This window comes from Streptomyces sp. PKU-EA00015 (assembly GCF_013387495.1).
Classification (GTDB): Bacteria; Actinomycetota; Actinomycetes; order Streptomycetales; family Streptomycetaceae; genus Streptomyces.
This window is the reverse complement of the sequence record NZ_JABZEE010000025.1, coordinates 113,718-170,172: the sequence shown is the minus strand read 5'-3', so window position 1 is coordinate 170,172 and position 56,455 is coordinate 113,718. Positions and strand designations below refer to the sequence as shown.

The 56,455-nt window shown below is 70.4% G+C and carries 52 protein-coding genes and 2 tRNA genes (2 of these 54 only partly in view); 28 read left to right on the top strand and 26 right to left on the bottom strand.

What is annotated here, in order from left to right; all coding sequences use genetic code 11:
• Positions 1-1,062: the 5' portion of an NAD(P)/FAD-dependent oxidoreductase gene (locus HW130_RS17555; protein ID WP_177150532.1), read on the bottom strand. Its footprint begins 486 nt before the window's first position; 1,062 of the gene's 1,548 nt are visible here — the first part of the coding sequence; the start codon lies at positions 1,060-1,062; its stop codon lies off the left edge, out of view.
• 183 nt (positions 1,063-1,245) lie between these two features.
• Between HW130_RS17555 and HW130_RS17550 the strand changes: the two genes are divergently transcribed.
• The gene (locus HW130_RS17550) at positions 1,246-1,956 is read left to right on the top strand and encodes a MerR family transcriptional regulator (RefSeq protein ID WP_177150567.1); all 711 of its coding nucleotides are present in this window, start codon (positions 1,246-1,248) and stop codon (positions 1,954-1,956) included.
• On the opposite strand, the gene HW130_RS17545 is transcribed toward HW130_RS17550, so the two are convergent.
• The gene (locus HW130_RS17545; RefSeq protein ID WP_177150531.1) at positions 1,944-2,741 is read right to left on the bottom strand and encodes an exodeoxyribonuclease III; all 798 of its coding nucleotides are present in this window, start codon (positions 2,739-2,741) and stop codon (positions 1,944-1,946) included. The two genes, HW130_RS17550 and HW130_RS17545, sit on opposite strands and share 13 nt — an antisense overlap.
• 85 nt (positions 2,742-2,826) lie before the next feature.
• Here HW130_RS17545 and HW130_RS17540 point away from each other — a divergent pair, with 85 nt between their 5' ends.
• Positions 2,827-3,315 (top strand): GNAT family N-acetyltransferase, encoded by a 489-nt coding sequence (locus tag HW130_RS17540; protein ID WP_177150530.1) that lies wholly within the window; start codon positions 2,827-2,829, stop codon positions 3,313-3,315.
• Positions 3,316-3,425: 110 nt separating this feature from the next.
• The gene (locus HW130_RS17535) at positions 3,426-4,376 is read left to right on the top strand and encodes a serine protease (RefSeq protein WP_177150529.1); all 951 of its coding nucleotides are present in this window, start codon (positions 3,426-3,428) and stop codon (positions 4,374-4,376) included.
• A 219-nt stretch (positions 4,377-4,595) separates the two neighbouring features.
• Here the strand turns inward: HW130_RS17535 and HW130_RS17530 are convergent, their stop codons facing one another.
• From HW130_RS17530 to galU, 8 genes are all read right to left on the bottom strand, one after another.
• The gene (locus tag HW130_RS17530; RefSeq protein WP_177150528.1) at positions 4,596-5,213 is read right to left on the bottom strand and encodes an ATP-binding protein; all 618 of its coding nucleotides are present in this window, start codon (positions 5,211-5,213) and stop codon (positions 4,596-4,598) included.
• Between the two features lie 117 nt (positions 5,214-5,330).
• Positions 5,331-5,404 (bottom strand) — tRNA-Ala (locus HW130_RS17525).
• 83 nt (positions 5,405-5,487) lie between these two features.
• A complete protein-coding gene (gene glpR, locus HW130_RS17520) occupies positions 5,488-6,582 on the bottom strand; it encodes a gephyrin-like molybdotransferase receptor GlpR (RefSeq protein WP_177150527.1) in 1,095 nt (364 codons plus the stop codon).
• A gap of 147 nt (positions 6,583-6,729) precedes the next feature.
• Complete coding sequence (locus tag HW130_RS17515) at positions 6,730-7,392, bottom strand: GNAT family N-acetyltransferase (RefSeq protein WP_177150526.1); 663 nt, start codon at positions 7,390-7,392, stop codon at positions 6,730-6,732.
• On the bottom strand, positions 7,389-7,919 hold the full coding sequence (locus tag HW130_RS17510) for a molybdenum cofactor biosynthesis protein B (protein WP_177150525.1): 531 nt from the start codon (positions 7,917-7,919) through the stop codon (positions 7,389-7,391). Before HW130_RS17510 ends, HW130_RS17515 begins: the two co-directional genes overlap by 4 nt.
• The gene (gene moaC, locus HW130_RS17505; RefSeq protein WP_177150524.1) at positions 7,916-8,407 is read right to left on the bottom strand and encodes a cyclic pyranopterin monophosphate synthase MoaC; all 492 of its coding nucleotides are present in this window, start codon (positions 8,405-8,407) and stop codon (positions 7,916-7,918) included. The genes HW130_RS17510 and moaC overlap by 4 nt, the downstream gene beginning before the upstream one ends.
• 73 nt (positions 8,408-8,480) lie before the next feature.
• The gene (gene glp / locus HW130_RS17500; protein WP_177150523.1) at positions 8,481-9,791 is read right to left on the bottom strand and encodes a gephyrin-like molybdotransferase Glp; all 1,311 of its coding nucleotides are present in this window, start codon (positions 9,789-9,791) and stop codon (positions 8,481-8,483) included.
• Positions 9,792-9,795: 4 nt separating this feature from the next.
• Positions 9,796-10,719, bottom strand: coding sequence for a UTP--glucose-1-phosphate uridylyltransferase GalU (gene galU, locus HW130_RS17495; protein WP_177150522.1), 924 nt, complete (start codon positions 10,717-10,719; stop codon positions 9,796-9,798).
• Positions 10,720-10,813: 94 nt separating this feature from the next.
• Here galU and HW130_RS17490 point away from each other — a divergent pair, with 94 nt between their 5' ends.
• Positions 10,814-11,431, top strand: coding sequence for a 5-formyltetrahydrofolate cyclo-ligase (locus tag HW130_RS17490; protein WP_177150521.1), 618 nt, complete (start codon positions 10,814-10,816; stop codon positions 11,429-11,431).
• Here HW130_RS17490 and HW130_RS17485 read toward each other — a convergent pair.
• Positions 11,397-14,186, bottom strand: coding sequence for a penicillin acylase family protein (locus HW130_RS17485; protein ID WP_177150520.1), 2,790 nt, complete (start codon positions 14,184-14,186; stop codon positions 11,397-11,399). The genes HW130_RS17490 and HW130_RS17485 overlap by 35 nt on opposite strands.
• A 218-nt stretch (positions 14,187-14,404) precedes the next feature.
• On the opposite strand from HW130_RS17485, the gene HW130_RS17480 reads away from it, so the two are divergent.
• The 6 genes from HW130_RS17480 (at position 14,405) to mscL (ending at position 20,530) form a co-directional block, all read left to right on the top strand.
• A complete protein-coding gene (locus tag HW130_RS17480) occupies positions 14,405-15,904 on the top strand; it encodes a potassium/proton antiporter (protein WP_177150566.1) in 1,500 nt (499 codons plus the stop codon).
• Between the two features lie 287 nt (positions 15,905-16,191).
• Positions 16,192-17,463, top strand: coding sequence for an MFS transporter (locus HW130_RS17475; protein ID WP_177150519.1), 1,272 nt, complete (start codon positions 16,192-16,194; stop codon positions 17,461-17,463).
• Positions 17,464-17,531: 68 nt separating this feature from the next.
• Positions 17,532-17,891 (top strand): FmdB family zinc ribbon protein, encoded by a 360-nt coding sequence (locus HW130_RS17470; RefSeq protein WP_177150518.1) that lies wholly within the window; start codon positions 17,532-17,534, stop codon positions 17,889-17,891.
• An 81-nt stretch (positions 17,892-17,972) separates the two neighbouring features.
• Positions 17,973-18,872, top strand: a complete 900-nt coding sequence (locus tag HW130_RS17465) for an S-methyl-5'-thioadenosine phosphorylase (protein WP_177150517.1) — start codon at positions 17,973-17,975, stop codon at positions 18,870-18,872.
• 506 nt (positions 18,873-19,378) lie between these two features.
• Positions 19,379-19,894 (top strand): RcpC/CpaB family pilus assembly protein, encoded by a 516-nt coding sequence (locus HW130_RS35955; RefSeq protein WP_309140463.1) that lies wholly within the window; start codon positions 19,379-19,381, stop codon positions 19,892-19,894.
• 138 nt (positions 19,895-20,032) lie between these two features.
• A complete protein-coding gene (gene mscL / locus HW130_RS17455) occupies positions 20,033-20,530 on the top strand; it encodes a large conductance mechanosensitive channel protein MscL (RefSeq protein ID WP_177150515.1) in 498 nt (165 codons plus the stop codon).
• 50 nt (positions 20,531-20,580) lie between these two features.
• Here mscL and HW130_RS17450 read toward each other — a convergent pair whose 3' ends face one another.
• Together HW130_RS17450 and HW130_RS36995 are read right to left on the bottom strand one after the other, a co-directional pair.
• Positions 20,581-20,787 (bottom strand): hypothetical protein, encoded by a 207-nt coding sequence (locus HW130_RS17450; RefSeq protein WP_177150514.1) that lies wholly within the window; start codon positions 20,785-20,787, stop codon positions 20,581-20,583.
• A gap of 33 nt (positions 20,788-20,820) precedes the next feature.
• On the bottom strand, positions 20,821-20,964 hold the full coding sequence (locus tag HW130_RS36995; protein WP_256356146.1) for a hypothetical protein: 144 nt from the start codon (positions 20,962-20,964) through the stop codon (positions 20,821-20,823).
• A gap of 553 nt (positions 20,965-21,517) precedes the next feature.
• Between HW130_RS36995 and HW130_RS17440 the strand changes: the two genes are divergently transcribed.
• The 3 genes from HW130_RS17440 (at position 21,518) to HW130_RS17430 (ending at position 24,764) form a co-directional block, all read left to right on the top strand.
• Positions 21,518-22,735 (top strand): low temperature requirement protein A, encoded by a 1,218-nt coding sequence (locus HW130_RS17440; protein ID WP_375256545.1) that lies wholly within the window; start codon positions 21,518-21,520, stop codon positions 22,733-22,735.
• Positions 22,736-22,753: 18 nt separating this feature from the next.
• Positions 22,754-23,824, top strand: coding sequence for a P1 family peptidase (locus HW130_RS17435; RefSeq protein WP_177150513.1), 1,071 nt, complete (start codon positions 22,754-22,756; stop codon positions 23,822-23,824).
• A 154-nt stretch (positions 23,825-23,978) separates the two neighbouring features.
• Complete coding sequence (locus tag HW130_RS17430) at positions 23,979-24,764, top strand: DUF6227 family protein (protein WP_177150512.1); 786 nt, start codon at positions 23,979-23,981, stop codon at positions 24,762-24,764.
• A gap of 9 nt (positions 24,765-24,773) precedes the next feature.
• Here HW130_RS17430 and HW130_RS17425 read toward each other — a convergent pair whose 3' ends face one another.
• The 4 genes from HW130_RS17425 to HW130_RS17410 all read right to left on the bottom strand — a co-directional run bounded on the left by HW130_RS17425 (position 24,774) and on the right by HW130_RS17410 (position 30,451).
• Positions 24,774-26,963, bottom strand: a complete 2,190-nt coding sequence (locus HW130_RS17425; RefSeq protein WP_177150511.1) for a fructose-specific PTS transporter subunit EIIC — start codon at positions 26,961-26,963, stop codon at positions 24,774-24,776.
• Positions 26,960-27,913: a 1-phosphofructokinase gene (pfkB, locus tag HW130_RS17420; RefSeq protein ID WP_177150510.1), complete on the bottom strand. Its 954-nt coding sequence runs from the start codon at positions 27,911-27,913 to the stop codon at positions 26,960-26,962. The genes HW130_RS17425 and pfkB overlap by 4 nt, the downstream gene beginning before the upstream one ends.
• On the bottom strand, positions 27,910-28,671 hold the full coding sequence (locus tag HW130_RS17415) for a DeoR/GlpR family DNA-binding transcription regulator (RefSeq protein ID WP_177150509.1): 762 nt from the start codon (positions 28,669-28,671) through the stop codon (positions 27,910-27,912). Before HW130_RS17415 ends, pfkB begins: the two co-directional genes overlap by 4 nt.
• Positions 28,672-28,894: 223 nt before the next feature.
• The gene (locus tag HW130_RS17410; RefSeq protein ID WP_256356145.1) at positions 28,895-30,451 is read right to left on the bottom strand and encodes an MFS transporter; all 1,557 of its coding nucleotides are present in this window, start codon (positions 30,449-30,451) and stop codon (positions 28,895-28,897) included.
• A gap of 62 nt (positions 30,452-30,513) precedes the next feature.
• Between HW130_RS17410 and HW130_RS17405 the strand changes: the two genes are divergently transcribed.
• The gene (locus HW130_RS17405) at positions 30,514-31,470 is read left to right on the top strand and encodes a YafY family protein (protein ID WP_177150508.1); all 957 of its coding nucleotides are present in this window, start codon (positions 30,514-30,516) and stop codon (positions 31,468-31,470) included.
• Positions 31,471-31,680: 210 nt separating this feature from the next.
• Here HW130_RS17405 and HW130_RS17400 read toward each other — a convergent pair whose 3' ends face one another.
• Entirely contained in the window at positions 31,681-32,709 is a 1,029-nt protein-coding gene (locus HW130_RS17400) for an RNA polymerase sigma factor RpoD/SigA (protein ID WP_177150507.1), read from the bottom strand.
• A 150-nt stretch (positions 32,710-32,859) separates the two neighbouring features.
• Between HW130_RS17400 and HW130_RS17395 the strand changes: the two genes are divergently transcribed.
• Positions 32,860-33,402: a GNAT family N-acetyltransferase gene (locus HW130_RS17395; protein WP_177150506.1), complete on the top strand. Its 543-nt coding sequence runs from the start codon at positions 32,860-32,862 to the stop codon at positions 33,400-33,402.
• A gap of 25 nt (positions 33,403-33,427) precedes the next feature.
• Here the strand turns inward: HW130_RS17395 and HW130_RS17390 are convergent, their stop codons facing one another.
• Positions 33,428-34,210 carry a dioxygenase gene (locus tag HW130_RS17390; protein WP_256356144.1) on the bottom strand — a complete coding sequence of 261 codons (783 nt, stop codon included), beginning with the start codon at positions 34,208-34,210 and terminating at the stop codon, positions 33,428-33,430.
• 106 nt (positions 34,211-34,316) lie between these two features.
• Here HW130_RS17390 and HW130_RS17385 point away from each other — a divergent pair, with 106 nt between their 5' ends.
• Entirely contained in the window at positions 34,317-34,832 is a 516-nt protein-coding gene (locus tag HW130_RS17385; RefSeq protein WP_256356143.1) for a MarR family winged helix-turn-helix transcriptional regulator, read from the top strand.
• Between the two features lie 114 nt (positions 34,833-34,946).
• Here the strand turns inward: HW130_RS17385 and HW130_RS17380 are convergent, their stop codons facing one another.
• Positions 34,947-36,479, bottom strand: a complete 1,533-nt coding sequence (locus HW130_RS17380) for an MFS transporter (protein WP_177150505.1) — start codon at positions 36,477-36,479, stop codon at positions 34,947-34,949.
• A gap of 201 nt (positions 36,480-36,680) precedes the next feature.
• Positions 36,681-37,298, bottom strand: a complete 618-nt coding sequence (locus tag HW130_RS17375; RefSeq protein ID WP_177150560.1) for a TetR/AcrR family transcriptional regulator — start codon at positions 37,296-37,298, stop codon at positions 36,681-36,683.
• A 353-nt stretch (positions 37,299-37,651) separates the two neighbouring features.
• Between HW130_RS17375 and HW130_RS17370 the strand changes: the two genes are divergently transcribed.
• Positions 37,652-38,950: a M6 family metalloprotease domain-containing protein gene (locus HW130_RS17370; RefSeq protein WP_177150504.1), complete on the top strand. Its 1,299-nt coding sequence runs from the start codon at positions 37,652-37,654 to the stop codon at positions 38,948-38,950.
• A gap of 17 nt (positions 38,951-38,967) precedes the next feature.
• Here HW130_RS17370 and HW130_RS17365 read toward each other — a convergent pair whose 3' ends face one another.
• Entirely contained in the window at positions 38,968-40,623 is a 1,656-nt protein-coding gene (locus tag HW130_RS17365; RefSeq protein ID WP_177150559.1) for a class I adenylate-forming enzyme family protein, read from the bottom strand.
• A gap of 188 nt (positions 40,624-40,811) precedes the next feature.
• On the opposite strand from HW130_RS17365, the gene HW130_RS17360 reads away from it, so the two are divergent.
• The 3 genes from HW130_RS17360 to HW130_RS17350 all read left to right on the top strand — a co-directional run bounded on the left by HW130_RS17360 (position 40,812) and on the right by HW130_RS17350 (position 43,422).
• Positions 40,812-40,884: transfer RNA gene (locus tag HW130_RS17360), tRNA-Arg, on the top strand.
• Between the two features lie 87 nt (positions 40,885-40,971).
• Entirely contained in the window at positions 40,972-42,606 is a 1,635-nt protein-coding gene (locus tag HW130_RS17355; RefSeq protein WP_177150503.1) for a tyrosine-type recombinase/integrase, read from the top strand.
• Between the two features lie 489 nt (positions 42,607-43,095).
• The gene (locus HW130_RS17350) at positions 43,096-43,422 is read left to right on the top strand and encodes a hypothetical protein (RefSeq protein ID WP_177150502.1); all 327 of its coding nucleotides are present in this window, start codon (positions 43,096-43,098) and stop codon (positions 43,420-43,422) included.
• 212 nt (positions 43,423-43,634) lie between these two features.
• On the opposite strand, the gene HW130_RS17345 is transcribed toward HW130_RS17350, so the two are convergent.
• Complete coding sequence (locus tag HW130_RS17345; protein ID WP_177150501.1) at positions 43,635-43,943, bottom strand: hypothetical protein; 309 nt, start codon at positions 43,941-43,943, stop codon at positions 43,635-43,637.
• A 220-nt stretch (positions 43,944-44,163) separates the two neighbouring features.
• Between HW130_RS17345 and HW130_RS17340 the strand changes: the two genes are divergently transcribed.
• Together HW130_RS17340 and HW130_RS17335 are read left to right on the top strand one after the other, a co-directional pair.
• A complete protein-coding gene (locus HW130_RS17340) occupies positions 44,164-44,715 on the top strand; it encodes a hypothetical protein (protein WP_177150500.1) in 552 nt (183 codons plus the stop codon).
• A gap of 185 nt (positions 44,716-44,900) precedes the next feature.
• A complete protein-coding gene (locus HW130_RS17335; protein WP_309140462.1) occupies positions 44,901-45,797 on the top strand; it encodes a recombinase family protein in 897 nt (298 codons plus the stop codon).
• 126 nt (positions 45,798-45,923) lie between these two features.
• Here the strand turns inward: HW130_RS17335 and HW130_RS17330 are convergent, their stop codons facing one another.
• Positions 45,924-46,793, bottom strand: coding sequence for a hypothetical protein (locus HW130_RS17330; protein WP_177150499.1), 870 nt, complete (start codon positions 46,791-46,793; stop codon positions 45,924-45,926).
• Between the two features lie 208 nt (positions 46,794-47,001).
• Between HW130_RS17330 and HW130_RS17325 the strand changes: the two genes are divergently transcribed.
• Complete coding sequence (locus HW130_RS17325; RefSeq protein ID WP_177150498.1) at positions 47,002-47,166, top strand: hypothetical protein; 165 nt, start codon at positions 47,002-47,004, stop codon at positions 47,164-47,166.
• A gap of 1,139 nt (positions 47,167-48,305) precedes the next feature.
• Here HW130_RS17325 and mobF read toward each other — a convergent pair.
• Positions 48,306-52,442 (bottom strand): MobF family relaxase, encoded by a 4,137-nt coding sequence (mobF, locus tag HW130_RS17320; protein WP_177150497.1) that lies wholly within the window; start codon positions 52,440-52,442, stop codon positions 48,306-48,308.
• Between the two features lie 1,298 nt (positions 52,443-53,740).
• Here mobF and HW130_RS17315 point away from each other — a divergent pair.
• On the top strand, positions 53,741-54,049 hold the full coding sequence (locus tag HW130_RS17315; RefSeq protein WP_177150496.1) for a helix-turn-helix domain-containing protein: 309 nt from the start codon (positions 53,741-53,743) through the stop codon (positions 54,047-54,049).
• Positions 54,050-54,299: 250 nt separating this feature from the next.
• Here HW130_RS17315 and HW130_RS17310 read toward each other — a convergent pair whose 3' ends face one another.
• Positions 54,300-55,058 carry a GntR family transcriptional regulator gene (locus HW130_RS17310; protein ID WP_177150495.1) on the bottom strand — a complete coding sequence of 253 codons (759 nt, stop codon included), beginning with the start codon at positions 55,056-55,058 and terminating at the stop codon, positions 54,300-54,302.
• A 288-nt stretch (positions 55,059-55,346) separates the two neighbouring features.
• Between HW130_RS17310 and HW130_RS17305 the strand changes: the two genes are divergently transcribed.
• The 4 genes in view from HW130_RS17305 to HW130_RS17290 are tightly spaced (each overlapping or abutting the next) and all read left to right on the top strand, a layout consistent with a single transcriptional unit that may run on beyond the window.
• Positions 55,347-55,661 (top strand): helix-turn-helix domain-containing protein, encoded by a 315-nt coding sequence (locus HW130_RS17305; protein ID WP_177150494.1) that lies wholly within the window; start codon positions 55,347-55,349, stop codon positions 55,659-55,661.
• Complete coding sequence (locus HW130_RS17300; RefSeq protein ID WP_256356142.1) at positions 55,662-56,033, top strand: WhiB family transcriptional regulator; 372 nt, start codon at positions 55,662-55,664, stop codon at positions 56,031-56,033. It abuts the gene before it with no gap.
• The gene (locus HW130_RS17295) at positions 56,030-56,215 is read left to right on the top strand and encodes a hypothetical protein (RefSeq protein WP_177150493.1); all 186 of its coding nucleotides are present in this window, start codon (positions 56,030-56,032) and stop codon (positions 56,213-56,215) included. Before HW130_RS17300 ends, HW130_RS17295 begins: the two co-directional genes overlap by 4 nt.
• Positions 56,212-56,455 carry the 5' portion of a hypothetical protein gene (locus tag HW130_RS17290; protein WP_177150492.1) on the top strand. Its footprint extends 188 nt past the window's final position, so the window shows 244 of its 432 coding nt (coding positions 1-244); the start codon lies at positions 56,212-56,214; the stop codon falls past the right edge of the window. The genes HW130_RS17295 and HW130_RS17290 overlap by 4 nt, the downstream gene beginning before the upstream one ends.

The following is a 56,455-nucleotide window of genomic DNA, read 5'->3' as shown; positions in this document are numbered from 1 at the left end:
GGCGCCGACGACGCGTTCGGCGATCGGCATGTCGGTGACGTGGAACCCGGTGCCGAAGATGATCGCGTCGACCTCCGTCCTGGTCCCGTCCGCGGCGACCACGGTCGACCCGTGCACCTCGGTCAGCCCGGAGGCGACGACGTCCACATTGGGCTGCGCGAGTGCCGGGTAGTAGGTGCTGGAGAGCAGGATGCGCTTGCAGCCGATGCGGTACGAGGGCGTCAGCTTGGCGCGCAGCGCCGGGTCCTTGATCGCCTTGGCCATGTTGGCCTTGGCCAGCCGCTCCACGATCCCGAGCTCGCCCGGCCGCTTGGTGAACGCCTGGACCTGGAGCTCCCGAATGCCCCAGAGCAGGCCGCGCCGCGCGGCCCCGGTGAACGGCAGCCGACGGTGCAGCCAGCGCTCGGCCCCGGAGATCCTGCGGTCGATGCGCGGCATGACCCACGGGGGCGTGCGCTGGAACAGGGTCAGCCGGCCCACCTCGGGCTGGATCGCGGGCACGATCTGGATCGCCGACGCCCCGGTCCCGATCACGGCCACGCGCTTGCCGGTGATGTCGTAGTCGTGGTCCCAGCGGGCCGAGTGGAAGACCTTGCCCGGGAAGCCGTCCAGGCCGGGGATGTCGGGCGTCCTCGGGTCGGACAGCGGCCCGCTCGCGGAGACGACGACGTCCGCGGTGAACCGGCCCCGCGAGGTCTCGATGTCCCACCGGAGGGCGTCGCTGTCCCAGCGCGTCATCAGCACCTCGTGCTTCAGGCGCAGATGGGAACGGAGCCGGAAGGTGTCGGCGACGTGCTCCAGGTAGGCACGGATGTGCTCCTGCCCGGAGAAGGTGCGCGGCCAGTCGGGGTTGGGCGCGAAGGAGAACGAGTAGAGGTGGGAGGGCACGTCGCAGGCACAGCCCGGGTAGTCGTTGTCCCGCCAGGTGCCGCCGACCGAGTCCGCGCGCTCCAGGACGACGAAGTCGGTGATGCCTTCGCGGCGCAGCCGGACCGCGGCGCCGAGGCCACCGAATCCGGATCCGATCACCGCCACTCGTACGTGCTCGTGCTGCTCGGTCATACCGCTGCCTCCCGCTGAAACCGCTGAACGTCCCGGATCGCCGTACCGCAAAGAAACTGCCAGCAATCACTGGCATGGTTGGGAGGGTAGAGCAGCGGCATACCGAGCGGTAGGGGTCGGCGCCCACAAGTTACCGGTGGTACAACATAGGCTGCTGCTGTGACTGAGGCGCGCGAGTACCGCATGGAGGAATTGGCCAAGGAGGCCGGCATCACGGTGCGCACCCTGCGCTTCTACCGCGAGCGCGGCCTGATACAGCCACCTCGCCGCGAGGGCCGCATCGCCTGGTACGACGAACATCACCTGGCCAGGCTGCGGACGATCGCCGCCCTGCTGGAGCGCGGCCACACGCTCAACGGCATCGCGGACCTCGCGACCGCGTTCGAGAGCGGCCGGGACGTCGGCGAGGTCCTCGGCCTGGGCGAACCCACCGAGGAGACACCGGTCCGGCTCACCCCGGAGGCCCTCGCCGACTACTTCGAGGGCGAGGTCACCCCGGAGAACTTCGCCAAGGCGCTGGAGCTGGGCTACCTGGCGACCGACGGTGACGAGATCGTCCACATCAGCCGCAGGCTCCTGGACGTCTCGGCCGAGCTGGTACGGGAGGGCGTGCCGCTCGCGGCGGTCCTGGAGACGGGCCGCCGGGTCCGCACGCACGCGGACGCGCTGGCGGAACTGTTCATCGACATGCTCACGGCCCACAGCGCGGAGTCCGAGCTGGAGCGCCTGCGCCCGCTGGCCAAGAGCGTGGTCGACGCGGAGCTGTCGATGGCGATGGACCGGCGCCTGCGCACGCCGTCACCGGGCGAGGAGCACGAGAGCCGCGAGCACCCGGCCCCGGCCGGCCGGCCGGACGACGAGCCCGGCCGCCCGGACGCCGCTCAGAGTTCGTAGACGGCGCTCACCGGCGCGTGGTCGCTCCAGCGCTCGCCGTGCGTCGCGGCCCGCTCCACCCACGCCTTCACGGCCCGCTGCGCGAGACCGGGCGTCGCCACCTGGAGGTCGATGCGCCAGCCCGTGTCGTTGTCGAAGGCCCGCCCACGGTAGGACCACCACGAGTAGGGGCCCTCCTGGTCGGGGTGCAGGGCGCGCACCACGTCCACGTAACCGGCCTCCCCGTACACCCGGGTGAGCCAGTCGCGCTCCTCGGGGAGGAAGCCCGAGTTCTTCCGGTTGCCCTTCCAGTTCCTGAGGTCGGCCTCCTGGTGGGCGATGTTCCAGTCGCCGCAGACCACGACCTCGCGGCCGTCCGCGGCCGCCCGCTCCCGCAGCTCCTTCAGGTACGGCAGGAACTCGTCCATGAACCGCGTCTTCTCGTCCTGCCGCTCCGTGCCCACCTCACCGGAGGGCAGGTACAGGCTCGCGACGGTGACTCCGGGGAGGTCGGCCTCCACGTACCGGCCGGCGCCGTCGAACTCGCTCGACCCGAAGCCGATCCGCACCCCGTCCGGCTCGCGCCGCGTGTACAGGGCGACCCCCGCGCGTCCCTTCGCGGCGGCCGGGGCGTGCACCGTGAACCACCCCTCGGGGCTGCGCACCTCGGCCGGCAGCTGGTCGGCCTCCGCGCGCACCTCCTGGAGGCAGACCACGTCGGCGGAGGAGCCCGCCAGCCACGGGCCGAAGCCCTTCTTCGCGGCGGCGCGCAGCCCGTTCACATTCACGGAGGTCACGGTGAGCATTCCGGCAGCCTACCGACCCGGCCGGCCGGCCGGGTCGGTCCGCCGCCGCACCCGCTCCGGTGCGCATCCCCGTACGCTTTTCCGCATGCAGCTCAGAGCCATGGCGTTCGACCACCCCGACGCCGTCAAACTCAACGACCAGGTCCAGCTCGAGTACGTCGAGCGCTACGGGGACGGGGAGGGCGACGCCACCCCCCTCGACGCCTCGATGTTCGAGCGGCCGAGTGGCCTGTATCTCATCGCGTACGACGTCCACGAGCGCCCCGTGGCCACCGGTGGCTGGCGGACCCAGGACGAGAACCCGATGGGGTACTCGGACGGCGACGCCGAGCTGAAGCGCATGTACGTGGTCCCCGAGGCCCGCGGGCTCGGCCTCGCCCGCCGCATCCTCGCCGCCCTGGAAGAGGACGCCCGCGCCGCCGGCCGGATCCGGATGGTCCTGGAGACCGGCGACATGCAGCCCGAGGCGATAGCGCTCTACCGGTCCAGCGGCTACGAACCCTGCGCGAAATTCGGCCACTACCGCTGCTACGAGAGCAGCCTGTGCATGGCCAAACCTTTGACGCGCTCCTGACATAGCCGCGCCTTTCGTGGCACCCTGCCTCACGCACGTCCTTCCGCACCGCCTCGTCCCCCACCCCGCCCTCGTGCGCCACCGGGCGGGCACGGCAGAAGGAGACCTGCGTGAGACGCCATCGCACCATCGCCGGCACCGTGCTGGCCGTCACGGCCCTGTTCGCCGGGGCCCTGTCGGCCGCCTCCGCCGCCGCGGCCCCCGTTCCCTCTCCTCCCACCTCCACGCCCGCGTCCTTCGCCCCGAAGCAGGCGCCGACCGGCTTCTGGACCGCCGAGCGCATGCGCGCCGCCACCCCGCTCGACCTGATCCGCACCGTCCCCGGCTCGGTCAAGGCCCCCGCGCCCGGCGGCGAGAAGACGGTGATCGCGCCGACCGCGTTCCCGCAGCCCGGTGGTCCCTGGACCGGCGGCGGAGCCGTCGTGAAGACGTCGGGCCGGGTGTTCTTCACCTTCCAGGGCCGTACGGCGTCCTGTTCCGGCAACTCGGTCACCAGCCAGAACGGCAGCACGGTCATCACCGCCGGCCACTGCGTGAAGTACCAGGGCTCCTGGCACACCAACTGGGTCTTCGTCCCCGCCTACAACAACGGCCATGCCCCGTACGGACAATGGAGCGCGACGAAGACCCTGGCGACCGACCAGTGGGCGGCGAGCGAGGACATCAACTACGACGTGGGCGCGGCCGTCGTCGCCCCGCTGAACGGCAGGACGCTGGCGCAGACCGTCGGCGCGCAGGGCCTGCAGTTCAACGGCGGTTACAACAAGGCGATGTACGCCTTCGGCTTCCCCGCCGCCGCCCCGTACGACGGCAGCAAGCTGATCCACTGCAGCGGCAACAGCTCGAAGGACTTCCTCTTCTCGCAGGACCACAGCCTGGGCTGCAACATGACCGGCGGCTCCAGCGGCGGTCCGTGGTTCACCTCGTTCAGCGAGGCGACCGGCACCGGCCTGCAGGTCTCGGTGAACAGCTTCGGGTACACCTTCCTGCCCAACCGGATGTTCGGCCCGTACTTCGGCAACGAGGCCAAGGCGGTCTACGACAAGGCACAGGCCTCCTGAGCCCCTGTCCCGCACGGCCGGACCGGCTCACGGTCCGGCCGCACGGGGCCTGGCGGCCCCGGGTTCACGGCCCTCCGGCGGCCGCGCGCCCCAGCGCCACCGCGAGCAGGTTCGTCGCTGCGGCGGCGCCCGCGGCCAGAAGATCGTTCCCCGCCGCGCGGATGATCGTTGCCCACATGAGTTGCGCTTCAGTCCCGCGGCAGTGAGTCATCCGGAGCGTCAGCCGTGGACTTCGAGGGTCAGGTGTGGCCAAGCTGTGGCGAGTCGCGTCAGTTCATCGGCGGTCGGGGCGCTCGCGGCACGTAGGGACTGATTGGGCAGGAACCGGACGGTGGTCCCGGTCGCGCCGTCATGGGCGATTGGCGTCAGGCCGGTGACGGGGACGCCTTGTTCGTATCGCTGGGCCCAGGCTCCGTTGTGGCGGCGGTTGGTGTGGATCAGCTGGTTGCTGAGTGCGGCGACGACGGACATGCCGCGCCTGGGGTGTCCGTTGGGCAGTATCTGTGCATCGGGGTGGTCGAAGAAGCGCAGGTCCCTGGTCGCCATGATCGGCTTCTTCACGGCTTCGCCGCGGTCGTCGAGGCGTGTGTCCGTGCCGCGCCCGTCATCGCAGACGGAGACGGAGCCGTCGGCGTGGAGAGTGACGCGGCAATGTCCGCCGTTGTTGCGTTCAGCCTCATCAGCCGCATAGGCGACGACTTCGAGGATCAGGTGCCGGATGCCGTCAGGGGCGAAGAGGGCCGGGTTCCGGCGGATGTGTTGAAGGTGGTCGACGTCGACCGTGCTCGCCCAGTCATGCGTCGTGTTCTGCCAGGTGCCCCTTGAGCGCATCTCCATCCGAGAAGTATGCAGACGATGCTCGCGGATGCGTTGCGACGTAGTTGCTGTACTTCGCTGCTGTACGACGCCGAAGAGCCCCGATCGGATCTCTCCGATCGGGGCTCTCAGCTGCGGTGGACCTGTGGGGATTTGAACCCCAGACCCCCTCGATGCGAACGAGGTGCGCTACCAGACTGCGCCACAGGCCCTTGCAACGAGTGAAACTCTAGCATCCCCATCGGGGTGCTTGGAAATCCGTTCCCCCCTGGTCACGGATGCCGCCGGGGCGGCGTCACTCGTTGGCCGCGCGCGGCCGGTCCTCGTCCGCGTACTGATCGAAGAGCGGCGTGCGGCCGCGGTCACGGGAGCGGCGTTGCTGGGGAGGCCGCCGGCCCGCCGGCGGCTCCGCGGTCGGTGCCGGCGCGGCCGGGGTCGTCGGCTCCGCGGCCGAGGAGCGGGCCGCGCTCCACGTCTCCGGATCGCTGACGTCCACACCGCTCGACGCGCGCGGGGCGACGGGAGCGGTGACGTACGTCGGCAGCGGCACGGGAACGGGGTCCCAGCTGTCGCCGGTCGCCGGGCCGCGCTGGCGCTGCTGATCCACCCACTCGGCGTGGTCGGTCTGCTCGACCAGCGCCCGGCGCCCGGCCTCCTGCGGGGAGAGCCTCGGCGCCGGCTCCGGCTCGGCGTGCGCGGCGGGCTCCTCGTCGGGCTCCGGCGCGCCGACGGGCGGCTGGTGGCGGCGCGGCCGGTTCTCCCGCAGCCGCTGTGCCGCGGCCTCGGCCTGCCTGCGGTCCATGACGTACGCGAAGCGCCGCCGCTCCTGGGTCCGCAGATGCACGATGTAGATGCTCAGCAGGACGGCCGGGGCGCCCGGCGCCCACAGGAAGCCGAGTCCGCCGATCGCCGCGACGACCGCACCGGCGGTGAAGGCGACGAACAGGACCGACGTCGTCCGTCTGCGGCGGGCCAGTACCTTGCTGCGCCGGGCCCGCTCGACGGCGGCGCGGCTCTGCCGCTGCCGCGGGGCCGGGCGCCGGGCCGGCGGACGGCCCGGAGGGTCGGCGTCCGAGGTCGCGCCGGACGACGCGTCCTGGCGCACTTCGGTTCGGGGCGCGGCGAAGGCCCGGACGTCCACAGAACTCAGCCGGTCCGTGGCGGCATCCGGGTCCACGTCGTGCTCGGGCCCCTCTGCGGTGCGTTCCCGCAGCTCCTTGGCGTACCGGCGCTCCATCCCCGCCCGGCCGGACAACAGCCGGATGGCGGTGGAGAAGCGTTCCGTGGGACGGGCTTCGTTGAGCTCGTCCTGCCTGCGGAGCCACATCGGCACCAAGTAGGCGGCCCAGGCCCCGACGATGACTGCGTAGATGAGGCCGCTGCTGCTCACGCATCACACCGTAGAGGGATTCGCGCAAGGGCATCCGCCAATTGGCCCGGTGTGTCGCACGATCTGGCTGATACAACCGACTTTTTTTGTGATTACTCAGACCAGTTCGCGTTCCGCGACAACCGGGCGGCGATCAATTTCGAACACTTATTTTATTTCCTGTGCCGTCCCGGATGCCGTTCCGGGTGTTCCGGGTGCCGATCCAGGTCGTGCCTGGTGCCAGCGGGTCAGAAGTCCCTCCGGGACTTCCTCGACCGTCAGCGCGAAGACAAGATGGTCACGCCACGCACCGTCGATGTGGAGATAGCGGGGCCGCAGCCCCTCCTCGCGGAATCCGAGTTTCTCCACGACCCGGCGGCTGGGCACGTTCTCGGGCCGGATGCACACTTCCATCCGGTGCAGTCCCACCGTACGGAAGCAGTGGTCCACGGCGAGAGCCACCGCCGTGGGCATCACGCCGCGGCCCGCGACGTCCCGGTCGACCCAGTACCCGACATGGCCCGAGCACATGGAGCCCCAGGTGATCCCGGCGACGGTCAACTGCCCTACGAGACGCCCGCGGTACTCGATGACGAACGGCAGTATCCGGCCCGCGTTCGCCTCCGACCGCAGGTGGCGGACCATCTGACGGAAGGTCGGGCGCTGCGTGGCCGGGCCGCCCGGGGCGGGCGGCGGGATCGTGGCCTCCCAGGGCCGCAGCCAGTCGCGGTTGCGGCGGTTGACCTCGCGCCAGTTCCGCTGGTCGCGCATCTTTATGGGGCGCAGGACGACATCGCCGTCCGCGAGGACCACGGGCCAGGTCACGTTCATGACGTCGGTGACGACTGGTCCGCCGGACGTGGATGGTCCCCGCCGCGGATCTGGTCCACTGCATGGCGCAGGACCCCCTCCAGCACCGCCAGCCCGTCGCGCACTCCTCCTGTGGAGCCCGGCAGGTTGACGATCAGGGTGTGGCCGGCGACACCGGCGACGCCGCGCGAGAGCACGGCGGTGGGCACCTTGTCCCGCCCGTACGCCCGGATCGCCTCCGCGATGCCGGGGACCTCATGGTCGAGCAGCGCGCGTGTGACGTCGGGTGTGAGGTCGGTGGGCGAGATGCCGGTACCGCCCGTGGTGAGGATGACGTCGTAGCCGTCCTCTACCCCCGCGCGCAGCGCCTCGCCGACCGGGTCGCCGTCGGGCACCACGCGGGGGCCGTCGACGGCGAAGCCGAGGACGGTGAGCCTCTCGGCGATCAGCGGGCCGCCCTTGTCCTCGTACACCCCGTCGGAGGCGCGGTTGGATGCGGTGACGACCAGGGCCCGGTACGGCGCGGTGGCGTGGGCGGCGGTGGTCATGACTGTGCTCCCTCGCGTGTCCAGTCGCCGGACTTGCCGCCCGTCTTCTCCTCGACGCGGATGTCGGTGATCACGGCCGCCTTGTCGACCGCCTTCACCATGTCCACGACGGTGAGCGCGGCGACGGAGACAGCGGTGAGGGCCTCCATCTCCACGCCCGTGCGGTCCGTCGTCTTCACGGTGGCCGCGATCTCGACCGCGTCGTCCGTGACCGACAGGTCCAGCTTCACGCCCGAGACGGCGAGCGGGTGACAGAGCGGGATCAGGTCGGGCGTGCGTTTCGCGCCCATGATCCCGGCGATCCTGGCCGTGGCGAGCGCGTCGCCCTTCGGGACGCCCTCACCGCGCAGCAGCTCCACGACCTGCCGCGATACGAGGACGCGCCCGGTCGCCCGCGCGGTGCGGGCGGTCACGTCCTTCTGGGAGACGTCCACCATGCGGGCGGCCCCCGCCTCGTCGATGTGCGTCAGCCTGCCTTGCGTACTCATCTGCTGTGGCGCTCCCGGTCCGGTCCCCTCAGGGCCTTGTGTGCGCAGACACGCTACCGCCACGCAGCGCCTCTCACCCCAGGAGGACCACGTCGACCTCGGCGCCGGGCTCCACGGAGGTGTCGGTCTCCGGGACGATGATCAGGCAGTCGGCCTGCGCGAGGGCCGCGATCAGGTGGGAGCCGGAGCCCCCGACCGGGGTGACGCTGCCCGCTCCGGCGTCGTAGGTCCCCCGCAGGAACTGTCGCTTGCCGGCCGGGGACGACAGTGCCTTGTCCGCCTTGAGCGCGGCTCTGACCTTCGGGCGGTGCACGTCCGGCAGGCCCATCAGCGTGCGGATCGCGGGCCGGACGAACAGCTCGAAGGACACGTAGCTGGACACCGGATTGCCCGGAAGGGCCAGCAGAGGCGTGTGGTCGCGGCCGATGGAACCGAAGCCCTGCGGCTTGCCCGGCTGCATCGCAAGCTTGCGGAAGTCGATCCCGCTGCCGGGCACGTCCTCGTCACCGACGTCACCGACCGAGGCGAGCGCCTCCTTGACCACGTCGTACGCGCCGACGCTCACACCGCCCGTGGTCACCAGCAGATCGGCGCGGATCAGCTGGTCCTCGATGGTGGCGCGGAGCGTCTCGGCGTCGTCGGTGACCGCGCCGACCCGGTAGGAGATCGCGCCGGCGTCGCGGGCTGCGGCCGCCAGAGCGAAGCTGTTGGAGTCGTAGATCTGGCCCTCGGCCAACTTCTCGCCGGGCTGGACCAGTTCGCTGCCGGTCGACAGGACGACCACGCGCGGGCGGGGACGCACCCGCACGGTCCCGCGGCCGATCGCGGCGAGCAGCCCGATCTGCGGCGGGCCGAGCACCGTACCCGCGGCGAGTGCGAGATCGCCCGCCTGCACATCGCTGCCGCCGGCCCGCACATGGGCCCCCTCCTGGGCGGGCCGGTGCACCCGGACCTCGCCGCTCGCGCCTTCGGGGGCCTCGCCGGCCGGGCGCATCGTGCTCGCGGCCCCGCCTCCGGCGCCGCCGTCGGTCCACTCGACGGGGACGACGGCCTCGGCTCCGGGCGGCAGGGGCGCGCCGGTCATGATGCGCGCGGCCTGGCCGGGGCCGACGGTGGGAAGCTCGCCGCTGCCGGCCGCCACGTCGCCGATGACGGTGAGCACGGCGGGGAACTCCTCGCTCGCACCCGCCACATCGGCGACCCGGACCGCGTAGCCGTCCATGGAGCTGTTGTCGAAGGGGGGCAGCGCGACCGGGACGGTGACGTCCTCGACCAGGACACAGCCCTGCGCGTCCGGCAGCTGGAGCTCGATCGGGTCGAGCGGCCGGATCGCGGCGAGGATGTCCTCCAGGTGGTCGTCAACCGACCAGATCGTGCTGCTCACGGTCCTACATCTCCTCGGTCACAAAGCTGCGAAGCCAGTCCCGGAACTCCGGGCCCAGGTCTTCACGTTCGCACGCGAGTCTGACAATGGCACGCAGATAGTCGCCACGGTCACCTGTGTCATAGCGGCGGCCCTTGAAGATCACCCCGTGCACCGGGCCGCCGGAGCGTCCCGCCTCCTCCACGGACTGCTCCGCCTCGGCGAGCTTCTGGATGCCGTCGGTGAGCTGGATCTCGCCGCCGCGGCCCGGCTCGGTCTCGCGCAGTATCCCGAAGATCGCGGGGTCGAGGACGTAACGGCCGATGATCGCCAGATTGCTGGGGGCCTCGGCGGGGTCGGGCTTCTCGACCAGGTCCGTGATCTTCACGACGTCGCTGTCACCGGTGGGCTTCACCGCGGCGCAGCCGTACATGTGGATCTGCGCCGGGTCGACCTCCATCAGCGCGACGACGCTGCCGCCCTCACGCTCCTGGATCTCGATCATGCGCGAGAGCAGCGGGTCGCGCGGGTCGATCAGGTCGTCGCCGAGGAGGACGGCGAAGGGCTGGTCCCCGACGTGCGGCTCGGCGCACAGGACGGCGTGACCGAGCCCGCGTGGGTCGCCCTGGCGCACGTAGTGCATGGTGGCGAGGTCGCTCGACTCCTGAACCCGCGCGAGGCGTCCGGCGTCGCCCTTGCGGGAGAGCGCCTCCTCCAGCTCATAGTTGCGGTCGAAGTGGTCCTCGAGGGGGCGCTTGTTGCGACCCGTGATCATCAGGACGTCGGAGAGGCCGGCCGAGACCGCCTCCTCGACGACGTACTGGATCGCGGGCTTGTCGACCACAGGCAGCATCTCTTTGGGAGTGGCTTTCGTGGCAGGCAGGAACCGGGTGCCGAGGCCTGCGGCGGGGATGACAGCCTTGCTGATCCTGGAGTGCGACTGAGTCATGCGGAGCACCATATCCGCTGAATATGGGCGGAAGATGATGCTCCGGTTAACTTCATCCTCATAGAGACGTATACGAGAGGTTTACAGACGACCAATGGGCAACGAAATGTCCGGAAAGACTGTGCTTCGCGCCGAACTCCTCGGGGCGCGACGGCTTCTGTCCGCCGATGACGCGAGCGAGGCGGCGGCCGCTCTCGCCCGGCACGCGCTCCTGCTGCCCGAGCTGGCCGAGGCCGGCACCGTCGCCGCATACGTCTCCGTCGGACGCGAGCCCGGCACGCGTGCACTGCTCGACGCGCTGCTCGGGCGCGGCACGAGGGTCCTGCTTCCGGTCCTCCTTCCGGACAACGACCTCGACTGGGGCGTCTACCGCGGCCCTGGTCACCTGGTGCCCGCCGGACGCGGCCTGCTGGAGCCGGACGGCGAGCGGCTGGGCCCTTCGGCCGTCGTCGGCGCCGACGCCGTGCTGCTGCCCGGGCTGGCCGTCGACGCCGAGGGTATGCGGCTGGGGCGCGGCGGCGGCTCGTACGACCGCGTGCTGGCCCGGCTCGCCATGGCCGACGCCGATCCGGCCCTCGTCGTGCTCCTCTACGCGAACGAGGTGGTCGCGCGGGTCCCGGTGGAACCGCACGACCACCCCGTCCACGCCGTGGTCACGCCTCAGGGGGTGCGCCGCTTCACTGGGCCTGCCCGCCCGGCGGGACGAGCTTGAGCGTGTCGACGGTCGCGGCGTCCACCGCCTGGGCGCCGTAGACCCAGTCGAGCAGCTCGCCCTCGGCCCACTTGTCGGTCTGGTCGGTGTAGTGGGCGCTGTAGGCGTGGCCCGACGCCCCGGTCAGATTGATCCACCGGGACTTGTCCCACTCGCCGACGGTGACGACCATCCGCATCGACGGGACCCACACGACGCCGTAGCCGCCTGCCGCGTTCCAGCCGGTGGCGTTGACCGCGGCCTCGCCGCCGCCCAGGTTCCACGGGCCCCGGTTGAGCACGAACTGCAGGAAGCCCGGCCCTTCGGTGCCCAGCGTCTGGTTCCTCAGCGTCAGCTGGTGCAGTCGGCCCCAGGTCCAGCTGGAGGCGTCCTTGCCGAGCTCCGCGGTCAGCTCCCAGCGGGCGTCCTCCATGGCGCGGGCGAGGAGCCCGTCACGGGTGTCGGTCGCCTCGTCCGTACGCGTCTCCGGCGTGCGCCACCACTCGTTGCCCTCGTCCTTGAGCAGCCGGCGCACCACCTCGTACCAGCGGTCGCCGCCGTCGGGCTGCGCGGAGTCGCCGTCCCGCTGGCCGCATTCGCGCACCCGCTCGGTCAGGTCGTCGTCCGGCGCGGTGCTGTCGGCGGGCAGCACGTTCAGACACTCGCCCTCGACCCGGAGCTCCTTGGGGAGCTTGTTGCCGAACGCCAGCTTGAGCACGTTGCGCCACACGGCGTTGAAGTACGCGGCGGCACCGGAGTCCGGTTCCTGTGTGTAGTCCCAGCCCTCCAGCAGCTTCTGCGCCTCGCGAACGTACGGGTCGGAGACGTCGATCTTCAGCAGGTAAGGCGTCAGCAGCTTGGCGATCTCGCTGCTGTTGTCCATCTGCATGGTGCGCATGTCTTCGGTGGAGACCTTGCCGCCGCCCCGGATCTTGGACTCGATGAGGTCGTTGATCCGCTGGCTCCGGGCGCCGTAGCCGTAGTCCTCGGTGATCAGGTACGGGTACTTCTTCGCGTCGACGACCGCCTGGTTCGCGGTGACGATGTAGCCGCGCTCCGGGTTGTACTCGTAGGGCAGCTCGTCGAAGGCGATGTAGCCGTCCCACTTGTACTTCGGGTCCCAGCCGGGCGCGGGCGTCGTGCCGTCGCCCTCGGCGCGCAGCGGGATCTTGCCCGGCGCCTGGTAGCCGATGTTGCCCTTGGTGTCGGCGTAGACCAGGTTCTGCGAGGGCACCTCGAAGTCGCGGGCGGCGCGGCGGAAGGACGGGAAGTCCCTGGCCTGGTTGAGCTCGAAGACGGCGTCCATCGACTTGCCGGGCTGCAGGGCCGTCCACTGCAGGGAGACCGCGTAACCGGTGCCGCGGTCGGGTGCGGCGTTGGACACCGGAGCCCGCTCGCCGACCTTCTCCAGTTCGTCGCTGCGGTCGGAGACCAGCGGGCCGTGCTCCGTGGAGCGGACCCTGATCGTCTTGTCGGAGCCGCCGGCGACCTTGATGACCTCCGTGCGGGTGGTCAGCTTCTTCTCCCGGCCGCCGACGAGATAGTTGTCCCCGCTGAGCTTCTCCAGGTAGAGGTCGGTCACGTCGGCGCCGAGGTTGGTGAAGCCCCAGGCGATGTCCTGGTTGTGGCCGATTATCACGCCCGGCATACCGGAGAAGGTGTAGCCCGCGACGTCGAACGAACACCGCTCGGAGACCGTGCGGCAGTGCAGGCCCATCTGGTACCAGAGGGACGGCAGCTGAGGCGCGAGGTGCGGGTCATTGGCCAGCAGGGGCTTGCCGGTCGTCGTGTAGGCCCCGGAGACGACCCAGGAGTTGGAGCCGATGCCGTTGCCGCTGGGGCCGAGCAGTGCGGGGATCGCGTCGAGGGTGTCGGAGAGCGCGCCCAGCTGGGAGTTCAGCCCCTGGCCCGCTCCGGCCGCGCTGCCCGCGCCGCCGAGCGCCTCACCGCTCCCGTCGGAACCGCTGCCGGCCGCACCGTCGTCCGCCGAGCCGGAGGGCTTGGCGGCGGGGTCGTACTTGCCGGTGACCGGGTCGATCCCGCCCCGCCGCACTATCGGCTCGTTGCGGTCGTAGGGGTACGGCGGGTACAGGTCGCGGATCTGCTTCTCGCTGAGCCTGCTGGTGAGCAGCGAGCGGTCGATCTCCTCCTGCATGTTGCCGCGCAGGTCCCAGGCCATCGCCTTGAGCCAGGCCACGGAGTCGACCGGCGTCCACGGCTCGGGCTCGTAGTCGTTGGTGAAGGCCAGGGCCGCGTACTCGACCGACAGTTCCTCGGCCGAGCGGCCCTTGAGGTACGCGTTGACGCCGTCCGCGTACGCCTGGAGGTACTTCTTCGTCTCGGGCGAGAGCTTGGTGTCGTACTCCTGCTGCGCCACCCTGCGCCAGCCGAGCGTGCGCAGGAAGGCGTCCGTCTCGACCTGCCCCGAACCGAACATCTCGGAGAGCCGGCCCGCCGTCATGTGCCGGCGGACGTCCATCTCCCAGAAGCGGTCCTGCGCCTGGACGAAGCCCTGGGCGCGGAACAGGTCCTCGTCGCTGTCCGCGTAGATCTGCGGAATGCCGTGGCCGTCGCGTTTGACCTCGACCTGGCCGCCGAGGCCCGCGAGTTCGATCGTGCCGTTGGTGGTGGGGAACGAGGCGCGAACTGTACTGACGCTCCAGTAGGCCCCGTAACCGACACCCGCGACGAGCGCCAGCACCAGGACGAGCACGAGCAGTCGGGCGCGTCGCCCCTTCTTCTTCTTGGGGGAAGAGGCGGTTGTGTTGGCGGGCATCGCTGTCCTTCGAGGGGCAGGGTGGTCCTGGGAATGCTGAGGCAACTCTAGGCGCAGCGCCCCACCGGCCCAGACGCGGTATCCACAAGGCCGTCCCCGCAGTCGGACAAAAAGATCATCGCGCCATCAAGGAAACGTTAAAGATTAGGTAAGGTAACGAAGTGTCGCCACCGGTACGAAGATCTCCGGTATGAGGGCGCGAGGGGAAGGATCGGCCACTGACTGTCCACCAGCTCAACGAACTCCTGCTCATCTGCTCGCTCGTCCTGCTCATCGCCGTCGCTGCGGTGCGCATCTCGTCCCGCAGCGGGCTGCCCAGCCTGTTGCTGTATCTCGGGATCGGGATCGCGATGGGCCAGGACGGCCTGCTCGACGTCCACTTCGACGACGCCGAACTGACGCAGGTGATCGGTTATGCCGCACTTGTGGTGATCCTGGCCGAAGGTGGCCTCGGCACCAAGTGGAAGGAGATCAAACCCGCACTGCCCGCGGCCGCTGCGCTGTCGACGGTCGGTGTCGCGGTGAGCGTGGGCATCACGGCCGCGGCCGCTCACTACCTCGTCGGCCTGGAATGGCGACAGGCGCTGATCATCGGAGCGGTCGTGTCCTCCACGGACGCGGCGGCGGTCTTCTCCGTCCTGCGCAAGGTGCCGCTTCCGGCCCGGGTGACAGGCGCCCTGGAAGCCGAGTCCGGCTTCAACGACGCCCCGGTCGTCATTCTGGTCGTGGCCTTCTCCTCGGCCGGCCCGATCGACCACTGGTACACCCTCGTCGGGAAGATCGCGCTGGAACTGGCGATCGGCGCGCTCGTCGGACTGGCCGTCGGCTGGCTCGGCGCGTTCGGGCTGCGCCACGTCGCACTGCCCGCGTCCGGCCTGTACCCCATCGCCGTCATGGCCATCGCCGTGGTCGCCTACGCGGCCGGCGCCATGGCGCACGGCAGCGGCTTCCTCGCCGTCTATCTCGCCTCCATGATCCTCGGCAACTCCAAGCTTCCCCACGCGCCCGCGAACCGCGGTTTCGCCGAGGGCCTCGGCTGGATCGCACAGATCGGCATGTTCGTTCTGCTCGGACTGCTCGTGACGCCGCACGAGCTGCTGCGGGACTTCTGGCCCGCGGTGGTGGTCGGCCTGATACTGACGGTGCTCGCCCGCCCGGTGGGAGTCCTCGTCAGCCTCATGCCGTTCCGCATCCCGTGGCAGGAGCAGGTACTGATGTCCTGGGCCGGCCTCCGCGGCGCCGTGCCCATCATTTTCGCGACGATCCCCATGGTCTCCGGCGTCGAGGGCAACGACCGGATCTTCAACATCGTCTTCGTGCTGGTCGTCGTCTACACACTGGTCCAGGGCCCGACGCTGCCGTGGCTGGCCAGGGCACTGCGGCTCGGTGATCCCTCCGAGGCCGCCGACCTCGGCGTCGAGTCGGCCCCGCTGGAGCGGCTGCGCGGCCATCTGCTGTCGGTGGCCATCCCGGACAGCTCCAAGATCCACGGCGTGGAGGTCGCCGAGCTGCGGCTGCCCTCCGGTTCGGCGGTCACTCTCGTGGTGCGCGAGGGCAAGACCTTCGTGCCGCTCCCGTCGACCGTGCTGCGGCACGGCGACGAGCTGTTGGTCGTGGCCACCGATCCGGTCAGGGACGCCGCGGAGCGGCGGCTCAGGGCCGTCAGCCAGGGCGGAAAGCTGGCCGACTGGCTGGGCACCGGAGGCGGCTCCAGGTGACGGTGGACCGTGGACTGCGCAGCCTTCTGTGGCCAGGAGCTGTTCAAACCCAGGAATAGACGGGGTGATCTCTGTCATTTCCCAGGTGGACGTGGCAGGAATCCCTGTACCATGAAGGCACACTGATCGACCAACTCTGCCTGACGCAGAGCTGGCGCGACCGTATGGCGGCCGCGGCGTCCCCCGAGCGGACCCCGGTATCTACCGCAGTTCCGCGCAAGAGGACAGCTCTCGGCGGCTCCCGACACCCAGGGGAGCGCTACCAGGCGGCAGAAAGGCAAGGGGCCGTGGCGTCCACGGTCGCTTCTGGCAGGCGTCCTGGTTACGGACAGCTGCTCCGCACCCCCGGAGTCTGGACGTTCCTGCTCCCCGGTTTCGCTGCCCGGCAGCCCTTCGCGATGCTCACGATCGGCATCGTCCTGCTCGTCCAGCACACCACCGGTTCCTACGGCAGCGCCGGTGCGGTCGCCGCCGTCACCGGCGTCTCCATGGCGCTGTTCGCCCCGCAGAGCGGAAGGCTCGCCGACCGCTTCGGCCAGCGCGCGGTCCTGCTGCCTGGGGTCCTGGTGCACACCGTCTCCGTCGCCTCGCTGACCGCACTGGCCCTCGCGGGCGCTCCGCTGTGGGCCCTGTTCGCCGCCGCGGTGCCCACCGGTGCGTCGGTGCCGCAGATCGGACCGATGGTGCGGGCCCGCTGGGCCGCCCGGCTCCAGGGCTCGCCCCTGATGCAGACCGCCGCCGCCTTCGAGTCGGTGACGGACGAGTTCACCTTCGTGGTCGGCCCGGTCCTCGCCACCGCCCTGTGCACGGGCGTGCACCCCGCCGCCGGCCTGATCGCCGAAGCGGCGCTCACGCTGGCGGGCGGCCTGCTGTTCGCGGCCCAGCGCCGCACTCAGCCTGCTCACGGCCACCAGAGCGCCGAGCTGCGCGCGGAACGTACGTCCGCGCTCTCCGTACCCGGCGTGCGGGTGCTCGCCGTCGCGTTCCTGGGCATCGGCGCGGTCTTCGGCGGCATGCAGGTCTCGCTGACCGCCTTCACCGAGGAGATCGGGCAGCCGGGCATGAACGGTCTGCTCTACGGTCTCTTCGCCGCGGGCAACATGCTGGCCGGCATCACCGTGGGAGCCGTCGCCTGGAAGAGCGGACCGCGCCGCCGGCTCGTCGTCGGCTACGCGGCGCTCACGGTCGCCGCGTCCCTCCTGTGGACGGTGAACTCCGTGGCTCTGCTGGGCACGCTCGGCCTGGTCGTCGGCCTGTTCATCGCACCAGCCCTGATCAGCGGCTACACACTGGTCGAGTCGCTGGTGCCCGCGTCCGCCCGCACCGAGGCCTTCACCTGGCTGACGGGCGCGGTGGCGCTCGGGCAGGCGGCGGCCGTGACAGCGGCCGGACGGCTTGCCGACGGCTACGGCGCGAGCGCCGGATTCGTCGTCCCGCTCGTGGGCACGGGGCTGGCGCTGGCCACCCTGCTGACACTGCGGTCACGCCTCGCGCCGACGGCCGGCGGGCGGGTGGCCGCACGTGGGATCGGTCACCGAGTGCCGGTGACGGTGGACTGATCCAGCGGAATACGTCACTATGGATCGTCGTTAGCACTCATCGAGTGAGAGTGCCAGGAGGAAGACAAGTGCCGACCTACCAGTACCAGTGCACCGAATGCGGCGAGGGCCTCGAGGCGGTGCAGAAGTTCACCGACGACGCCCTGACCGTATGCCCGAGCTGCGACGGACGCCTCAAGAAGGTGTTCTCGGCGGTCGGCATCGTCTTCAAGGGCTCCGGCTTCTACCGCAACGACAGCCGTGGCTCGTCGTCGAGCAGCTCGCCTGCCTCGTCGAGCTCGAAGTCGTCCGAGTCGAAGTCGTCCGAGTCGAAGTCGTCCGAGTCGAAGTCGTCCGAGTCGAAGTCGTCCTCGACCACGACCTCGTCGTCGAGCTCCGCTTCGTCCTCCTCGACGAGCGCCTCGAGCGCCTCCGGCTCCGCCGCCTGATCCTCACGATGCGCCGACCCCGCCGTGGCAGTGGCCACGGCGGGGTTCTTGGCGTTTTCGCGTCCGGCTACTGTGATCGCCATGGCGACCAACGCGCACCCGAACGCAGGCTCCGACAGCGGTTCCGGTTCTCCTGACGGCTCCGGCTCCGCCCGCGCCGAGATCGGCGTGATCGGCGGCTCCGGCTTCTACTCCTTCCTGGACGACGTCACCGAGATCCAGGTCGACACCCCCTACGGCGCTCCCAGCGACTCGCTGTTCCTCGGCGAGATCGCCGGCCGCAAGGTGGCCTTCCTGCCCCGCCACGGACGCGGCCACCACCTGCCGCCGCACCGCATCAACTACCGGGCCAACCTCTGGGCGCTGCGGTCGGTGGGTGTACGCCAGGTGCTCGGACCGTGCGCCGTGGGCGGCCTGCGGCCGGAGTACGGCCCGGGCACACTGCTCGTGCCCGACCAGTTCGTGGACCGTACGAAGTCCCGGGCCCAGACCTACTTCGACGGGCTGCCCCTGCCGTCCGGTGAGGTGCCGAACGTCGTGCACGTCTCGCCCGCCGACCCGTACTGCCCGCGGGGGCGCAAGGCGGCCCTGGAGGCGGCGCGCGCACGCGACTGGGAGCCGGTGGACGGCGGCACGCTGGTGGTCGTCGAGGGGCCGCGCTTCTCGACCCGTGCCGAATCGCGCTGGCACGCCGCGATGGGCTGGTCGGTGGTCGGCATGACCGGGCACCCGGAGGCGGTGCTGGCCCGTGAGCTGGAGCTCTGCTACACGTCGATGACCCTCGTCACGGACCTGGACGCGGGGGCGGAGGCGGGCGAGGGCGTCTCCCACGAAGAGGTCCTGAAGGTGTTCGCCGCCAATGTGGACCGGCTGCGGACCGTGCTGTTCGACGCGGTGGCCGCGCTGCCGGCGAACGAGGACCGCATCTGCACGTGCGGGAACGCGCTGGCGGGGGTCGATCCGGGCATCGAACTGCCGTAATCACCCTCAGGGGTTGCCGAGTTGTCCACAAGCCGGGGGCTGTCCACAGGCTTCGGCAGGGTGGGGCCGGAAAGCGGATCGTGAGGAGCGGTCGGACACGGGCAGCAGGCCCGGTCCACGCCCCATGACAGGCGGTGTTCGGCATGTCGCTGTACTCCTCTTCCGGTCCCGGCTCCTCTTCGTCCTCCGGCCCCGGCTCCTCCTCCGCTCCAGGCTCACTCACCGACGCAGACAACACTTCCGGTCCCGACTCCCTCGCCGGCCCCGCGACACCGTCGGCCACTTCCGCCGTCTCGGCGCGGGCGTCGTCCACGCCGCCTTCACCGGACTCGCCGGCCGACCCGTCGGGTCCGGTGACCGCTCCGCAGACCGCTCCGTTCACGCTCCCGCAGACCGCTCCGTTCACCCTCCCGCCGACCGCTCCGTTCCCTCTCCCGACGGCCGCTCCGTTCACCGTCCCGGCGGGATTCTCCATGGCGTCGTCGCCGGCTCCGGAGCCCCTCGGTGTGCCGCAGTTCGCGCCGCTGCGGGTGCGCGGTGGCAGCCGTCGGCTGCGGCGGGCGCTGCGCAGGCAGCGGCGTGCGATGGCCGCCGGGCTGGCGGTGACGGCCGCGGCGCTGGCCGCTTCGGGCGCGCGTGGCCCGGACGATCCGGGCGGCGGGTCGGGGCCGCATGGCCAGGCGACCCCGGGCACGGGGGCCTTGGCGGCCGCTGCTCCGGCGCGTGAGAGCCGCCCTGGTGACGTTCTGGTGTCGGCTCCCGTGCGGATCGCCGACGCGGCGACGGTCCGGCTGCTGCGGCCGGGAGACCGGGTCGATGTGATCGCAGCCGCCGATTCGCCGCCGGGTGGGGATTCGCCGGCGAAGGTCGTGGCCTCCGGAGTCCGGGTCGCCGCAATCCCGCGAGCGGGCGAGGACCCGGCCGGCGGCGGCGCGTTGATCGTACTGTCCGTTCCGCGAACCACCGCCGCCACGCTGGCCGGAGCCGGGGCGACGTCCCGACTGGCGGTGACAGTGTGCTGACGTTCGGCACACCGACTCGTACTGACGCAACGCCAGGTTGCCTGTCGGCGAGTGCGGATTGGACAGGGCGGCCGGGGGCTGACGTAGGTTGCGCAACTGTCCCCCTGCCCTACCGCACATGTGAAAAGAGGCTCATTCGTGAGCGAGAAGAAGCCGAGCCTGCTCGAAGGCTTCAAGGCCTTCCTGATGCGTGGCAATGTGATCGACCTCGCGGTCGCCGTCGTCATCGGTGCCGCGTTCACCAACATCGTCAACGCTGTGGTGAAGGGCGTGATCAACCCGCTCGTCGGAGCGTTCGGCACGAAGAACCTGGACTCCTACAGCTCCTGCCTGAAGGCCCCCTGCGAGGTCGTCGACGGCGAGATGCAGGGCATCCAGATCATGTGGGGATCGGTGCTCGGCGCCACCCTGCAGTTCCTGATCACCGCGGCCGTCGTGTACTTCCTGATGGTGCTGCCCATGGCGAAGTACCTGGCACGCCGCGAGGCACTGCGCAAGGCGAAGGAAAGCGTGCACGAGACGCTGGAGGTGACGGAGCTGGAGGTCCTGAAGGAGATCCGCGACGCTCTTGTCGCCCAGCGCGGTGGGGACACCGGGGGCTCGGCGGGGTCTGCGGCACCCGGCGAACGCGGCTAGACACCGCGGGAACCGCGAGCCACACGGCAGGAACCGCGAGCCCCGAGGGCTCAGATGTGGTGGGGCGGCTTCTCGTCGAGGAAGCGCGCGAGATCGGCGGCGCTGTCACCGCTGACCTGAGGCCGCTCACCCCACCCGCGGTCCGTATCGTCCGAGGATTGCTGGTCCATCGGATCGTCGAAGATCAGCTCCGGCTTGGAGTGCTGCCGGCCGGGCTGCTTCGCATCTCGCGGTCCGGGGGCGGGGGCGGTGCTCATACCCCCAGGGTAAGGCGGCCGGGGCCCCTGCGGTCAACGGTCTCTGGCAGCCGGCGACCACAGCGCGAGGCCCACGAGGAACGACAGGCCCAGGAAGCCCGCACCCCACCAGGCGGTGCCCGTCTCCCCCTTCATCCACTCGTCGACTACCACGCTCAGGCCCCACAGCTGCCCCACGACGACGGTGCTCGTCGGCGCGAGCCGCGCGGACCGGCCGGGCGGCCAGGCCTGGCCGGAGGCGTCGGCCCGGCCGGCGGGACCGGTTCCGGAAGAGCCGTCAGCCGCGCCGGGCGGATCGTTCGCGTGCGGAGGGCCTTCCGCATAGTTCGGGTCAGGCGAGCCTGCCCCCGAATTCGCCTCGCTCAGGCCTTCTCCCCCGTGCCCGCGGTCGTCGCCCCGGGGCAGTCGAGCAGCGCAGCGCGCTCGGGCGACGTCCCGGCGAACTGCCGGCGCCGAAGCGCGGCTGCCCGGTGCCGTCGCCGCGCCAGGGCGGTGCGGGAGGCACCGGCGGCACGGGCGGCGGCTCGGACGGGGGCACCGACGGCTTCGCCGGTACAGCGGGGGCTTCTGGCGGCTCGGTCACGAAGCCACGCTAGGGCGGTTTGCTCAGATGAGCCCGTTTTGGTGGACAGGGGGGTGAGTGGGGGCCTCAACAGATGACGGAGTGACCGGATCGGCGGGCGTGCGCGTCCGACCATCGGCGAGCGGACCGTTCTGCTGTGCTTTGCCCATGATGTCCACACCTGCTCCGGACAACGGGTCCGCTCACCTCCATCACACCAGGCCACTACGGCGGATGACGGCCCGCAGCCGGGAGGAGGGCCACCGCACCACGACCCCGCTGGAGCTCTTCTTCGACCTGTGCTTCGTCGTCGCCGTCGCCCAGGCCGGGCTCCAACTGGTGCACGCCGTCGCCGAGAACCACGCGGCGACGGGAGTCGTCGGTTACCTGTACGTGTTCTTCGGCGTCTGGTGGGCGTGGATGAACTTCACCTGGTTCGCCTCCGCCTACGACTGCGACGACGTGCCGTACCGGATCGCCACCCTCGTGCAGATCTCCGGTGTCCTTGTCTACGCGGCGGGCGTGCCGCGCGCTTTCGTCGACAACGACTGGACCGTCGCCGTCGTCGGCTATCTGGTGATGCGCGTGGCGCTGACCGCCCAGTGGCTGCGCGCCGCCGCCTCCGAGCCGTCCGGCCCCGCCCGGCGCACCGCTGTGCAGTACGCGGTGGGCCTCGTGCTCTGCCAGGCCGCGTGGGTCGCGCTGCTGTCGGCTCCGGAGGGCTCGCGGCGCTGGCTGTTCCTGATCGTCGTGGTGGGCGAGCTGCTCGTCCCCGTGGTCGCCGAGCGGAATCACCAGACGGCCTGGCACCCGCATCACATCGTGGAGAGGTACGGGCTGTTCACGCTCATCGTGCTCGGCGAGACCATGCACGCGGCCACCACGGCCGTCCAGTCCGCGCTCGACGAGAACGACGCCCTCGGCGAGCTGCTGCCCATCGCCGCGGGCGGGCTGCTGATCGTCTTCTCCGCGTGGTGGATCTACTTCGCCGTCCCGGCGCACGAGCGGCTGGGGTCCAACCGCCAGGCGATCCCCTGGGGTTACGGCCATCTGATGATCTTCGCCTCGGCAGCCGCGGTCGGCGCGGGGCTGGAGGTCGCGGTGGAGGAGGCGGTCGGCAAGGCGCACGTGTCGGTCACCGCCGCGTCAGCGGCGGTGACCATCCCCGCCGCGACGTTCTTGGTGACGGTGTGGCTGCTGCACGTCCGCTACTTCAAGCGCGGCATGGCACAGCAGCTGCTGCTGCCGGTCGGCGCGCTGGCGATCCTGGCGTGCACGTTCGCGGGCCACTGGGCGGTGTTCGCCGCCGGACTGGCCGCGGCGGCGACGGTGGCGGTCGGCGTGACGCTGGCTGCCCGCTCATCGCACCCCTTGACAGCCGGTTGACCAACTACGGTGGGAGCCATGGGCGTCGACGAACTCACGGAACCGGGGGCCGGCCCCGGCTCGGGCAGCGGCGGATTGACGGATGTGGCCGGTCTGCGGGTCGGGCATGCGCAGGTACCGGGCGAGCGCGCGCTCAGCGGCACCACCGTCGTGCTCGCGCCGGCAGGTGGCGTGGTCGCCGCCGTGGACGTACGCGGCGGCGGGCCCGGCACCCGGGAGACGGACGCCCTGGACCCGCGCAACCTCGTCCAGCGCATCGAGGCCGTCGTGCTGACGGGCGGCAGCGCCTTCGGGCTCGAGTCCGCCGCCGGAGTGATGGCGTGGCTGGAGGAGCAGGGCCGGGGCGTACGGGTGGGGCCGGACCCCTCGCAGGTCGTTCCCGTCGTGCCGGCCGCGTGCGTCTTCGACCTCGGCCGCGGCGGCGACTGGCACGCCCGGCCGGACGCCTCGACCGGACGGGCCGCCGTGGAGGCCGCGGCGGCGAGCGCGGAAGGCGCCCCGGTCGCCGAGGGAGCGGTGGGTGCGGGCACGGGTGCGGTGATCGGCCGGTTCAAAGGCGGTGTAGGGACCGCGAGTTGTGTCCTGGAGTCGGGGATCACCGTGGCGGCGCTCGTCGTCGCGAACGCGGTCGGCTCGGCGGTCGACCCGCGCACGGGCGCACTGTACGGCGCGTACGGCACCGAACGCACCGACGAACCGGAGCCCGCCGTGCACGCGGCGGCCCAGTCGCGGCTGGCCGAGGTACGCGAGAAGAACGGGCCGCCGCCGCTGAACACCACCCTCGCCGTCGTCGCCACCGACGCCGACCTGACCCGCGCCCAGGCCCACAAGCTCGCCGGCACCTCGCACGACGGCATCGCGCGCGCCGTACGGCCGGTGCACCTGCTCAACGACGGCGACACCGTGTTCGCCCTGGCCACGGGCGCGAAGCCGCTGGACAAGGCCGACCCGCTCGCCCTCAACGACGTCCTCGCAGCGGGAGCGGACATGGTGACCCGGGCGATCGTGAGGGCCGTGCGGGCGGCCGACGGCGTCGACGGACCCGGCGGTGTCTTCCCCTCGTACCGGGAGCTGTACGGCACCGAATGACGTCACCGCGCGGCCAGTTGGGAACGTCCGTACGAAACGGGAACTCCGGCCGCTCGGCCCTTCGTTTTACCGGAACCCTGAACGCGTTGTCAGACCCAAGCGCTACGTTTAGCAATCAGCAAGTGACGTGTGGCGACGGCCTGGAGACACCCTCTTGAACGATCCGATCGATCCGTACGAGACAACCGAGACGCACCTCGAGCGACTCCTGGGTCGGGCGCTCAACTCCTTCGAACTGCCCGACGCGACGGTCGAGCGGCTCGGATCGGCGCTGACCCATGCCAGTTCGCTGCACTCCTCCCACCACGAGGCGGGGCTGCACCGGGCGACCTATCGCCACACGTACCTGCTCGGCGACGGCAGTTCCCTCACCCTGTGGGAGCTCGTCCACAGCAACAGCAATGACGGCGGCACCGGGCGCGACGGCGCCCGTGACAGGGAGCAGCACGAGCTCTACGCGGACGAGTCCGAGGCCCGGCTCGCCGCGTCCCGCCTCCCGGCCGGCTTCCCCGGGTTCGCCGCGGACGCCCCCGGTCCCGGATTCTGCCTGGACGCCGACCTGGAGCTCCTCGCCTCGCTGATGACGCCGCCCCCGCCGCCGCCCCCGCCGATGTACGTCCCCGACGACTCGGCCGACCACGCCCGCCGGGTGCTGCGCCGCGCGGAGAACGAGAACCGGCCCGGCGAGGAGACCGCGCGCCGGTTGCGGGCGGCGTTCGCACACCACATCACTCAGGTCTTCGGACGGCAGTTCCGGGTGGCGGGCAAGGACGCCGGTTTCACGCTGTACGAACACGCCTTCCTGCTGCTGGACGGCACGGAGACGAGTCTGTGGGAGGTCGAGCACACGGCGACGCCCGACGGCCGCCACATGTGCGAGGTCTACGAGGCGGAGCACGCCGCGCGCGAAGCGATGGAGCTTCGCGCGCGGGTGCGGTAGCGGCCCGGCTCAGGCGGCGACGGACACCTTCTCCGCCGACGCCGCCTCGGCGGACGCGGCGGCCTGATCCGGCTTGCGTGCGCCCTTGAGCAGGAGCACCAGGCCCGTGCTGACGAGCGTTCCCGCGACGATGGCGAGCAGGTAGAGGAACGGGTTCCCGATCAGCGGCACGACGAAGATGCCGCCGTGCGGGGCGCGCAGCGTGCACTCGAAGAGCATCGACAGTGCGCCGGTGACCGCGCCGCCCACCATTGCGGAAGGGATGACCCGCAGCGGGTCGGCCGCAGCGAACGGAATGGCGCCCTCGGTGATGAACGAGGCGCCCAGCACCCAGGCTGCCTTGCCGTTCTCCCGCTCGGTCTTCGTGAACAGCCGGCCGCGCACGACCGTGGCCAGCGCCATGGCGAGCGGCGGCACCATGCCCGCTGCCATCACCGCGGCCATGACCTTGAGCGAGCCCTCGGTCGGGTTGGCGAGTCCGCCGACCGCGAAGGCGTAGGCGACCTTGTTGAGCGGGCCGCCGAGGTCGAAGCACATCATCAGGCCGAGCAGGACGCCCAGGATGACGGCATTGGCCCCGGACAGGCCGGACAGCCAGTCGGTCAGCGCCTGCTGCAGCTCGGCGACGGGCTTGCCGACGACGAGGAACATCAGGAAACCGACCACGATCGAGGAGATCAGCGGGATCACGACCACCGGCATGATGCCGCGCAGTGGCTTGGGCACCTTGAGGCGTTGGATGGTCATGACCGTGAAGCCCGCGAGCAGACCGGCGATCAGGCCGCCGAGGAAGCCGGCGTTGATGGTCAGCGAGATGGCACCGCCGACGAAACCGGGGACGAGACCGGGGCGGTCGGCCATGCCGTACGCGATGTACCCGGCGAGCACGGGCACGAGGAAGCTGAACGCCAGCCCGCCGACCTGGAACAGCAGCGCGGCCCAGCTCGTGTGGTCGGCCCACACGAAGTGCTCGGCCACGGACTTGGCGTCGGAGATCTCGTATCCGCCGATCGCGAAGCCGAGGGCGATGAGCAGACCGCCCGCCGCGACGAACGGCACCATGTAACTGACGCCGGACATGAGCCACTTGCGGAGCTTCGTGCCGTAGCCCTCGCCGGGTTCGCCCGCCCTGTCCACGGGGGCCGCCGTCCGCGCCGCCGCGGTGACCTCGCCGCGCTCGGCCTTGCCGCGCACCTCGGCGATCAGCTCGGCGGCCCGGCTGATGCCGGCCTTGACGCCGACGTCCACAGTGGGCTTGCCGGCGAAGCGCTCCTTGTCCCGTACGGGCACGTCGTGCGCGAAGATCACACCGTCGGCGGCGGCGATGACGGTGGGGTCGAGCCGGGCGAACCCGGCGGAGCCCTGCGTCTCGACGACGACCTCGACACCGGCGGCACCGCCGGCCTTCTCCAGGGCCTCGGCCGCCATGTAGGTGTGGGCGATGCCGGTGGGGCAGGAGGTGACGGCAACGACACGGAACGGGCCGCGCGGCGCGGAGCCGGTGGCCGCACCGTCGTCCGCGGCGGTGGCGCCTGCGGCGTCCGTCCGCCCGGTGCCCGCGTCCGGTCCGGCGGCGTCGCCGCCGCTCTGCGGGGCCGTGGTCGCCGTGCTCGCCGGCGCTCCGGCGCCGCTCGTACCGGCATCGGACGCGTCCGCGCCCGAGTCGGACGACCCCGCGACCGAAGCCGCGGCCGCGCCATCGTCCGACGACGGTGCGGCGCCCGCCTCTCCCGCGACCGGCGCCTTGGCCGGCGGCGGTGCGTCGCCGCGGATCAGGGACGCCGTTGCCGACCGGTCCGTCGACGTGCGCAGCGCGCCGGTGAAGGACTCGTCCATCAGGCGGCGGGCCAGCGACGACAGGATCGTCAGGTGGGCGTCGTCCGCGCCCGCCGGTGCCGCTATCAGGAAGATCAGGTCCGCCGGCCCGTCCGGCGCACCGAAGTCGATGCCCGCCGCGCTGCGGCCGAACGCCAGCGTCGGCTCGGTGACGTGCTCGCTGCGGCAGTGCGGGATGCCGATGCCGCCGTCCAGGCCGGTCGGCATCTGCGCCTCGCGCGCGGCCACGTCGGCGAGGAAGCCGTCCAGGTCGGTGATCCGGCCGAGCTCCCTCATCCGTTCGGCCAGCGAACGGGCCGCCGCTTCCTTCGTCGCCGCGGCCAGGTCGAGGTCGACCAGGTCCGCGGTGATCATGTCGCTCATCGCGGGCTCCCTTGTTCGGTGAGGACTCGGTCCAGGGGGATGTCCGCGGTCACGGTGACCGCGGACGGGTCGAGGTCGGCGGGGGCTGGCATCACGCTGCCCGGCAGCTGTACCGCCGCCGCGCCGTGGGCGACCGCCGCCGCCAGTGCGCCGCGGCCCTCCCCGCCCGCGGCGAGGAATCCGGCGAGGGAGGCGTCCCCCGCGCCGACGTTGCTGCGCACGGCGCTCACGGCCGCCGAGCCGAAGTACGTGCCCGCATCGGAGACGAGCAACTGGCCGTCGGCGCCCAGGCTGGCGAGTACCGACCGCGCGCCGAGCCCGAGCAGCTCCTCCGCCGCCTTGACCGCTTCGCCGACGGTCAGCAGCGGGCGGCCCACGGCCGCGGCGAGTTCGTCGGCGTTCGGCTTGACGACGTCGGGTCGCACGGGCAGCGCCGCCAGCAGCGACGGCCCCGACGTGTCGAGGGCGACGCGCGTGCCCGCGGCGTGCGCACGGACGACCAGTTCGGCGTACCAATCGGGGCCGAGGCCGCGCGGCAGGCTGCCGCAGCAGGCGATCCAGTCCGCGGCCTCGGAGTGCTCCCGGACCGCGGCGAGCAGCAGCGCCGACTCGACGGGGCTCAGCTCGGGACCGGGGGCGTTGATCTTGGTGAGGGTGCCGTCCGGTTCGGCGACGGAGATGTTCGAGCGGGTGTGCCCGGCCACCGGCACGGACACGACCTCGATGCCCTGGCCCACGAGCAGGTCGGCGACGAGCGCGCCTGGCGCGCCGCCGAGCGGCATGACCGCGACCGTGCGGTCCCCGGCGGCGGCGACGGCCCGCGACACGTTGACGCCCTTGCCGCCCGGGTCCATCCGTTCGCCGGTGGCGCGCAGCACCTCGCCGCGGTCCAGCGACGGAACCTCGTAGGTGCGGTCCAGCGACGGGTTCGGGGTGACGGTCAGAATCATGCGCGTACGACTTCCGTGCCCGCGGCCTCGATGGCCGCGGCGTCCTTCGGGGCGAGCCCGCTGTCCGTGATGAGCAGGTCGACGTCCGAGAGGTCGCCGAACCGCGCGAAGTGCTCCTGTCCGTGCTTGGCCGAGTCGGCGAGCAGGACGACGCGGCGCGCCGCGGCGATCTGGGCGCGCTTGACGGCGGCCTCGGCCAGGTCGGGGGTGGTCAGCCCGCCGTCCGCCGAGTACCCGTTCGCGCCGATGAAGACGACGTCGGCGTGGATCTCGCTGTACGCCCGCAGAGCCCAGGCGTCGACGGCGGCGCGCGTACGGTGACGTACGCGGCCGCCGACCAGGTGGAGGTCGATGCCGGGGTGGTCGGCGAGACGCGCGGCCACGGGCAGGGCGTGGGTCACGACCGTGAGCGAGCGGTCCAGCGGGAACGCCGCGGCGAGGCGGCCGACGGTGGATCCGGCGTCGAGGATCACGCTGCCCTCCTCGGGCAGTTCTCCCAGGGCGGCCTGGGCGATGCGGTCCTTCTCGTCGGCGGCGGTGGACTCGCGCTCGGCGAGGTCGGGCTCGAAGTCCAGCCGCCCGGCCGGGATGGCACCTCCGTGCACCCTCCGCACCAGCCCGGCGCGGTCCAGGGACTTGAGGTCGCGCCGGATGGTCTCGGCGGTCACCTGGAACGACTCGGCGAGCGACAGGACGTCGACGCGTCCGCCGTCCCGGGCGAGCCGCAGGATCTCCTGTTGGCGCTCCGCTGCGTACATGTGGTTCTACATCCGATCCATGCCCGAACCTGTGGTTTCACCACGAGGCTACGCCCGGATTTCACCAAAGTAAACAGACTCGGGCATTAGAACTGGACGGCATCCGGACAGGCCGATGCCCGCGCCACCATGTCGTGGCGCGGGCATCGGAACTCCGGCTTCGTTCTCGGAGCACCGGCTCGTTTCGGGAGCGCCGGCTTCGTTCTGGGAGCGCCGGGCGGTCTCAGCGCGCGAGCACCGGCTCCGGCTCGCCTTCCTGCGTACCCTCCACCTGCTCGGCCGACTTCCCGACCGGCTCCGGGGCGTCGTCCTCCGCGCCCGCCTCCAGGTGCTGCTTCGGCCGCGCCGGCAGCGCGAACATCACCAGGAAGATCGCGCCGAGCACCGCCGCCACCCACCACAGCGAGTGCTGGAAGGCCTCGGCGAACACCCTGCCCGCCGCGCCCGGCCCCGGCCTCTCCTCGTCGATCGTGCCGAAGAAGACCACCGACACCAGGCCGAGGCCGAGCGCGTTGCCCATCTGGGCGGTCGTGTTGATCAGGCCCGACGCCGAACCCGCGTGCTCGCGCGGCACCTCCGAGAGCACCGCGTCCGTGAGCGGCGCGACGATCAGGCCCATCCCGACACCCATGACGACCAGGGGCAGGATCATCTGCCAGGGGGCGATCGCCGTGCCGTACCGGCCGGCCTCCCAGATGTAGATCAGCAGGCCGGCGGCCATCGTCACCGCGCCCGCCTGCAGCACCTTCCGCCCGAAGCGCGGCACCAGCAGCTGCACCGACATCCCTGCCGCCGCCGAGACGGCGATCGAGAACGGCACGCCGGTCAGACCGGCCTTCAGCGGGCTCCAGCCGAGCCCGATCTGCATGTACAGCGTCCAGACCAGGAAGAAGATACCCAGCACCACACCGAACGTCAGCTGCACGGCGATTCCCGCGGCGAAGCTCTTCACCTTGAACAGCGACAGCTCGACCAGCGGGGAACCGTCCTTGCGGGTCTTGTACTTCTCGTACGCCACGAACACGGCGAACACCAACGGGCTGGCCGCCATGCACACGTGGCCCCACAGCGGCCAGTCCAGCTCGCGGCCGCGGGTGAGCGGGTAGATCAGCATCAGCAGGCCGAGGGTGGCCAGGGCGACGCCCACGAGGTCGAGCCGGAGCGCCTTCGGAGCACGGGACTCGGTGATGAACTTCCGTCCCAGGATCAGACCGGCGATGCCGACCGGAAGGTTGATCAGGAAGATCGGGCGCCATTCGAGGCCGAAGAGGTTCCACTGGGTCAGCAGCGCGCCGAGCAGCGGCCCGGAGACCGCCCCGAGGCCCACGACCGCGCCGAACAGGCCGAACACCTTGCCGCGTTCGTGCGCCGGGAAGGTGACGTGCACGATCGCGAGGACCTGCGGCACCATCATGGCCGCCGCGGTGCCCTGCAGGAGGCGGGAGGCGACCAGCATCTCCTCGTTGGGGGCGAACCCGCAGAGCGCGGAGGCGATCGTGAATCCAGTGATGCCGATCAGGAACAGCCGCTTGCGGCCGTAGATGTCACCGAGTCGGCCGCCCGTGATCAGACCGGCGGCGAAGGCGAGCGCGTAGCCCGCGGTGATCCACTGGATCGCGCCGAACGAGGCGCCGAGATCCCGCTCGATGCTGGGGATCGCGATGTTGACGATGGTGACGTCGACCAGGTCCATGAAGGCCGCGGTCATGACGATGGCGAGAGCGATCCATCGCCTGCGGTCCGATGCCGTACCCGTTACGGCGGGCTGCTGTGAACTCATACGAGGATTCTGGAGTGCATATAGGTCAGGTCACGTCCTAGATGAGCGCCATCCTGGACAGCATGACGGACACTCCGGCACGACTCCTCAACCTGCTCTCGCTTCTCCAGACCCCGCGCGAATGGCCCGGCAGCGAGCTCGCGGACCGCCTCGGCGTCAGCCCGCGCACGATCCGGCGTGACATCGACCGGCTGCGGGACCTCGGTTATCCGGTGGAGGCGACCAAGGGCGCGGTCGGTGGGTACCGCCTGGTCGCGGGTGCCGCGATGCCGCCCCTCCTGCTGGACGACGAGGAGGCGGTGGCCATCGCGGTCGGCCTGCGGGCGGGTGCGGGCCATGCCATCGAGGGCATCGAGGAGGCCTCGGTGCGGGCGCTGGCCAAGCTGGAGCAGGTGCTCCCGTCCCGGCTGCGGCACCGCGTGACCACCCTCCAGGCGGCGACGCTCCCCCTGACCAGGGGCGACGGCGCCACGATCGATCCGCAGACGCTGACGGTCATCGCGGGCACCGTCACCGGGCGCGAGCGGCTGCGCTTCGCGTACCGCGCGGGTGACGGAGCCGAGACGCGCCGGCAGGTGGAGCCCTACCGGCTCGTGTCGACGGGGCGCCGGTGGTACCTCGTCGCGTACGACCTCCAGCGCGAGGACTGGCGCACGTTCCGCGTGGACCGGGTGACGGAGCCGTTCGCCACGGGGTCGCGGTTCGCTCCGCGGGAGGCTCCCGTGGGGGACGCGGCGGAGCTGCTGAGCCACACGATGTCGCGGCAGCAGGAGCACGACGTCGACGTGAGCTTCCGCGCCCCGGCGTCGTTCGTCGCGGCCCGGCTGCCCGATCACCTGGGCGCGCCTGTCCCGACGAGCGAGGACACGTGCCGACTGCGGACCCGGTCGGTGGACTCGGTGGAGTGGCTGGCGCTGCGACTGGCGCTGGTGGACTGTGAGTTCACGGTGCACGGACCGCAGCCGCTGCGGGATTACGTGACGGATCTGGCGACCCGCCTGACGAGGTCCACGGCCTGACGCGGGCGCTCAGGGGCGGAGCGGACGGCCCGACGCAGGTCCGGAACCTGGGGAGGGGACGGCCCGTCGCGGGGCCGGCACCTACGGAGCGGGGCCCGACGCGGGTGCTCAGGGGCGCAGTGCACCGCCTCGGACGCGCGGCGGCGGACGGTCCTGGTGGATGCCAGGATCGTCCGCCACATGCCCTCTTCCGCACCCGGCGGCCGGTGACTACGCCGCCGCGTCGAAGCCCGTGTCGCGGGCCATGCGCTTCAGCTCCAGCAGCGCGTGCTTCTCGATCTGACGGATCCGCTCACGCGTCAGGCCGTGCTCCTTGCCGACCTCCGTCAGTGTGCGCTCCCGGCCGTCCTCGATGCCGTACCGCATACGGATGATCGAGGCGGTGCGGTGGTCGAGCCTGCCGATGAGGTCGTCGAGCTCCTCGCTGCGCAGCAGCGTGAGCACCGACTGCTCCGGCGACACCGCCGACGTGTCCTCCAGCAGATCGCCGAACTGGGTCTCCCCGGCGTCGTCCACGGACATGTTCAGGCTGACCGGGTCACGGGCCCAGTCCAGGACGTCGGTGACGCGCTCCGGCGTCGAGCCCAGCTCCTCCGCGACCTCGGCGGCCTCCGGTTCCCTGCCGTTCTCCCTGTTGAACTCGCGCTGGACACGGCGGATGCGGCCGAGCTCCTCCACCAGGTGGACGGGGAGCCGGATGGTGCGGGACTGGTCGGCTATGGAACGGGTGATCGCCTGGCGGATCCACCAGGTCGCGTACGTGGAGAACTTGAAGCCCTTCGCGTAGTCGAACTTCTCGACCGCGCGGACCAGGCCCGCGTTCCCCTCCTGGATCAGGTCGAGCAGGGGCAGTCCGCTGCGCGGGTAGCGCCGGGCGACGGCCACGACGAGGCGCAGGTTGGACCGGATGAAGACGTCCTTCGCCCGCTCGCCGGCCGCGGCAAGCGCCTCCAGCTCCTCACGCGTGGCTCCGCCGGCCTCGCTCTCCACCTCTCCGTCGAGGATCTGGCGGGCGTACACACCCGCCTCGATGGTCTGGGACAGCTCGACCTCCTTGGCGGCGTCGAGCAGTGGCGTGCGCGCGATCTCGTCGAGGTACATGCCGACCAGGTCGCGGTCGGCGATCTCCCCGCCCACGGCGCGAACGCTGCTCGCCCTGTCGGTCCCACCCCCGGAGCCGGAGACCTGAGCGGTGTCCCCAGCGTCGGACTGGCGACGGGCGACGGCACGGGTTGCCATGCGAGCTCCCTTGCTGAGTAGGTCACGACACCCTCCCGGGTGCCCTGCATCCGAAGGAAACAACGACTGGAATCAGGACAGAATTCCCATCAGGTGCATCGATTTCCGCGATCATGCAGTACCCTGTGCCGCCACGAAGGGGGAGGACGGATGCCGCCGGAGCGCAGGGACGTGCAGGTCAGGGCGGGGGCAGAGGCCGACCTGGCCACGCTCACCGACATCTACAACCACTACGTCCGTGAGACCGCCATCACGTTCGACACCACCGAATTCACCCCCGGACAACGTCGTCCGTGGCTGCACTCCCACCCTGAGGACGGCCCACACCGCCTCCTGGTTGCGCAGGACGCGGCCCGAGGCGTCCTCGGCTACACCACCAGCAGCCCCTTCCGCCCCAAGCAGGCCTACTCGACCTCGGTCGAGGTCAGCGTCTACCTCGCGCCCGAGGCCGTCGGCCGAGGCATCGGCACGCTCCTGTACAAGGAGCTCTTCGCAGCACTCGAGGGCGAGGACGTGCACCGGGCGTACGCGGGCATCACTGGGGGCACCTCCGCCGAAGGCAGGGGGACGAACGAGCCCTCCAACAGGCTCCACGCCCGCTTCGGCTTCCGGCACGTCGGGACGTACGAGCAGGTGGGCCGCAAGTTCGGCCGGTACTGGGACGTGGCCTGGTTCGAGAAGCCCCTGAACTGAGGGGCGAGGGGCCCGTGTCGGCGCGTCAGCCGAACTGCACGGAGCGCTTTGCCAGCCCCATCCAGAAGCCGTCGATCATGCTCCGGCCGGTCCCCAGTTCGTCCTGCGCCGCGCCCAGAGTGACGAACAGCGGGGCGAAGTGCTCGGTGCGCGGGTGGGCGATGCGGCCGGCGGGGGCCTTGTTCTCGAAGTCCAGCAGGGCGTCCACGTCGGCGGCGGCCAGCGCCCGCCGGCCCCAGTCGTCGAACTCAGTCGACCAGCCGGGCGTCCCGGCGTGCCGCAGCGCGGCCAGGTTGTGGGTGAAGAAGCCGCTGCCGATGATCAGTACGCCCTCGTCGCGGAGCGGGGCGAGCCGCCGCCCGATCTCCAGGAGCTTGCCGGGGTCGAGCGTCGGCATGGAGATCTGGAGCACGGGGATGTCCGCGCCGGGGAACATCTCGACGAGCGGGACGTACGCGCCGTGATCGAGGCCGCGGTCGGGGACGTCCTGCACCGGCGTACCGGCGCGGCGGAGCAACTTACGCACGGACTCGGCGAGTTCGGGGGCCCCGGGAGCCTCGTAGCGCACCTGGTAGTAGTGCTCGGGGAAGCCCCAGAAGTCGTAGACGAGAGGGACGGTCGCGGTCGCGCCGAGCGCGAGCGGAGCCTCCTCCCAGTGCGCGGAGACCACGAGGATCGCCCTGGGGCGCGGCAGGCCGGCGGACCAGGCCGCGAGCTCGCCGGGCCAGACCGGGTCGTCGGCGAGTGGCGGGGCGCCGTGGGACAGATAGAGGGCGGGCATGCGCTCCGCGGCGGGGCTGACATTCATGGCGGCTGACTCCCGATCTCATTGAACTTTCAAGTTCAGCTCACGACACTACTCCTGCGGGCCATTTAGTTCAACTTTCAAGAACCAGGCCGGTACAGTGGGATACATGAACAGGGCATCCATGGGCGACAGCGAGTCCGAGCCGCGCTGGCTGACCGAGGCGGAACAACGCGTCTGGCGTTCCTACCTGCATGCCACCACTCTCTTCGAGGACCATCTCGACCGCCAGTTGCAGCGGGACGCCGGCATGCCGCACGTCTACTACGGCCTGCTCGTCCAGCTCTCCCAGGCACCGCGCCGCCGCCGCAGGATGACCGAGCTGGCGATCGACGCGAAGATCACCCGCTCCAGGCTCTCCCACGCCATCGCCCGGCTGGAGAAGAACGGCTGGGTGCGCCGCGAGGACTGCCCCTCCGACCGGCGCGGCCAGAACGCCGTGCTCACGGACGAGGGTTTCGAGGTCCTCAAGCGGGCGGCGCCCGGACACGTGGAGGCAGTGCGCCAGGCGATGTTCGACCGGCTCACGCCCGAACAGGTGCGGCAGCTGGGCGAGATCATGCAGGTCATGGCCGAGGGACTCCAGCCGCAGGACACGGGCGCGGACCTGCCCTGGCTGCGCTGAGCGGATCCGGCACCCGAGCTCGGCCCGGCACGCGCGCGCTCGCACACGGACAGGGGCCCGGCCCGGGTCGATCACCCGGGCCGGGCCCCTGCCGCGCGGCCTCTCGTATCCGCCTCAGTGGGCGACGACGGGAATCCTGACCTCGTCCTCGACTCCGTCACCCTCGCCCGAACCGGCGGTGGGCGAACCCGCCCCCGGGCGCCCGGAGTTGATGAAGGTCGCGGCGATCGCGGCCGAGACCGCCAGGATGCCGACCGCCCACCAGATCGCGGACGAGAAGCCGTGCACCATGCCCTGGAGCTCCAGGAGCTTCGGGTCGGCCGCACCGGCCGCGTGCGAGGTGATGTACGAGGTCGTGGCGGACGCGGCGATCGTGTTCAACAGCGCCGTACCGATCGCTCCGCCGACCTGCTGCGAGGTGTTGACCATCGCGGAGGCGACACCGGCATCGGCCGGGTTCACACCGTGCGTGGACAGGGACATGGCCGGCATGAACGCCGTACCCATACCGAGGCCCAGCAGCAGCTGCGCGGGCAGGATCAGGCCCGCGTACGAGCTGTCGATCTCCAACTGCGTCAGCATCAGCATGCCGATGGCGGCCACGACGAAGCCGGGGGCCATCAGCAGCCGCGGCGGCACACGGGTCATCAGCCGGGCGCCGATCTGGGTCGAGCCCGTGATCATGCCCGCGATCATCGGCAGGAAGGCGAAGCCGGTCTTGACCGGGGAGTACCCCTTCACGACCTGCAGGTAGAACGTCAGGAAGAGGAACAGCCCGAACATCGCGATGATCGCGAGGCCCAGCGAGAGGTAGACGCCGCCCCGGTTGCGCTCGGTCAGGACGCGCAGCGGCAGCAGCGGGGAGCCGACCTTCGCCTCCGTGACGACGAAGGCGGCGAGCAGCACAGCGGAGGCGACGAACATGGCCACGGTCAGGCCGTCGGACCAGCCGGCGGACTCGGCGCGGGTGAAGCCGTAGACCAGCGCGACCAGACCGAGGGTCGACAGAACGACGCCGGGGATGTCCAGCGACGAGCGGTTGCGCGCGCCTTCCGGCTCGCGGATGACGAGGTACGCGCCGACGGCCGCGATGATCGCGAACGGGATGTTGACGAAGAAGGTCCAGCGCCAGTCGAGGTACTCGGTGAGGAAGCCGCCGAGGATGAGGCCGACCGCGCCACCCCCACCGGCGATCGCACCGTAGATGCCGAATGCCTTGGCCCGCTCCTTGGCGTCGGTGAACATCACCGCGAGCAGCGAGAGCGCGGCGGGCGCGAGGAGCGCGCCGAACACGCCCTGCAGGGCGCGGGCGCCGAGCATCATCGCCTCGCCGGTCGCCGCGCCGCCGAGCGCGGAGGCGGCGGCGAAGCCGAGCAGGCCGACGACGAAGGTCCGCTTGCGGCCCCACAGGTCGGCGATGCGGCCGCCGAAGAGCAGCAGACCGCCGAAGGCGAGGGCGTAGGCCGTGATGACCCACTGCCGGTTGGCGTCGGAAATGCCCAGGTCCTGCTGGGCGGTGGGGAGCGCGATGTTCACGATCGTCGCGTCGAGGACCACCATCAGCTGGGCGAGGGCGATGAAGACCAGAGCTTTCCAGCGGCTCGGATCCGGCAGGGACGAGTCAGGTGTTCCGGGTGTTTTCGGCATGGGGTTGGCCACCTAAGGAGTACGAGAGGTCACGCGAGGTGCGTCATGGCGTCAAAAGGCCCGCGGGCAAAGGGGTCTCGGCGTTGAGACCCCGGAGGCGGGGTGAAGTCGTCGGCCGGGTCGGGCCCGGCCCGGCACCACCGGATCGACACGCGGCGGTGACCGCGAGGCGAGGGCGATGCCGACATCGGCGCTACGGCGTCAGGAGCTGCTCCGCAGGTCTTCGAGGGTGGCGGCCGCGCCCGGCAGCTCGGAGCGCGCGGGCGCTTCGAGGCCGTCCAGGAACAGCTGCAGATGGCGGTGGACGAACCGGTCCATGTTCAGGCACGCGGTGCCCGGCAGGGGCCGGGTGAGCTGGGAGAGGGCGACCATCAGGTCCCCGACCGCGACGTCACCGCGCATCCTGCCCGCCGACTGGGCCCGCTCGACGAGACCGTGCACGGCCTCCTCCAGGAGCTCGCGTCCGGCGTGCAGATCCGGGTGGTCGGCGTCGAAGGCTCCGGAGAGCATCGGGCACAGCGCGCCGATGCGCTCGTCGGCCGCCTCGTGGACGAACCGGCGTAGGGCGGCGAACGGGTCGGTCTCCTCGGCCGTCGCCGTCGTCGCCCGCTCGGTGGTGCGGGACATCACAAAGATGACGACCTCGCGGACGAGGACCGCGCGGTCCGGGAAATGGCGGTAGAGCGTGGCGTTGCCGACGCCGGCGCGACGGGCGATCTCGTCGAGCGGGACCTCGGGCCCGTACTCGACGAACATCTCGCGCGCGGCCGAGACGATCCGCTCGCGGTTCCGCAGGGCGTCGGCCCGCGGGCGCGACATGCGGCGCGCTTCGGTGGCGGCGGGGCTCACGGCTCCCCCTTCCTTCCGGTCTCTGTGGATCCGGCTCCTTTTGCCCGACGGGCCTCGCCGGGCCTCGATGAGCCTCGACGGGCCTCGCCCAAGCGGGGAGCCCTTCCCCGTTTCGCGGGGACACCGGTGCAAACGGGGAGAGGTTCCCCGCTTATTTCCCTGCCGGCATGTGAGCTGAGTCACTTCCTTCCGGGATGGAACGTGCCGCCCGGAAATACCCACGATCGGACCACCCGGCGCGCGGCCGACCGGAGGCCGACACAGGCTGACGGACAGAGCGCAGCGAGGGTCCGGCCTGCTGCCGCGGACCCGAAGGCGAACGCATGCAGCAGCCCCGCCCACGGATACGCACCCGGATACCCACCCGGAGCACCCACCGCCGGCTCGGGGGGCTCGCCGCGTTCGCCGCCCTCACCCTCGCGGCGCTGGCCACGGCGAGTTCGACGATTCCCGCGCCCTCCAAGGCGTCGGCGGGACCGGTGGCCGCTCCGGACGCTCCCGGGCTCGGGCCCTGCCGCATCCCCTCGGTGTCCGGCGTGCAGATGTCGGAGGGGATACCCACCCCACCCGGCTACACCCGCTCCACCGGCGAGGTCAGCGCCCTCAACCTCATGATCGACTTCTCGGACGCGGTGGGCGAGGGGTCGGCGCTCGACCGTCTGGCGGAGTTCTTCCCCCAGACCTCCGAGTGGTTCGGCACCAGCTCGTACGGCCGGCTCAGCTACCGCCCCCACGCCCCGGTGAGCGACTGGCTGCGGATGCCGCTGCCGTTCGCGGCGTACGGGATAGACCGCGGGTCACCGTACGAGCCCGCTTACCGCAAACTCGTCGAGGACCTCGTGAAGGTCGCCGACGCGAAAGTCGACTTCAGCCGGTACGACCTGGTCAACGTGCTCGTCACGCCCAACGCCGGCCCGTCCGCCCTCGACACCGTGCTGTCCGTGACCTTCTCCGGCAACGACGAGGCTCCGTACGCGGACGGGGTGCCGCTGGCCAACACGTCCTTCGTCTACAGCCGCCAGGACGACGGCTCGGGATCGTACGCCCGGACCGGGTACCGGGTCCTGCCGCACGAGAACGGCCACGTCTTCGGCCTGCCCGACCTCTACACCGCGGGAGGCGGCGGCGCCGCCGGCCACTGGGACATCATGTCCGAGGACTGGGGCGCCAACAACGACCTGCTGGGCTGGCACAAGTGGAAGCTGGGCTGGCTCGACAACGACCAGGTCCGCTGCGCCTCCGCACCGGGCACGACGGAGTACGCGCTCACGCCGCTCGCCACCGCCGGCGGCTCCAAGCTGGCGGTCGTGCCGCTGGGCGAGGACAGCGGTTACGCGGTGGAGGTACGGACCCGGGCGGGCAACGACGACGCCGTGTGCGAGCCGGGCGTGCTGATCTACCGGGTCAGGTCGAGCGTGGACACGGGCCAGGGCCCGGTGACGGTGGTGGACAGCCAGTCCGGCAGCGGCGGCTGCACCCGCAGCCCCAACGTCCACGCGGAACTGTCCGACGCGCCCTACCGGCCGGGCCAGACCTTCACGGACGCCGAGAACGGGGTGCGCATCTCGGTGGTGGGCAAGAAGAAGGGCGACGTGTACCGGGTGCGGATCACGCGCTCCTGAGCCGGCCTCCGTGTGCTTCAGGTGGCCCCGAACCCGGCCCTCAGCTCCCGCTTGAGGATCTTGCCGGTCGGATTGCGCGGCAACGGCTCGCCGCGCAGCACCAGATGCGCGGGCACCTTGAACGCGGCGAGCACCTTGCCGACGTGCGCCCGCAGGTCCTCGGCATCGGCCGTGGCACCGGGCCGCAGCTGCACGACGGCCGCGACCTCCTCCCCGAGCACCGGATGCGGCACCCCGAGAACGGCGGCGTCGGCGACATCGGGATGGTCGTGCAGGACGCCCTCGACTTCGACGCAGTACACGTTCTCGCCGCCGCGGATCACCATGTCCTTGATCCGGTCGACGACACTGACGCGCCCGTCGCGGACGGTCGCGAGGTCTCCGGTCCTGAACCAGCCGTCGCGGAACGCCTCCGCGGTCGCCCGCTCGTCGCGCCAGTAGCCCCGCACGACGCCCTGGCCCCGCAGCCACAGTTCGCCGACCTCGCCCTCGGGCAGCGACTCGCCGCCCGGCCCGGCGATGCGGACCTCGACGGCGGGCGCGGGGCGGCCGACGCTGCCGGGGTGCGCGCGGTAGGCGTCGCCGAAGTTCGCCAGCACTCCCCCGCTGGTCTCCGTGAGCCCGTACCCGTTGCGCGGCTCGATCCGCCGCCCGTACGCAGCAGTCAGCCGCGCCACCAGGTCCGGCGGGGCGGCGGCCCCGCCGGTGCTCAGATTGGTGAGCGTCTCCAGGCCTGAGCCGGCCCGCTCGGCCGCATCCAGGAGCTGCAGCGCGGTCGTCGGAACACCGGAGTAGTGGGTGACCCGGTGCCGCTCGACGAGCGCGAGCGCCTTGCCGGCGTCCCACTTGCGCATCAGGACGAGAGTGCCGCCGACGCCCATCATCGCGTAGAGCGTCGTGAACGCCGCGACGTGGAAGAAGGGGAAGGTCATCAGGGTGACGGGGGCCGCCCCCTGCCCCGGCACCAGTCCGCGCCCGAGCGCGGCGGCCGTGGCGTGGTAGCGCGGATGCACGGTGGCCCCGGCCTGCGCGAGATGCGTGGCGACGGCGCCCTTGGAACGGCCGGTGGTCCCCGACGTGTAGATGATGGTGGCGTCGCTCTCCGCCGCCACGTCCACGGCCGGCGGCCCGGCGAGCGGGTCGGGCGCGTCGAAGTCCTCGTACCGCTCGATGCCTTCGGCGGTCGCGCCGTCGTGGTGGAAGACGACGGTCGGGGCGCCGTTCGCCCGCCGCCACGCCTCCACGCGGGGCAGCCGCTCGCCGTCGACGAGGAGCACGGCGGGGGTGCAGTCGTCGAGCGCGTACGCGAGCTCCTCCTCGGTCCACCAGGCGTTGAGCGGCACGGCGACGAGCCCGGCCAACTGCGCGGCCCAGAAGGCGATCTGCCACTCGGGGTGGTTGCGCATGGCGATGGCGGCCCGGTCGCCGGGCCGTAGCTCATGGACGTCGGTGAAGCGGCGCGCGAGGGCACAGGCGGCGGCGAAGAACTCCCCGTACGTGTACGTCCGGCTCTCGGCGATCAGGAACGGCCGCTCCCCGTAGGCCCACGTGGCCTCGACGAACTCCCGCAGCGTGCGCGGCCCGGCCGCGTACTGCAGCGCACCGTCCTCGCCCCGCACGACGGCGAAGGGCGCACCGGGAGCGGTGAGCCCGTCACGCACGGCGTCGGCCATCTCGGGCTGCGGCACGGCTCGCCCCTCTCCAAGCGCTTGCTCAGTACGCCGGCGACGCTATGCCGCGCCCTGTACCCCGTCAAGGCCGAGCTGAGGCGACGGCACGGGCGTGAGCTGGGGAAAGGGGAATCCCACCGAGCCGGAGAGCTTATCCGCTAGGCTAGGCGCCGGATCTCACGCAGATCCCCGCCTTCGTAGCTCAGGGGATAGAGCACCGCTCTCCTAAAGCGGGTGTCGCAGGTTCGAATCCTGCCGGGGGCACAGTGTCTGACCAGCGCGTTCGCCCTTCCGGGGCGGGCGCGCTGTTCATCGTAGCCATGGCATTAACCATGAATAGGTTCCCGAACCATGGCGAACAAGACATCCAAGCGACGTCAGCGCGGCAGCATCCGACCCAACGGCGCCGGCTTCCAGGTCCGGGTCTACGCAGGCCGGGACCCGCTCACGAAGAAGGACATCTACCTCCACGAGCAGGCGGAGACAGAGCCGGAGGCGGAGAAGGCCCGCACCCGGCTCCTCCACCAGGTCGACGAGAACCGCCACCCCAAGACGCAGGTGACCATGGCATTCTTGCTCGACCGCTGGCTCGGTGTCGCCGAGCTCGACGAGACGTCGTACGAACGGGTCGAGGGCATCATCCGCAACTACCTCAAGCCCACGTTCGGCGAGCTCAAGGCGAGCAAGCTGACGGCCGAGATGCTGGAGCTGTTCTACGCCCGTCTCCGGCAATGCCAGGACCAGTGCGAAGGCCGGCGCAAAGGCAAGACCGACCCCAAGACGAAGCAGAAGCACGTCTGCGAGCCGCTCGCCGCGAACTCCGTCCGCAAGATTCACTTCATCCTGCGCCCGGCGCTCAACCGCGGCCTGCGCTGGGGATACGTGACGACGAACGTGGCGGCCCTCGCCGAGCCGCCATCCCAACCCAAGCCGAACCCCGACCCGCCCACTCCCGAAGAGGCAGCCCTGGTTCTGAACACTGCCTGGCAGCGGGACCTGGACTGGGGAACGTTCCTGTTCATGACGATGGTCACCGGCTCACGCCGCGGCGAGATGTGCGCTCTGCGCTGGTCGGACATCAACCTCGACCGCCTCGAACTCTTCGTGAAGCATTCCAACAACGGTCGCAGAATCAAGGACACCAAGACCCACCAGCGCCGTAAGCAGGCTATCGACGTGATCACGCGTTCCGTCCTTGCCGCCCACCGAGCCCGCGCCGAGGAACGCTGCAAGGCACTCGGCGGTGAACTCGCCCGTGACGCTTTCGTGTTCTCCGGTGATGCTGACAGCACCGCCCCGCTCGTGCCGTCGAGCGTCAGCCAGCGATACCGCCGCCTCGCACAGAAGCTGAAGATCCATACCCACCGTCTGAAGGACCTGCGTGCGTACAACGTGACCGAGCTCCTGGGCGCCGGTGCCGACGTACGAACGGTCGCCGGCCGCGTTGGGCACGGCGGTGGAGGAGCGACCACGCTCAAGTACTACGCAGCCTTCCTGGCCACCTCCGACCGCCAGGCCGTCACCGCCTTCGCCAAGCAGCTGCCGGTGCCGGAAGGGCTACTCGCCGACCAGCCGGTCACCACCGTCATCAACGGGCTCCGCCTGCTCTGCGAGTGCGGCAACGAATCGCTGTGGTCGATGCTCGTGGTCACTGAGGACGGCGCCGAGGCCCTGTGCGGCCAGTGCGAGGCAGCCGTCCAGGCCCGCCCGGACGCGACTGTGGGCCCCATTGGCAAGACCATCAAGGTTGAAGCGGCCCCGCCCCGCGAGATCGCTCCCTGGGAAGTGATCGCAAAAGAACTCGCGGACGCCATCAAGGACGGCACGATGCTCCCCGGCGAGGACGTGCCCACGGTCGGTGACATCGCGCAGGCCCACGGTGTCTCAGTCGGTACCGCGCACCGGGCCTTCACCCAGCTGAGGACGGACGGCCTGATCGAGGTCAGCCGGGGCCGCCGAGCCGTCGTCCGGCCTCGGTACTGGTGAGCTCGCATATTCAACTGTCGCGAGTTCGTGGTGGGGTCCAGCCTGTTGGTGACCGTAGGTGTGGTCCAGCGGCATAGCGGCTCCAGCTGCCTCCGGCATCGGAGGCGAGTCTGGTTGTGGTGGCGTGGTGATAGCCGAGGGCCTCCCCGGCGCCCTCGCCGGCCAAGAGCACGCGCACACGCCCCGAGCCGCAGAGACACGGCGACTTGATTGATGCTCGGGCATGAAGTGGTGCGCGACAATCCAGCGGGTGACTAGTGATAAGGCACAGTTCGCTGGCGTTCTCGCGCAAGTAATCCCGGTGGCAATTCTTGCTGTAGTTGTAGAGGCGCGGAACGGCCACGAGACGCGGGCAGAGTCAGCGCTTGCGGCTCCGGCGGGTGGTGCTCCGGCGCCTGCGGCTCCGACAGGTGGTGCACAGCCGCGGTTGGCGCGGCGATTGTGGGATGCAGCCTGGCGGTTTATGACTGGGCACCCACTCCGACCGACATGGAGATCGCCCGTGGGTTGCGGTGGGAGGCCACCGTCATCACCGCGCTGGTATTCGTTGAGATGGCCGCATTGATCACTGCGGCTGGCTCGAACAACCCTGTCCTCAACTGGCTTGCGGGGAGGCCAGGAGCCGTTGGCGTCGGCGTGTTGCTGGTGCTTGTAGGACAGCTCTACATCGACAGTATCGCCGAGGCGTATCGGGTTAAAGGTACTCTCACTCACGACCAGGCCGCGAGCATTGAGAGACTAGCCAGGGTTCTGCTCAGATGGTCGATCGCTGTTGCGATCGTGGCGGTCATCTTGTTCTACACCAAAATCTGGTGAGTGGACTACCGAGGTGCATACGCCGTCAGCTCGGCGGAGCTCGCCAAAGACGATCTTGTTTACGGCGCAGTGTACGTCCGGATTGACATCGCCGCGTCGAGCATATTCCGCTGCTCACCCACCGCGCCGTATTGAACCTCACCGGCTACCACTCTCCGTCACTCGCATCTGATGCGAGAAAAACGCATCGGACGCGAGTCGGACGCGTGTGGTCAGTGGGCGCCGAATCGATCGCTCAGGTACCGCAGGACCCTTCGGCGGGCTGCGTCGTCCAGGTCGCTCAGGGAGTCGATGCACTCCTGCAGGCTGTCCAGCTCGTCGCGGGACTGCTGTGCTGGCAGGCCGACCTGAGCCCGGAACTCCTTGGCGAGTTCGGACACCCAGCCGACCGACCAGCCCGTGTTCTGGGCGAGGCGCCGTACGGAGGTGCCGTCGGTGACGCCCGTCCGTACCGCTTCCGTGGCGGCTTCCTGCGTCATCTTCGCGGGCGGAAACGGGATCGTGGCCGTAGGGGGAGGCATGGGGCGACGGTAGGGGCGTTGCCGACCGTGCCGGGCGGAATGTCGCTCGGATGAGGGCGAGCCGTCCGTTTCATAGGTGGTGGTGTGGGGTGGTCACGGTGGCGCGGTGCAGGTGAGCAGGGAGGGAGCACCGTGCAGCGAGTGCTGTGCTTATGTCCCGGCCTCGTCACAGAGACACTGAGGGCGCCTCTAAGACGCCCGGGGTGGGCACCGTGGACGCATGGAGCAGTGGGATTGGGGAACCGTGCCCACGTGGTTCAGCGCGCTGCTGACCGGTGGGTCGCTGTTACTGGGCTTCTACATCCTCTTGCGGGACCGCAGGAAGGAGGAGCAGGAAGAAGCCCGGAAGCTCGTGTGCCACGCCGAGACATGGGCAACCGACGACGGCACGCAGGTCAGGTTGTGGGCACAGAACACCTCAGACAGACCGTTCTTGTACGTGTGGCCAATGATCTGCACCGTCCACACGCGGCCGGGCGGCGTGTGGACCATGCGCACCCGTGGAGGGCAAACCGACGAACACGCCGTAGCAGACGCAGACGCAGGGCCCCTTATGCCGGGCGAGCGTTTGCTACGAACCTGGCTAGAGCCGGACGAGGAGGAGCTGGTTCGATCGCCTGCCCGCCTCTCCGTCGTCTTTAAGGACTCAGACGGCATCGAGTGGGTGAGAGTTCTCCCTGACCAGCGGCTGGTCCGTACGTCAGTCGCCTTCCGCAAGATGACTGTCATGCGAGCGATTCGTGCTCGGCTCAGGGGCTTGCGGCTGCGTTGACTGCAGCCTGGCCTCACTCGACCTCCAGAGGCTCCGCGGCATCCCGGAGCCCAGGGTCGCACCGTTTCATAGGTGGTCGCTCGTGAAACACCGTGAGCCGGGGTGATCACGCTGCATGGCTCTTGTTTCATGGGTTGTTTCAAATAGCTTAGACGAGTGAAACAGACACATGAAACATTGATCGCGTGAGCGACGACTTCCAGCGCGTTGAAGCGCACGACTGCCCCATGTCCACCTGCGCCGCCCCGGCGGGCTCCCCGTGCCGCACCAGCAAGGGACGGGTGGCGATCCAGTACCACACCGCACGCTTCCGGCTCGTGCCCTCGCTGGCGAAGGCGTTGAGCGTCCCTGTCCCCGCCGTGAGGAAGCCGGGTACGCCCTGGGTGGAGCTGCCGCGCCCGGCCGGGGCCGGCGCCGAACCGGTCGGCCACGTCCGCATCGGCTACGCCCGAGCGTCGACCGCCCGCCAGTCCATGGACTCCCAGCTCGACTCCCTGGCGGCAGCCGGGGTCACCCGAGTGTTCTCGGAGAAGATCTCGACCCGCGCCACCAAGCGCCCGGAGCTGGAGAAGGCGGTCACCCTCGCCCGCGAGATCCGCGCTTCCGGCGTTGGCGTGACGCTGGTCGTGCACGAGCACAAGCGGCTCGGCCGCGGCATCGACCTCGCCACCCTCGCCGAGGAGCTGCGTGCCAGCGACGTTGGTCTGGAGTTTCTCACCGGCGAACTGCAGGGCAGCCACGACCCAGGCGGCGTCGTCTTCACCGTGCTCGCCGCGCTGTCAGGCATGGAGCGCGAGTACATCCGTGACCGGACGCTGGAGGGCCACGAGTCGGCGAGGAAGCGTGGCAAGGCGATCGGCGGTGCGAGCGTCACCGACGACGACATGCTCGGCATGGCGCTGCACCTTCGGGGCCAGGAGCTGAGCCTGCGCGAGATCGCGGCCCGGCTCGTCATCACCAAGGGCGCCCGAAAGGGGCAGCACCCCTCCCCGGCGACCGTCATGCGAATGCTCCGCGAGCACGACGAACGGACGGCCATCACGGAGCCCGTGGCGGCGCTGGAGGCCGCTGAGACCGCCTGAGAGCACCACAGGGCCCCGGAGCCGTCCACGGGCGGTCTCGGGGCCCTTCTGCTTGTGGCACTGTCGCTTCCCCGGCCGCGACGAGCCCCGCTATGGGCCTGCGACGAACAGGCCTTCGGGACCCCGTCAGCGCGCCAGTCTGCGGCGTGCCGTCTCTGCGGCATGGGACGCGGCTTCGATCAGCCCAAGTTCGCCGGCGAGCGTTTCCACAAAGGCATCGACCGCCTCGATCGCGCGGCCCTCCATGGTGTCGGGCTCTGCGAAGTACGCCACGAACTCTCCGGCGCCGATGGTCGCCATGGCGGGCCGACGGGCCTGGTAGTCGGCCCACATCGGTCTGTAGACGGCGCGCACTCGGTCGAGCTCGGTTTCGTCGATCTCCTCGTGCCGGAGGCGGCGGATTGTTTGCTGGCGGGCCTTCCACATGGCGATGTGGTGCTGGACGGAGACCGGCCCGAACGGGCCGGGAACGGCTCGTTCGATCCTCGGCATGCCCGGCTGGACTGGCCAGGGCGAGTACAACTCCGTGAGGACCGCGGTCAGTCTGTCGATGTCGATCCGCCCGGTCCGCTCGCCCTCTTCGAGGACGAGCTGGGCGGCGCGCCGTTGCTTGAGGGTGGCTGAGGGGTGGGCAAGTTGCTCGACGATGGCGCGGACGTTCTGGCTTCGGCGGACGGCGGTCGTCTGGCCGGTGGCGCGCGCATGGGTACGCCAGGCTCGGCGCGCCTGCGGGGTGAGCACGATCGTGTCGTCGATCAGCCACAGGTACAGCACGACGCGGATCAGGGAGCGTTGCGGGATGCGCCCCAGCAGGGAGCGCTCTCGCGCCTCGAGAAGTCTGGTGAACAACTCGCGTTGCTCAGGCGGGAAAATCCGCGGATCGCTGCCGTACGCGCTGGTCTTGCGCGGCTCGGGGTTGGCGAGCATGCCGTCCTCGACCCAGGAGGTCACCATCCTGGGACTGGCTTTCACGCCCAGTGCGAGCGCGTCGGCCACCAGATCGGCCGAAGTTCCCTCGACCCACGTGGTGGCCCGACTCCCGTTCATGGCACCGAACTTACATCGAGATTCGAGACCCGGAAGCTGCATTCAGCGCACGCCAGCCATAAGGCTTGGGGCAAGCAGAAACTGCGCCCCGCACCGTATCCCTGCCAGGAACACGCGGTGCGGGGGCAGCCGACTCATCCCCTGAACGGAGACCGTCATGTCCCACCGTACGCACCGCCCCGCCCCGAAGCGGCGACGCGCCCGCCACCGTCTTGTCCAGGGCCTAGGGCAAGCAGCGTTCTACGCCGCTGCCGCCACGTTGGCCGGCGGGCTGGTCCGCGAGCTCCTCCACCTGGTCCACATGTCCGTCTCCTCGTGCTGACCTGAGCACCAGAGAGATGCCGCGTCCGGCCGAACAGCGGGCCGGGCTGGAAGCAGGGCAACCGTAGGCCAAGTGACAGAAGGGCCGGTCCTGCGGCTAGGGGACCGGCCATTTCTGTAGACAGGCCCAGATCGCCCACTCGGCGCTGTCCTGCATCTCGATGCCGAATCATCGTCACGAAGAAGGACTTCTCAAAGATCACCCCTTTGACGCCCACCGCAGGTGGGAGGGCACACACGACCCCTGGTGGCTGTTCCCAACTCCGGTGGTGGAACGTGGTGTCGCACTGCTCTGCGTATCCTCGCTACAGCGAGTGGCGGCATGACAAACGGCGAGCCCCGCAGCTACACCGAAGCTTTGGTCGGCGCGGTGTAGCAGGGGGCTCACCGGACGGTGCGACCGCTCTCGTGTCCTGGGATGGAACGCGAATTAGATGGGAACTAAGTGGTCACTCCTGAGGACGAAGGTACCTCTTCGTCAAGCTTTACGCGTCATCACGGCAGTCCGCAGCAGGGTGACGACCCCGGTCCTCTTACCTCTTCGTCAAGCTTTACGCGTCATCACGGCAGTCCGCAGCAGGGTGACGACCCCGGTCCTCTTACCTCTTCGTCAAGCTTTACGCGTCATCACGGCAGTCCGCAGCAGGGTGACGACCCCGGTCCTCTTACCTCTTCGTCAAGCTTTACGCGTCATCACGGCAGTCCGCAGCAGGGTGACGACCCCGGTCCTCTTACCTCTTCGTCAAGCTTTACGCGTCATCACGGCAGTCCGCAGCAGGGTGACGACCCCGGTCCTCTGCTGACGGCGCACGCCACCCTCGTGTTCGTCGCCGCGTCGGTCATCGGCTTCGTTGTCGGATGGCTGACGTACGTCAGCGCGGGTACCAACACCGCTGCGGCTGTGCTCGCAGGTCTCATGGCTGGAGGGGTGAGCGCGCCGATACTGCACAGGCTCATCGGCCCCTGAGGCCCTTGTCCCGAGAAGCCCCGGATCGGTTAGGTCCGGGGCTTCACGGTGCCCCGCCAGCGTTCTCTCTTCGCGATGTTGAGCAGCTGCTCGCGCGCAACGCGCGTGCGCGCGTAGGACGGTCCAGAAAGTCCAGAAACCTCGCGCGGCCCCTCAGTTGAACGGATCACCTGCTACATGCTCCGCCCTCTGAACTGGTCCGGCTGCCGGTGCACGGCGGCGGCCGGCTGGTGCTGAGCAGCCTGTATCGCCTGCTGAGTCTGCTGGTGGGCGCGGCGCGCGGTGACCTCCCGGTCGTACAGCTCCGGGTGCTTCTCGGCGATCGTGGCGCGCAGGGCCTTCTCGGCGCGGGCATCGGCGGCCTGGGCTCGGTGACTGGCGGCGTGCTCCCGGAACTCGCCTGCCTTCTGGGTGGCGCGGCCGACGTCGTCGCGGTCTCGCTTGTCCATGTTGTGGCCGCGCCGTTCGGCGACGGAGCGCATCTCCACGAGCCTCTCGGCGACCTTCTCCACGTGGTCGGGCACCGGCGTCCTCACCACACCGAAGCTCTCCGCGAAGCGGCTCTGCTGCACCACGTCCCATGCCTCCCGCAGGGACTGCCGGGCGTCCCTCTTCGCGTCGGCTTCCATCTGGAGGTACGCGGCGCGCTCCCCAGACAGGCGCTGGGTGAGCTCGCGGTACTCCTTCAGCGACGTCCCCGCCAAGCGCAGCGCGATACGGCCCTTGCCCTCGCTCTCTGCGACCTTGGCCAGCTGCCGGGCGCGGTCAGCGGCGTGGCGGGCCGCAGCGAGCTCGGTCTCCAGATGCCCCCGGGCGTCCGCGACATGGGCGTGCGCTTGGTCGAGGACCTCCCTGGCTTCGGCGGCTTCGAGCTGCCCACGGGTGGGCTGGCCGGTGGCCTTCTCGTGGTCGAGCCGCGCGGCGAGTGTCCGGGCCTCGGTCTCCGCTTTGGCGGCGGCGGCCTCGAAGTCGGCGGCGAGCCGGTCGCCCTCGGCGATCAGCTGGTTCAGCTCCTGCGGGGAGACGCGGCCGTAGATGCGCTTCGTCAGGGACGGGACTGCGCGTTCTTCGGCACCGGCTTGGATGCGGGCGAGCAGCTGCTTGGCCTTCTCCTCCGAGCGGCGGGCCTGCTCCTCGCGCTGGGCTTCGTTGTGCGCCTGACGGGAGGACAGGGACACGGACTTGGAGCGGGCCGCCCGTGCCATGTGGGCCTGACGGAGTCTGCGCTCGGACTCGGCACGGGCCTCCTCGGCGGACAGGTCGCGCTGGAGCGGGAGTTGAGCTGCGGCCGGCGGCTCGCGCAGGAGGTCGGAGACCATGCCGTCGGGCCGGGACTGCCCCAGGAAGCGGGCGAACGCGTCGATGGCGCGCTCCAGGCGCTCCTTCTCCGTGCGGGACTCCCCGAGCCGGGCCCGGGTCCGCTCGTCCTCGAGGACCGCCAGCGGCAGCCATAGGTGGTTCTGGCGCCGGGCCCGGGTGATGCCGGGATACGTGGCGAATGCGTTCGCGCCGTGCCCGTACATGAGCGACGTGTTGCACGTCAGGCCCTGGCTCGCGGCGATCGTCATGGCGTAGCCGAGGGACAGTGCCCCGCCGGTGACCTTTTGCGGCGTCAGCCAGCCGGACTCCTCCTGGTAGCCGCCGGGGCTCTTGGCGTCCTTGACCCGCCAGGTGATCTCGACACGGTGGTGCTCGTCCATCGCCGTGACGACGGCCCGGTAGCCGTTGAGCATGTCCGGGCCTTCGCCGCGGCGGCTGCGGTAGTCGTTCTCCCGGACGCGGACGACGTCACCCACGGCGAGGGTGAGGGTGTCGCCGCCGGGCAGCGCATAGGTGTGCTCGGCGCCGAGTTCGCCGGCCTCGCGGCGGATCGCCTGCGCGCCGAGGTTGAGCGCGTCGACGTCGCTGTTGCGGGCGGCGAGCACCACCATGTTGGCGATGAGCTCGTGCGGGTCGGCCCACTGCTGCAGCCGCAGTTCGTCCCACGCCATGAGGATCTGGGAGCGGGCCTCGTCGGCTGTCTCAGCGGGGTGCACGCGCCCGCCGTCGGCGAGCATCCGCAGCGCCAGCTCGTGGTCGCCGGAGCGCCAGACGTCCAGCGCGGCCCGCTCGGCGGCGTCCTCCTGGCGGCGGTTCTCGGTGAGGGTGAGCCCGTGGACCAGGCGGTGGACCTCCTTGAACCAGCCGCCCGGACCGATCGCCTGCAGCTGCAGGTGGTCGCCGATGGCGACGACCTTCGTGCCGGTGCGCGCCGCCTCGGTCATCAGCACGGCCGCGGCGCGGTCGTCGACCATCGTCGCCTCGTCCACGACCAGGACGTCGACGCCGCGCAGCCCGTTGCCGTTCTCGAGCTCGCCGAGCCAGGCCGCCACGGTCTTGGCGGGGATGCCGGACGCGTCGTGCAGCTGCTGGGCGGCGACCGCGGCGAGGGTCGCGCCGGCGTACGTGGTGCCGGTGGCGTCCCAGCCGATCCGACACGCCTCCATGAGCGTCGACTTGCCCGCGCCCGCGACGCCGACGATGGCGTCAATGCCGTGCCCGGCGGTCAGCACCCGGGTCACCGCGGCGGACTGTTCCTCGGACAGCTCGAACCCGACGGCGACCTGGAAGACGTCGATGGCGGCCGCGGCTTGGTCGCCAGTGAGCTGCACCGTGCCGCTGTCGAACCGCTCCAGCGCCTGGACCCGGACGCTCTCCTCGGCATCGAGGATGTCCTGTGTGGTGTAGCGGGCGATGGACGACATGACGGTGGACCCGACAGTGGGCACGCGCACCGCGTAGCCCTCGACCTCCAAGACGTCGTCGCACAGCCGCTCAAGGCTGTCCGGGTCGGCGTCTATCCCGTACTCCAGCGTATTCGCCACGGCCGCCAGGAGCTGCGCGCGGCTGAACGTCTTGTCGTTCGCGGTCAGCCCGGTCTTGGGGTCGAACACGACGGCCGCGATGTCGCCGGGCGGCGGGACGTGGGGTCCGGTGCCGGGCCCGTCGATTCCGGCGCCGCCGTCCGGGCCGGGCGGACCGGGAGCGGCCGCGGCGACCACCGCGTCGACGTCGCCGACAACCGCCTCGGTGCGCTGGCGCCAACTGTCGCGCATCGTGGAGGCGTCGACGTCGACCTTGTCGCGCTTGGTCGCCATCGAGGCGGCCTGCTTCTCCGCCCGGGAGGCATCGGCGCCGGCCTTCTCGTCCACGATCGCGGCCCGGCGGCTGAACGCGTCGCGCAGCTCCTCGGGGACACCCCGCACCTCCCATGCGCCGGTGCGCTCGTTGCGCTCGCGCCGCACGCCGAAGTGCTCGTAGGTGAGGGAGCGGACGCGGGCCTTGAAGTAGGCGTCGGCAGCCGATGCGTGGCGGTACAGGTCCTGGCCCGAGTTGGCGATGGACCGCCACTCGCCGTCCTCGCACCGCGCCATGTTGGGGATCGTGACGTGCAGGTGCAGGTGTGGGTCGCCCGGCTCACCGGCCCGGATCGGGCGGGCGCTCTGGTGCTCGACCGACCAGGCGAGCAGGCCGCCGGTTGCCAGCCGCACCGGCTCTCCGTCCTTGCCGCCGACCGCGTACCCGGCCCACCGCTCCAGCTGGCGGAAGGTGTCGCGCTTGGCCTCGTGGACCAGTCCGCGCAGCTCCTGCTCGTCGAGCGCGTCCATGAGGCCCTGCAGCACGCTGTCGCTCTTGGGGAGGTCCAGGACGAGGTCCCAGCCGCGGACCCGGTCATCGACCCGAAGGTCCTTGTGCTCCCATGCAGTCGCCAGTTCGCTCTCGCCGTAGACGTCGGCGGGGTCGAGGCCGGCCGCGCGCGCCAGCTTGTGGAGCGTGACAACCTGCATCCGGTGGGCCTCCCCGAATCTGCGGACGTTGCGCTGCTGCGCCTCGAACACCCGGAGCTGCTTCGGCTTGCCGTCGAACAGCTCGGCGGCCGGGACGCCCTTCTCCTCCGCTGCCTTCTCGACCGCCTCGACCAGGCGGGCGGTGGTGAGCTGAGCCTTCTCGTGCGCGCGGACCGACGTGCGCGAGGTGACCAGCCGGGCCCCGGTTTCTGGGTGGCAGCCCGCCATGATGCGCCGGGCGGCGGCCTTGCCCTCCTCGTCCAACACCGCGCCCTCGACCAGCCCCAGGGCCTCCAGACCGCTGCCCATCCACACCAGAGCGGCCCCGCCCTCCGGTCGCAGCCGGTAATCGACGGCCAGGTCCCCGGCGTCGTCCAGGACGGCCGTCTTCCCCTCGCTGGCTTCCACGACGGCACATCCGGCCTGCTCCTTGAGCCGGTACTCGACCTGCTCGTCCGCCACGATCTTCGTCAGCCAGGCCACAGCCGCCCCTCCCCCTGCCGCGCACCTTGTGCGCTTGTGCTTCCCCGGCATGCCGGGGTTCCCCGCAGGGGAACCCCCTTTGTCCTCATCAGCTTTTGGATCACACGTACGTGGCCGCGCTCAGCTACTGCACACGTGGCACGCTCAAGGGGACACTCAGCGGGCCGACCGGCCATGTTGCCGGGGATCATGTGGCGTCTCGTATCGGTTACTGAGCCTCGCCTCGAATCTCTTCCGGGCGAGGTCTCGTTCGCACCGTGTCGCGCTCGAGCGAAGCGGTTCTCACCATCAGGTCGTCGACCCGACGGGTCAATTCATTGACATTGGGCAGAACTTCGGCCCATTGCTCAGTGGACATCATGGCTACCTCCGGTGATCCTTGATGCCCGGATGATGTCCCTGGTCACAAGCCCACAACGGCCAAGACCACCGAACGCCTCGCAGGGCGGGAAGCGATCTGTCTGGCTTCCCGCGAGGCGGGCGCCTGAGGCACCACGACGCCCGCCGGCAACGCGAAGACGACTTCCTCGGGACGTCTGGTGCCGGCCTCGACGCCGTCCCTCACGGGGCGGCTCACGTCTGCGTTCTCGCGCATCACCAGCCACGTTCCGTAACTAGTGGAGGCGTGGTCGGCACTACCGAAGGCCCAACCCGATAGGGATTACAGGGAAAATCGCTGACCTGGGGAAACCCTGGCAGGGAAAACGACAGGGTCGTTACAGGGATTACAGGGAAACGAGATTTCCCCTGTAATCCCTGTAACGGCCCTGCGCTCTCTGACAGGAGCAAGGTGCCTGGTCAGCGATTTTCCCTGTAATCCCTGTCGCCTCGCGAACGTCATCCCCGGCCGGCAGGCACGTCTCACACAGGCCGTCACTCTGAGCTACACAGATGGTGTGCGCTGACGTGATGCCTTTCCAGCTTCCGAACCCGGACAAAGTACCCGGCCCCCGTCCCGCGAAACGGATCCTGAACTCAAGCACCGCCGAACCGGATCGCCCTCTGATCGACCTGAGAGGCCCCAATCACCCACGCGGCCGAGCTGATCGAGACGGCACATGACTCTCTCCATCTCCCAGCCGTCGACACCGAGCTGTGAAGGCGGACCTGCCCGCTCGGCGGGAAATCGAGAAGAAAGCTTCCCGTCCTGCGGGTAATCCGACGCTCGCCGCCGTTCCACCCTTGTAAGTCCTGTCAGCCTCAGGAGATCAAGGACCGAGAACCGGGTCGCCAAGTGTTCACGCACCTCGCGCACCCCTCTCTGACACCCGAGATATCCCCTGAGTACAGGAGTATCGATGGACGACCTGGCTGGTCAGCCCGATCCCACGGTGAAGCTACAGCGCATCAACGGCAGCTATAAGCCCAATCGGCTCGCACTCCCCATCGCTGAGGCTGCTGAGCAACTCGGCGTCAGCTACCAGACGCTGTGGCGCGCCATCCGCGAGGGCGAGTTCCCCGGCATCAAGATCCGCGGCCGCATCCTCGTACCCATCAAGGCCATTGAGCTGCTGATGGAGTCCGTCACCAAGTCCGGGCAACTCGTTGACGTGGCCGAGTGGACGGCTGCTTGGCGAGCCGAGACTGCCGTTTCCGAGGTTGCCTGAGATGGCCACCCCGCGAAGGAACTCTGCGCGCCTTGCCGCATCGTCCAAGCCCGTTGCGGCTTCGTTCGACTGGCGAGCGCAGATGGCGGAGAGGGCCGCGCTAACCGCTCCCCGACCCGACAACAACACGGAGCGGCAGACCCCATGCGCCGACCAAGACACCGACCTGTTCTCCCCCACGAGAACGCCACGGCGGGCATGGAGCACGGTCGCCGCCCTGGTCGAGCAGGAGGGACGACGTCCCGCCGAGTCAGGCGTCGAAGTCGTACTCCAGGATGTACGAAGCCGAATCCAGGACCATCTCGTTCACTTCGACGGCCCTACCCCCCTCAGCGAAGGCCGTGCGACAGATCTCGATCACCGGCGTCCCCATGGAGAGGTCGAGCTGTCCAGCCTCGCTCTGTGCAGGCATCCGGCAGCGGATCTCTTCACGGAAGTGGACCGGCTTGTGACCGAGTTCAGCGAGGCGCGCATATGTTCCGCCCGGCCCCGTGTCCTCTTGGAGGATTGCCGATCCCGCAACAAGCTCGGCCGACAGGTATGACCTGGCGAGCAGCACGGGCTTTCCATCCAAGACGAAGCGCCGGCTCCGGACACAAGCATCCGCACCTTGCGGCAGATCGAGCACAGCCGCAACCAGGTCGGGTGCTGGCCGCACTCCGACTTCAAGCTGGTCGACCACCAGCTGCCGATTGTCGACATCGACTGCCCAGATTGACCGTCCCGCGCCCCAGTTCTCTTGCGCGAGACGCTGAATCCCTCTACGCCGGAGGGGTCGGAAAGCACGGACGAAGACGCCAGCCCCCTTGCGGGCCTCCGCGACGCCTTCGCTCCGCAGCACCCCGAGCGCCTGCCGTGCGGTCATGCGGGCCACTTCATAAGTGGCCATGAGGTCATTCTCGCCAGGCAGCCGGTCGCCGGGGGCATAGACCCCGTCCTTGATCGCCCGCTTCAGGTCATCGGCGATCCGCTGGTACTTGGGCTGGCGACTGGCGCCCTGGGTGGCCATCGAGCGATCACTCTCCTTCCTCTCTAGACAGCGTACGGGTGATGCCCGTCTGCGCACATCAAGGGATCGCTCACCCCTCACGGGATGCGAACCAGAAGCCGTTGACATCTCTAGAGATGCCAGCTTCACTAGGAAACGTCTCTAGAGATGTCAAACCAAAGATTGGTGTCTCGGAGAGCTCCCTTGCCATGGGAAAGCCCCGGTGAATGCGAGATCACACGGTGCCGCCAGCACCTACCGATCCCTCACCAGGGCCCCACATCACCCCCTGAGCACGCAGGAGGATCGATGCACGACCAGGTTAGTAAACAGGCCGCCCCCGTCGTAAAGCTGCAGCGGGCCGGCCGCGAGCGTCACCCCGGCGCCAAACTCGCCGTGACTATCGCCGAAGCCGCCGACCAGCTCAGCGTGAGCTACCAGACCCTGTGGCGCGCCATCCGTGACGGCGAGTTCCCCGGGATCAAGATCCGGGGTCGCATCCTCGTCCCGATCAAGGCCATCGAGCTGCTGCTGGAATCCGTCACGACGTCCGGGCAGTTGGTCGACGTGGCCGATTGGACGGCTACTTGGCAGGCCGAGGCCACCGTCGCGGAGGTGGTCTGAATGGCGACCCGGCGCCGTACCTCCGAGCGCTTGGCCGCGTCGTCGAAGCCCATCGCGGCTCCGTCCGACTGGCGAGCGCAGATGGCAGCGAGGGCCGCGCAGACCGCTCCTCGTCTCGACATCAGCATCGAGCAGCGGGCCGCGTGCGCTGGCGAAGACACCACTCTGTTCTTCCCGCACGAGACCGATGTGGCGGCCGTGGAGCACGCCAAGGCCATGTGCACGCGCTGCCCCGTCATTGGGGACTGCCTGATGCAGGCGCTGCGTAACCGCGACGAGTTCGCGATCCTCGGCGGCACCACCCCCGCCGAACGGCGCCTGATCCGCCGTCGGCTCGCCGAGCGCTCGCGTGGGACGGGGGTTGCGGCATGACCCCGACGCAGTTTCGCCGGGAGCACGGCGACCCCGCGACCTGGAGCCCCGAGGAGTTTGAGGGATACCTCGAAGCCTGCGACGAGGTGGAGGCCGAACTGAACGCGGCCACCCTCGTGCTGGTGTGGAGCGAGCCGCTGCCCAGGCGGAGCGCTGTCCTGGGACCGGGGGAGCGGCGGTGAGCATGACCGAACGTAGCCCGCTGGGCACCACCGAAGTCTTCGAGGCCGCGGCATTCCGCGTGAGCCGCGTCGTGCGCCGCCTGCTCGCCGAACACCCTGGACTTCCCCTGAAGGAGATCCGCCCCAGCGCGCGAGCCGATGGCTTCGGCGGCACCCGCAGCGCCCAGGTCGAGCTCGACCCCCGTGAGGTGGACGGAGTGCGCGCGTGGGCTGAAGCCCTTGGCGCCGAGGTACAGGTGA

Bases quoted from the DNA above. Each gene is read 5' to 3' on its own strand.
- HW130_RS17550 (WP_177150567.1), top strand. From the start codon at position 1,246: ATGGAGGAATTGGCCAAGGAGGCCGGCATCACGGTGCGCACCCTGCGC.
- HW130_RS17545 (WP_177150531.1), bottom strand. From the start codon at position 2,741: ATGCTCACCGTGACCTCCGTGAATGTGAACGGGCTGCGCGCCGCCGCG.
- HW130_RS17540 (WP_177150530.1), top strand. From the start codon at position 2,827: ATGCAGCTCAGAGCCATGGCGTTCGACCACCCCGACGCCGTCAAACTC.
- HW130_RS17530 (WP_177150528.1), bottom strand. From the start codon at position 5,213: ATGGAGATGCGCTCAAGGGGCACCTGGCAGAACACGACGCATGACTGG.
- HW130_RS17515 (WP_177150526.1), bottom strand. From the start codon at position 7,392: ATGAACGTGACCTGGCCCGTGGTCCTCGCGGACGGCGATGTCGTCCTG.
- HW130_RS17510 (WP_177150525.1), bottom strand. From the start codon at position 7,919: ATGACCACCGCCGCCCACGCCACCGCGCCGTACCGGGCCCTGGTCGTC.
- moaC (WP_177150524.1), bottom strand. From the start codon at position 8,407: ATGAGTACGCAAGGCAGGCTGACGCACATCGACGAGGCGGGGGCCGCC.
- galU (WP_177150522.1), bottom strand. From the start codon at position 10,719: ATGACTCAGTCGCACTCCAGGATCAGCAAGGCTGTCATCCCCGCCGCA.
- HW130_RS17490 (WP_177150521.1), top strand. From the start codon at position 10,814: ATGGGCAACGAAATGTCCGGAAAGACTGTGCTTCGCGCCGAACTCCTC.
- HW130_RS17485 (WP_177150520.1), bottom strand. From the start codon at position 14,186: ATGCCCGCCAACACAACCGCCTCTTCCCCCAAGAAGAAGAAGGGGCGA.
- HW130_RS17465 (WP_177150517.1), top strand. From the start codon at position 17,973: ATGGCGACCAACGCGCACCCGAACGCAGGCTCCGACAGCGGTTCCGGT.
- HW130_RS17450 (WP_177150514.1), bottom strand. From the start codon at position 20,787: ATGAGCACCGCCCCCGCCCCCGGACCGCGAGATGCGAAGCAGCCCGGC.
- HW130_RS17440 (WP_375256545.1), top strand. From the start codon at position 21,518: ATGATGTCCACACCTGCTCCGGACAACGGGTCCGCTCACCTCCATCAC.
- HW130_RS17435 (WP_177150513.1), top strand. From the start codon at position 22,754: ATGGGCGTCGACGAACTCACGGAACCGGGGGCCGGCCCCGGCTCGGGC.
- HW130_RS17425 (WP_177150511.1), bottom strand. From the start codon at position 26,963: ATGAGCGACATGATCACCGCGGACCTGGTCGACCTCGACCTGGCCGCG.
- pfkB (WP_177150510.1), bottom strand. From the start codon at position 27,913: ATGATTCTGACCGTCACCCCGAACCCGTCGCTGGACCGCACCTACGAG.
- HW130_RS17415 (WP_177150509.1), bottom strand. From the start codon at position 28,671: ATGTACGCAGCGGAGCGCCAACAGGAGATCCTGCGGCTCGCCCGGGAC.
- HW130_RS17410 (WP_256356145.1), bottom strand. From the start codon at position 30,451: ATGAGTTCACAGCAGCCCGCCGTAACGGGTACGGCATCGGACCGCAGG.
- HW130_RS17405 (WP_177150508.1), top strand. From the start codon at position 30,514: ATGACGGACACTCCGGCACGACTCCTCAACCTGCTCTCGCTTCTCCAG.
- HW130_RS17400 (WP_177150507.1), bottom strand. From the start codon at position 32,709: ATGGCAACCCGTGCCGTCGCCCGTCGCCAGTCCGACGCTGGGGACACC.
- HW130_RS17395 (WP_177150506.1), top strand. From the start codon at position 32,860: ATGCCGCCGGAGCGCAGGGACGTGCAGGTCAGGGCGGGGGCAGAGGCC.
- HW130_RS17390 (WP_256356144.1), bottom strand. From the start codon at position 34,210: ATGAATGTCAGCCCCGCCGCGGAGCGCATGCCCGCCCTCTATCTGTCC.
- HW130_RS17385 (WP_256356143.1), top strand. From the start codon at position 34,317: ATGAACAGGGCATCCATGGGCGACAGCGAGTCCGAGCCGCGCTGGCTG.
- HW130_RS17380 (WP_177150505.1), bottom strand. From the start codon at position 36,479: ATGCCGAAAACACCCGGAACACCTGACTCGTCCCTGCCGGATCCGAGC.
- HW130_RS17375 (WP_177150560.1), bottom strand. From the start codon at position 37,298: ATGTCGCGCCCGCGGGCCGACGCCCTGCGGAACCGCGAGCGGATCGTC.
- HW130_RS17370 (WP_177150504.1), top strand. From the start codon at position 37,652: ATGCAGCAGCCCCGCCCACGGATACGCACCCGGATACCCACCCGGAGC.
- HW130_RS17365 (WP_177150559.1), bottom strand. From the start codon at position 40,623: ATGGCCGACGCCGTGCGTGACGGGCTCACCGCTCCCGGTGCGCCCTTC.
- HW130_RS17355 (WP_177150503.1), top strand. From the start codon at position 40,972: ATGGCGAACAAGACATCCAAGCGACGTCAGCGCGGCAGCATCCGACCC.
- HW130_RS17350 (WP_177150502.1), top strand. From the start codon at position 43,096: ATGGAGATCGCCCGTGGGTTGCGGTGGGAGGCCACCGTCATCACCGCG.
- HW130_RS17345 (WP_177150501.1), bottom strand. From the start codon at position 43,943: ATGCCTCCCCCTACGGCCACGATCCCGTTTCCGCCCGCGAAGATGACG.
- HW130_RS17340 (WP_177150500.1), top strand. From the start codon at position 44,164: ATGGAGCAGTGGGATTGGGGAACCGTGCCCACGTGGTTCAGCGCGCTG.
- HW130_RS17325 (WP_177150498.1), top strand. From the start codon at position 47,002: ATGTCCCACCGTACGCACCGCCCCGCCCCGAAGCGGCGACGCGCCCGC.
- HW130_RS17315 (WP_177150496.1), top strand. From the start codon at position 53,741: ATGGACGACCTGGCTGGTCAGCCCGATCCCACGGTGAAGCTACAGCGC.
- HW130_RS17310 (WP_177150495.1), bottom strand. From the start codon at position 55,058: ATGGCCACCCAGGGCGCCAGTCGCCAGCCCAAGTACCAGCGGATCGCC.
- HW130_RS17305 (WP_177150494.1), top strand. From the start codon at position 55,347: ATGCACGACCAGGTTAGTAAACAGGCCGCCCCCGTCGTAAAGCTGCAG.
- HW130_RS17300 (WP_256356142.1), top strand. From the start codon at position 55,662: ATGGCGACCCGGCGCCGTACCTCCGAGCGCTTGGCCGCGTCGTCGAAG.
- HW130_RS17295 (WP_177150493.1), top strand. From the start codon at position 56,030: ATGACCCCGACGCAGTTTCGCCGGGAGCACGGCGACCCCGCGACCTGG.